This is a genomic window from Ralstonia condita, from assembly GCF_958405655.1.
Taxonomy (GTDB): Bacteria; Pseudomonadota; Gammaproteobacteria; order Burkholderiales; family Burkholderiaceae; genus Ralstonia; species Ralstonia condita.
Genome location: NZ_CATYWO010000001.1, coordinates 397,003 through 454,673, shown reverse-complemented (window position 1 = coordinate 454,673; position 57,671 = coordinate 397,003). Strand labels below are relative to the sequence as shown.

Below are 57,671 nucleotides of genomic sequence, written 5' to 3'. Positions count from 1 at the left end.
ACAGCGCGATGAATTCCGCATCAAACGCGTCGGCCATCAATCGGGCCAGCGTGGTCTTTCCAACGCCGGGCGGGCCCCAGAGGATCATCGAATGCGGCTCGCCAGAAGCGAAGGCCACGCGCAGCGGCTTGCCCGGCCCCAGCAGATGCTGCTGGCCGATCACTTCGTCGACAGAATGCGGGCGAAGGCGCTCGGCCAGCGGCATGTGGGCGGGCGCGTCCGGAAAGAGAGATGCGGAAGCGTTCATGCGGGGATTGTCGCAGAATCCGCCGGCAACCCCGGCTCCCCTCCGCGCGATCCGTCAGTTCGATGCCCGCTGCACCAGCCCCATGAACGCCTTGGCCGGCAGCGGCCCATGACACGATTGCGCACCGTTGGACGCGCGCAAGAGCAGCCAGACGTTCTCGCTGGCCGGAGGCTGAATCACGAACGGCTGACGCGCCGACGCCTCCGGCAGGCGCGGGTCGACCGGCGCGTGGATCGGCACGACCTGTCCGGCGTGCCCCTTCACGAGCGCGGCGCACTCTGCATTCGGCAACTCGGTCGCGCGCAGGAAATCCTTGTTGACCAGGGCCTCGGCCAACACGGTATCCGGCGCGGAGAGGAAGGAATCGACATCAAAACGAGACGCGCTCGTGGACGCACATCCCGCCAACACCGCCGTCGTCGCAGCAGCGATCGCTGCACGCTGCAGCAGCGTGGTGAACGGCAAACGCATGGTCGGTCTCCTTGTCGAAAACCGGCTGCAGCGCGTTACGGCTTGATGACGTCGGCCCCCTTGGGCGGCACGAAGCGGAACACGTTGGCCGGCAGTTGCGGATTCTTCTGGATGTTCGAGAACGTCAGCAGTGTGGTATTCCCGAAGGCGTCACGCAACTCCATCGCCTGCAGCTCGCCGCTGCGAAAGCCGATGGCGATGCGCTCGAACTGGGTGTCCTTCGCCTTGGGGGTAAGTTCGGCCCAGTCGATGCCGTCCTTGGTACCACCTTCCTTGAGCGTGAAGTTCTTCGCCAGATCGTTGCTGCCGAACAGGATGGCGGCGGGGCTGGAACCCAGCGACGCATCAAGCTTGCGCTCCGTGATCTGGTTGAGGTCCTTGTCGAAGATGTAGAGCATCTGGCCGTCGGCCGAGAGCTGCTGCTCGTACGGCTTCACATAGCGCCAGACAAAGCGGCCCGGGCGCGAGAAGACGAAATCGCCATTGGACGTCCCGGCCACGCGCAGCGGGCTGCCGTTGGTGCCGCCCGTCACTTGCCGCTGCACGAACTCGCCGCGCGCCGTGCTGACGTTGCTCACGAAGGCGTTGAGCTGTTCGACCGCGCCCGCATAGGCGCCGGCGGACCATGCCGCCAGCGAAACCAGCCCGGCGGCCATCAGGTGACGTGCTTTCAACACAAACATAGGAATCCCGGTTTCAGTTGATCTTGTTGTTAGTGGCCGGCCGCGCCCGAACATTCCGTCCGCGCGGTAACGCGATGTAACTGCAAATGCGGGCAGCGTCATTCCTCTTCGACGACGTTGCCGTTGCGGTTGGGCGCCAGGATTTCGCGGTTGCCGTTGCCTGACATGGCGGACACGAGCCCCGCCTTTTCCATGTCCTCGAGCAGGCGTGCGGCACGGTTGTAACCGATGCGCAGGTGACGCTGCACCAGCGAGATCGACGCGCGGCGATTCTTGAGCACCACGTCGACGGCCTGGTCGTACAGCGGATCGGCCTCGCCACCGCCCGCACCGACAAGTCCCGCGCCGCCGCCAAAACCATCGCCGCCGCCCTCGCCATCGGCCACGCCGCCTTCGAGAATGCCCTCGATGTAGTTCGGCTCGCCCTGCGATTTGAGGTTATCGACGATGCGGTGGACTTCCTCGTCTGACACGAACGCGCCGTGCACGCGCACCGGCAAGCCCGTGCCGGGCGCCAGATACAGCATGTCGCCCATGCCCAGCAGCGCTTCGGCGCCCTGCTGGTCCAGGATGGTGCGCGAGTCGATCTTGCTGCTGACCTGGAACGCAATCCGCGTCGGCACGTTGGCCTTGATCAGGCCCGTAATCACATCCACCGACGGACGCTGCGTTGCCAGCACCAGGTGGATGCCGGCGGCACGCGCCTTCTGCGCAATCCGCGCGATCAACTCTTCGACCTTTTTGCCGACCACCATCATCAGGTCGGCCAGTTCGTCGATCACGATGACGATCATCGGCAGCTTGTCGAGCGGCTCCGGCGCATCTGGCGTCAGGCTGAACGGGTTGGGAATCTTCTCTTCACGCGCCGCAGCTTCTTCGATCTTCTTGTTGAAGCCGGCCAGGTTGCGCACGCCCATCTTGCTCATGAGCTTGTAGCGGCGCTCCATCTCGCCCACGGCCCAGTTGAGCGCGTGGCCCGCCTGGCGCATATCGGTAACGACCGGGCACAGCAGGTGCGGAATGCCTTCGTAGATGCTCAGCTCCAGCATCTTCGGGTCGATCAGGATCAGGCGCACCGCATCGGCCTTGGCCTTGTACAGCAGCGACAGGATCATCGCATTGATGCCGACCGACTTACCGGAACCCGTGGTGCCGGCCACCATGCAGTGCGGCATCTTGGCCAAGTCGGCCACCACCGGCTTGCCGGCGATGTCCTTGCCCAGTGCCAGCGTGAGCTGCGATGCGCTCTCGTTGTAGACCTGCGAGCCGAGAATCTCCGACAGGCGCACCGCCTGACGCTTCGGGTTCGGCAGCTCCAAGCCCATGTAGTTCTTGCCCGGAATCGTCTCCACCACGCGGATCGACACCAGCGACAGCGAACGCGCCAGGTCCTTGGCGAGGTTGACGATCTGGCTGCCCTTTACGCCCGTGGCAGGCTCAATTTCGTAGCGCGTGATGACCGGTCCCGGATAGGCCGCCACCACCTGCACTTCCACGCCGAAATCCTTGAGCTTCTTCTCGATCAGGCGCGAGGTGAATTCCAGCGTCTCGGCGCTCACGGTTTCCACCACCGGCGGAATCGGGTCGAGCAGCGCCAGCGGCGGCAGGTCGGAATCGTGGATGTCGACAAACAGCGGCTGCTGCTTCTCGCGCTCCACGCGCTCGCTCTTGACCACGGCGGTCGGACGCACGATCTGCACGGGCGGCGCTTCTTCAATGCGCACGCGGCGGGTTTCGACCACCTCTTCACGCTCGACCTTGGCTACCTCACCAATGGCACGGTCCTGCTTGTTCTCGCGGCGCGTCTTGAAGCCGACGAACAGCATCTCGACGCCGGCGCCGATCTGCTCTGCGAGATTCAGCCATGAAAAATGAAAAAACAGCGACAGCCCGACGAGGAACGCAAACAGCAGCGCCAGCGTGCCGCCGGTAAAGCCCAGCGCGTGCTGCATGGCCCCGCCGATCAGGTCGCCGAGCACGCCGCCCGGCGCACGCGGCAGCTTCATGTGCAAGGTGTACATCCGGATGGCTTCCAGACCCATGCTCGAGGCAAGGATCAGTGCGAAGCCGAGCCATGTGACGCTGGCGTCGACGCGCGGCATGGTCGCGCGCGGCACGCGCTCGTCCGACATGAGTTCACGCCAGCCGCGCCAGACGCGGCGCAGCAACAGCACCGCCCACCAGTAGGCGGATGCGCCAAAGACAAACAACAGCACATCGGCCAGCCACGCACCGACGCGCCCGCCCAGATTACGGACATCGTCCACCTGACTGGCATGAGACCACCCGGGGTCGGCCTTGTTGTAGGAGAGCAAAACAGTCAGGAAAGCGATGGTCACCGCGAGCAACAGGAACCAGCGGACTTCGCCCAGCAGCCGTCCGATACGGGATGGCAGTGCTGCGGGGTCGGTACGGGTCGTCGGAGGGGTGGAAGCTCGAGCCATGCGGGAGACGGGTGCGCCGCTCGGCGCGCGGGCCAAACGGCTTGGGACAGCATTCATGCGATGCGAGGGATTGTAACGCGGCCCTATCACTGCCATTGGAATTTACAACCGGGCGGATGAGGGGGGGCCACTTTATAATGACGCCCGTCACCCGCATCTTCCCGGCCTTACCGACCCTGCGCGGCGGCCGTTCCACCCCACGCGCCGCGCACCTACCGAACGCATCATGGCAAAACACGCAAAAGTGCTGATTCTCGGCTCCGGCCCCGCTGGCTACACAGCCGCCATCTACGCCGCCCGGGCCAACCTGAACCCCGTACTGATCACTGGCCTGGCCCAGGGCGGGCAGCTCATGACCACCACCGACGTGGAAAACTGGCCTGCCGACAAGGAACACCTGCAAGGGCCCGAGTTGATGCAGCGCTTCCTCGAGCACGCCGAGCGCTTCAAGACCGAAGTGCTGTTCGACCACATCCACACCGCGCACCTGAATGAAAAGCCGATCCGCCTGATCGGTGATTCCGGCGAGTACACCTGCGACGCGCTGATCGTCTCCACCGGCGCCTCGGCCCAATACCTGGGCCTGCCGTCGGAAGAGACCTTCGCCGGCCGTGGCGTGTCTGCCTGCGCAACCTGCGACGGTTTCTTCTACAAGGGCCAGGAAGTCGCCGTGGTCGGCGGCGGCAACACCGCCGTGGAAGAGGCGCTGTACCTGGCTAACATCGCCAGCAAGGTCACGCTCATCCACCGCCGCGACAAGTTCCGTGCCGAGCCGATCCTCATCGACCGCCTGCACGAGCAGGAGAAGAAGGGCAAGATCGAGCTCAAGACCAACATGGTCCTCGACGAGATCCTGGGCGATGACTCCGGCGTGACGGGCGCCCGCCTGAAGGGCACACACGAGAACGAAGGCAAGACCGAAGAGATCAAGGTGGCGGGCGTATTCATCGCCATCGGCCACAAGCCGAACACCGACATCTTCCGTGGCCAGCTCGACATGAATGACACGGGCTATATCCGCACGAAGAGCGGCCTGGATGGCATGGCCACGGCCACCAATATCCCCGGCGTGTTCGCCGCGGGCGATGTGCAGGACCACATCTACCGCCAGGCCATCACCAGCGCCGGCACGGGCTGCATGGCCGCGCTGGACGCCCAGCGCTATCTGGAAAGCCTCGAATAAGCCCGTCCTCCGGGGTTCAGGCAGCGGCCGATGGGCAACCATCGGCCGTTTTGTCTTGCGCAGCGCATTCGTATAATCGACCCACGCTCCACCTGATCCGCCCTTCGCCATGAAACGCGCATCCACCTCCGCCAACAAGCTCGGTTTGACCGACCTGGCCAAGCTGCGCGACCAGCTCAAGCATGAAACCGAGGCGCGCGAGGCTGAGCGCCAGCGCGCCGAAGCGGCCGCACGCAAGGCAGCAGAAGAAGCCAACGTGTTCCGCGCCAGCATCGGACAGGTCAGCGCGCTGCGCCAGAGCAAGCGTGTCGAGCATCCGCGCAACCCGCCCGCGCCCGACCCCGTGCACTCTCGCGCGGAAGAGCTGACGGTGCTCCGCGATTCGCTGTCGGACGAATTCGACATCGACAATCTGCTTGAAATCGACGAGACCCTGTCCTACCGCCGCCCCGGCATTGGCGCCGACGTGCTCAAGAAACTGCGTCGTGGCGAATGGGCGACCCAAGACCAGATCGACCTGCACGGCCTGCGCCGGGACGAAGCGCGCGAGGCGCTGGCCGCCTTCCTGCGCCGTGCCGTCCAGCGCGGCATCCGATGCGTGCGCGTGGTCCACGGCAAGGGGCTGGGCTCGCCTGACAAGACACCGGTCCTCAAGGGCAAGGTGCGCTCCTGGCTGGTACAGAAGGAAGAAGTGATCGCCTTTGTCGAGCCGCGCAGCACGGCAGGCGGCGCGGGCGCGGTCCTGGTGCTGCTGCGCCAGCCGCACGGCGCCTGATACGCGGCGCGCCCTTCCCTCCCATGACAAGAACCTCAAACGCATGCACGTAACCCGCCTGCAGCTGGTGATGCACTGGATGGAGATCCTCGCGGTCTTCTCGTTCGCCATCTCGGGACTCGCCGAAGCAAAGCGACGCCGGCTCGATGCCGTCGGCGCCTTTATCGTCGCCTTCCTGACCGCCTTTGGCGGCGGCACGCTGCGCGATCTGCTGCTGGATCGCCGCCCCTTCTATTGGGTCGAGCACCAGGATTACCTGCTGGCCCTGTTCGCCATGAGCCTGTTTGCCAACTGGGTGATCCGGCTGGTGAGCCAGCTCGTGTCTGACCGCGTGCTGATCGTGGCGGATGCGGTCGGCATGGGCCTGTTTGGCGTGCTCGGCACGCAACTGGCGCTGGACGCCGGCATGCCGGTCTTCGTGTCGGTGATGATGGGGGTCATCACGGCGGCCTTTGGCGGCCTGCTGCGTGACGTGGTGTGCAATGAGGTGCCCATGCTGCTGCGGGACAATCATCCCTACGCAACCTGCGCGTTTGTCGGATGCTTCCTCTACGTCGGGCTGACGCTCACGGATCTGCTGCCGAGCGTGTCCGTGGTGATTGCCACGCTGGCCATCGTGATCGGGCGGCTGGTGACGCTGCGCTGGAACATCACCCTGCCACGCTGACCGGCGCGGGCGCGCCGGTCACGAAAAACACCGGTCAGACTGCTGCTTCGTCCTTCTCGCCGGTGCGGATGCGGATCACCTGTTCCACCGGCATGACGAAGATCTTGCCGTCGCCGATCTTGCCAGTCTTGGCGGCCTTGACGATGGTGTCGATGACGTTTTCGACCTGGCTTTCGGCCACCACGACTTCAATCTTGATCTTCGGCAGGAAGTCGACCACGTATTCCGCGCCGCGGTAGAGCTCGGTATGGCCCTTCTGGCGGCCAAAACCCTTGACCTCGGTGACGGTCAGGCCGGTCACCCCCACGTCGGCGAGCGACTCGCGCACTTCGTCCAGTTTGAAGGGCTTGATGATGGCGGTGATCTGTTTCATGGGTGTCTCGCTGATTAGTTGGTGAGGTATTCAAGCGTCCAATAATACTGGAGGCAGTTGACGCGCACATCCCTGGCGATGCCGGCCACCGTCTGCAGCAGGGCCGGATCGTCGGGAAAATTCTTCAGAACATCGTGTTCGCTGCCGTCATGCAACAGGCGGCGCTGCCATGTATTACCGTACGGATCGCTGCAGGCAATCGGCGTGCTGGATCCGGGCACGTACTGATTATCAAACCACAGAACCCGCACGTTGGGCCCGAGCACGCGGTGCAACCCTTCGAGGTGCCCGCGCAGGCGCTGCAGCGGCACGTGCGACCACCAGCAACCCGCTGTCATCACATCGAAATCGCCAGCCCGGAATGGCAGCGCATCGTTGTCGGCCCTGACGAAGGATGCCCCGGCAATGCGCTTGCCGCGCGCAATGCGCAGCACGGCGTCGTTGTAATCGGTGCCGACGATGCTGCGCGCGTCCGTCATGGCTTCGGTCCAGAAGCCGGTGCCGCACGCCAGATCCAGCACGCGCGCCCCACGCGTGAGATCACGCACGCGCGCCTTGAGCCACGCCAGATCGCCCTGCCGCTCCGGCTTCGCATAAATGCGCTCGTATTCGGGCGCGCGCCTGGCGTAGTAATCAAGCATGGCAATGGGCGTGACTGCTCACTCCTTGAAGCGCGATGTGATCGGGTACCGCCAGTCACGCCCGAACGCCCGCTGCGTCACGCGGATGCCGACGGGCGCCTGCCGGCGCTTGTATTCATTGACCTTGATGAGGCGCACGATCTTCTGCACGTCCGCTTCGGCAAACCCGGCAGCGATGATGTCCGCCACCGGCTGGTTCTGCTCCATGTACCGCTGCACGATCGCGTCGAGGGCGTCGTATTCGGGCAGGCTGTCCTGGTCGGTCTGGTTCTCGCGCAGCTCGGCCGACGGCGCGCGCGTGAGGATGCGCTCGGGAATGACCGGCGACAGTGAATTCCGGTAGCGGCACAGCCGGTAGACCAGCGTCTTGAAGATGTCCTTGATGACGGCAAATCCGCCCGCCATGTCGCCGTACAGCGTGCAGTAGCCGACAGCCATTTCACTTTTATTGCCCGTCGTCAGCACGATACGGCCGCTCTTGTTGGACAACGCCATCAGGAGCGTGCCGCGGATGCGCGCCTGGATGTTCTCTTCCGTCGCATCTTCGGGCAGGTTGCGGAATTCCTCCGACAGCGCGCCCTTGAAGGCGTCCACCATCGGCATGATCGGCATTTCGTCGTACTGCACACCCAGGCGGGCGGCCATGTCGCGGGCATCCAGCCACGAGATGTCAGCCGTGTAGCGCGAGGGCATCATCACGGCACGCACGCGCTCGGCGCCGAGCGCGTCGACGGCGATCGCCAGCACCAGCGCGGAGTCGACGCCTCCAGACAAACCGATGATCGCGCCGGGAAAGCCGTTCTTGCCCAGGTAATCGTGCACCCCCAGCTTGAGTGCCGCGTACACCCGCGCCTCGAGTGGCGCATCAGGCACAATCGCACCCGGCAGCGCCTTGCCGGCATCGAACTGCGCATAGGCGACGCCCTCGACAAACTGGGCCATCCGCACCACCACCTGGCCATCCGCATCGAGCACAAAGGAGCCGCCGTCAAACACCAGTTCATCCTGGCCGCCGACGAGGTTCACGTACACGTGCGGCAGGCCGGACTCCGCCACCCGCGCCCGGATGATCTGTTCGCGCAGATCCTCCTTATCGAGGTGATAGGGCGAGGCATTGGGAATCAGCACCACCTGGGCGCCGGCCGCCTTTGCATAGGCCGTGGCCTGGGCATACCAGGCGTCTTCGCAGATGATGACGCCGAAACGCGTGCCATCCACCTCGAACACAAGCGGCTCGGTACCCGGCTGGAAGTAGCGCTTCTCGTCAAAGACCTCGTTATTGGGCAGTTCGAGCTTGTTGTACCGGCCGACCACCCGGCCGTCCAGGGCGACCGTGACGGTGTTGGTCGGCTTGGGCAGGACACCCGGCACCGGCGCTTCCAGCGACATCAGCGGATGCCCGACCAGCACATGCAGGCCTGGGAAGGCGGCCAGTTCGGCGACAAGCGCATCAAGGGCGCGCGCGCTGGCGTCGATAAAGGCCGGCCGCAGCAGGAGGTCTTCGGGCGGATAGCCGGTGAGCGACAGTTCCGGCGTCACAAGGATGCGAGCACCTGCCTGGTGCGCTTCGCGTGCAGCGGCGACGATACGGGCAGCATTGCCGGCGAAATCGCCGACGGTGCAGTTGATCTGGGCGAGAGCAACAGAGACGGTCATGGGGGCAATGTGGGATGCAAGCGCGGGAGCCCGGGCTGGAATTAGAATCGGCGGCATGACCTCACGCCCCCTCGCTCCCGAGCCCGAAAGCCGCGCTGGTTCGCGACACGAATTGCCTGATTATCGCATGCGGCTTGTGACCGATCTGCGCGACATCGGCCGTGACGCATGGGACGCCCTGCTCGCCCGCCAAGCCGAAGCGACGCCATTCCTGCGCTTCGACTTCCTGCATGCGTTGCACGCCAGCGGTAGCGCGTCGCCCGACACCGGCTGGTCGCCGCAATACCTGACGCTATGGCAGGACGCCCCCCACGGCGAAATGCTGGCGGCAGCGGTGCCGCTGTATGTGAAGGGCCACTCCTATGGCGAATACGTCTTCGACTGGGCGTGGGCCAACGCGTATGCGCAGCACGGGCTGGAGTACTACCCCAAGTGGCTCTCGGCGGTGCCGTTCACGCCGGTGCAGGGGACCCGGCTGCTGGCGTGCGAGGCCGTTGCGCGCGCAGCGCTGCTCGATACCCTGCTGGCGGCCGCCCGGCGGAGTGGACTCTCCTCGCTCCACGTGCTGTTTCCGACGGCAGACGAAGCGGAGCAGATGCGAGCGGCCGGCATGCTGCTGCGGCAAGGCGTGCAGTTCCATTGGTGCAATGCCGGCTTTGCCAGCTTCGATGATTTCCTTGCCGCGCTGGAACAGAAGAAACGCAAGAACATCCGCGCCGAGCGCCGTCGCGTTCATGACGCAGGCATCACCTTCCGCCACGTGCCCGGCGCGGCGGCCACTGACGCTGACTGGCGATTCTTCCACCGCTGCTACCGCGCCACTTATCGCGAGCACCACTCGTCGCCATACCTGAACCTGGCGTTCTTCCAGCAGATCGGGCAGACCATGCCGGAGAACCTGCTGCTGGTGATCGCCTCGCGCGAGGGCCGGGATATTGCCAGCGCGTTGCTGGTGGTTGACGCGCGCCCCGAGGCCTCAGTCATGTACGGCCGCTACTGGGGCGCGATCGAACATCACCCCTGCCTGCATTTCGAGACGGCGTACTACCAGCCGCTCTCCTACTGCATTGAGCATGGCATCCGCATCTTCGAGGGCGGCGCCCAGGGGGAGCACAAGATGGCGCGGGGCTTCGAGCCGGTGGCGACCCTGTCAGCACACTGGCTTGCGCACCCGGCATTTGCCGATGCAGTCGGCCGGTTCCTGGACCATGAGACGGCTGGCATGGAAGCGTATCTGGAGGAACTGACTGACCGCTCACCCTTCCGGCAACGACCCGAAGCAGATTAGCGAAATCAGGACTGCGAAGTGGGATAAGACAGCGTCCGCACGAACGGCGGACGCGAGATGAGGATTACTGATCGCCAGACTTGTGCTGGACGACGGGGCAAGCGGTCTGACCGGCACGACCGCTGGCCAATGCCACGGCGCGCTCACCAGCATGTGCCGCATCTGGCGGTCCAACCAGCAGGGCCCACACGGTGAAAGCGGCCATGGCCACGGCGGAGAGCACGGGAACGACTACCGTCTTGTTCAACATCGCAATACCGGGGTTGGAGTCAAACTTGACGGAGAGTCTAGAGGCGCCGTTTCCGACGGGCAAATGAGTGTTTCTTAAATCTCTGTATCGCGGGATTACCTGACCTGCCTGGCGCGAATACGGAACATGTCGCAAGAACACGCCGAATCAGCCCCCCGTTCCCCGCAAATGGCTCCGCGATGCGGGTTGCTGCAGGACTGCGGGGTGACGGCAATGGCTCCCCGCAAAACAAAAATCCCGGCGCTCCATTCAGAGCCCGGGATCTTTCGGACAAACCATACGGCAAAATCGCCAAATGGCTTACTTCTTATAGTTGGCCACGCCGTCGACGATTTCCTTATGGGCTTCTTCGATGCCGCCCCAGCCTTCGACCTTGACCCACTTGCCGGCTTCCAGCGCCTTGTAGTGCTCGAAGAAGTGCTTGATCTGGTCCAGCAGGTTCTGGCCGACGTCGGACAGGTCCGTCATGTGGGCGGTGGCCGGGCTCAGCTTGTTGACCGGCACGGCGACCAGCTTGGCATCCACGCCGGATTCGTCCGTCATCTTCAGCATGCCCAGCGCGCGGCAGCGCACCACACAGCCGTGGATCAGCGGGAACGGCGTCACGACCAGCACGTCCACCGGATCGCCGTCGCCCGACAGCGTCTGGGGGATGAAGCCGTAGTTGGCCGGATAGCGCATGCCGGTGCCCACGAAGCGGTCGACATGCAACATGCCGGTTTCCTTGTCGGCTTCGTACTTGACCGGGTCGCTCTGCGCCGGGATCTCGATGATGACGTTGAAGTCGTTGGGGATGTCCTTGCCCGGCGAGACGTTGTTGAAGCTCATGGAAATGCTCCGGAATGCGCGAAAACGACGCGAATGGTTAGAAAGAAAGGTCAAAATCTGTCGGCGGGCATTATAGCCCCTGGCACGGGGCACCCCTCTCGCACCCGTGCGAAAATCGCACGTTGCCGATCTTTGCAGGAACCCCCTCATGCACGCCCAGCACTTCATCGCCAACCGCCTGATGTCGCCCGATTCGGGCATGCGCATCAAGGTGTTCGACCCGTCCGACGGCCAACCCTTTGCCGAGATCGCACGCGGCAACGCGACCGACATCAACGTCGCCGTGCATGCCGCGCGGCGGGCCTTTGACGGCGTATGGGGCCAACTGCCCCCGGCCGAGCGTGGCCGGCTGCTGATGCGCGTGGCCCTGCGTCTGGCTGATCACGAAGAAGAACTGGCCCGCCTGGAGGCCCGCGACACCGGCAAACCGATGCGCCAGGCCCGCGCCGATGCCCGCGCCGTCGCCCGCTATTTCGAGTTCTATGCCGGCGCTGCCGACAAGCTGCACGGGCAGACCATCCCCTATCCGGCCGACACCACCGTGCTGACCGTGCGCGAGCCGCATGGCGTGACGGCACACATCATCCCGTGGAACTACCCGATGCAGATCTTCGGGCGCAGTGTGGGCGCAGCGCTTGCAGCGGGCAATGCGTGCGTGGTCAAGCCGGCCGAAGATGCGTGCCTGTCGATCCTGCGCGTGGCCGAACTGGCTGCGGAAGCCGGATTGCCCGATGGCGCGCTCAACATCGTGACGGGCTACGGCCACGAGGCAGGTGCAGCGCTGGCGGCCCATGCCGGCATCGACCACATCTCGTTCACCGGCTCGCCGGAAACCGGCAAGGCTATCGCGCGTGCCGCCGCCGAGAACCACGTGCCCGTCACGCTGGAGCTGGGCGGAAAGTCTCCGCAGATCCTGTTTGACGATGCCGATCTGGAGGCGGCCATTCCCGCCGTGGTCACCGGCATCATCCAGAACGCGGGGCAGACCTGCTCGGCCGGGAGCCGCGTGCTGATCGAGCGCACTGTCTACGAGGCCGTGCTGGACCGGCTGGCCTCGGTGTTCGAGGCAATCAAGGTTGGCCCGTCGGCGCTGGATCTGGACTGCGGCCCGCTCATCAACCCCAGGCAGCAGCAGCGTGTCTGGGATTTTGTGTCCGATGCGCAGCACGGCAACATTCCGGTGATGGCGCAGGGGCTGGTGGTGCCCGAGGCGCCAGAGACCGGCTATTACCAGGCGCCGATGCTCCTGCGTGACGTTCCGCACACGCATCGGCTGGCGCAGGAAGAAGTGTTCGGCCCACTGCTCGCGGCCATGCCGTTCGATACCGAAGCCGAGGCGCTGGCCCTTGCCAACGGCACCCCGTATGGACTCGTGGCGGGCGTGTGGACACGCGACGGCGGCCGCCAGTTGCGCCTGGCGCGCAAGCTCAGGGCCGGCCAGGTCTTCGTCAACAACTATGGGGCAGGCGGCGGCGTGGAACTGCCCTTTGGCGGCACAGGCCAGTCGGGCCACGGCCGTGAGAAGGGCTTCGAAGCCTTGTATGGCTTTACGACACTGAAAACGATCGCCATCCGCCACGATTAAGGCAGGACCACCACCACAGAACGAGGAGACATCATGCGACTTGCCGGCAAGATCGCCATCGTGACGGGCGCGGGCTCGGGTTTTGGCGAGGGGATCGCCCATACCTTCGCCCGCGAGGGCGCGCGCGTCATCGTCAACGACCTGAACGCGGAGGCTGGCGAGCGCGTGGCCAATGCCATTCGCGTGGCCGGTGGCGATGCGCATTTCGTGTACGCCGATGTGTCGGATGGCGGCGCCGTTGCCAACCTGCTGAGCGCGACGCTGGAGCGTTACGGCGATCTGCACATCGTCGTGAACAATGCTGGCACGACGCACAAGAACAAGCCCCTCCTGCAGATCACCGAAGACGAGTTCGACCGCGTGATGGCCGTCAACGTGAAGAGCCTCTATTGGACGGCGCATCACATGGTGCCGCACTTCCGGGCGCGCGGCGGCGGGGTATTCGTCAACGTGGCATCCACGGCGGGCATCCGGCCGCGGCCGGGGCTGGTCTGGTACAACGCCAGCAAGGGCGCCGTCATCACGGCCAGCAAAGCGATGGCCGCCGAGTTGGGGCCGGACCGCATCCGCGTGAACTGCGTCAACCCCGTGATGGGTGCCACCGGTCTGATCGAGCAGTTCATGGGGATGCCTGACACGCCCGAAAACCGCGCACGCTTTCTCGCGACGATCCCGATGGGGCGGCTGTCCACGCCGCAGGACGTCGCCAATGCCTGCCTGTATCTGGCCTCGGACGAAGCCGGATTCATCACAGGCACGTGCCTGGAAGTGGACGGCGGGCGCTGCGTCTGACCCCCGCCTACGGGGCGCTTGGCGGCATTGGCCGATCAGGCGCACAATGCGCGGGCGGTATGTCGGGCCGGTTTGCAAGCCTGCTTGGGATGACGGGCGTTGCCGACGAGGCGGGATCGGCCTGAATTCACAACAACTCAGGAGACCCGATGGCAACCACCACCCCACCGCTGGGCAGCGCAGGCACACTGCAACCCCAGTCCGCAAGCGCCTTCGAAGAAGCCACCTACCGCAAGGTGAGCTGGCGCCTGATCCCCTTCCTGCTGCTGTGCTACGTGGTCGCGTATCTCGATCGGGTCAACGTGGGCTTTGCCAAGCTGCAGATGCTCAACGACCTGAAATTCAGCGAGACGGTGTACGGCCTGGGTGCGGGCATCTTTTTCATCGGCTACTTCCTCTTTGAGGTGCCGAGTAACGTGATCCTGCATCGCGTCGGGGCGCGCATCTGGATCGCGCGGATCATGATCTCGTGGGGCCTCATCTCTGCGGCCATGATGTTCGTGACGACGCCGGCCATGTTTTACGTGATGCGCTTCCTGCTGGGCCTGGCCGAAGCCGGCTTCTTCCCGGGCATCATCCTGTATCTCACTTACTGGTATCCGGCGCATCGGCGCGGGCGCACCACCACCTCCTTCATGACGGCGATTGCGCTGGCAGGCGTGATCGGTGGACCGGTCTCCGGCTGGGCGATGCAGGCGTTCGCCGGCACCCACGGCCTGGCCGGCTGGCAGTGGATGTTTCTGATCGAGGGCATTCCGTCGATCATCGTGGGGATATTCGTGCTGCTCTACCTGGACGATCGCATCAGCCACGCGAAGTGGCTGACCGATGCCGAAAAAGCCCTGCTCGCCCGCAACATCGCCGCCGAGGAAGCCGAGAAAGAGGACCCGCCGATCGGCACCGTCCTGGCCAGCCCGCGCGTGTGGCTGATGAGCCTGATCTACTTCACCTTCGTGATGGGCCTGTATGGCGTGAGCTTCTGGCTGCCGACGCTGATCAAGCAGACCGGCGTGGCGGATCCGCTATCGGTGGGCCTGCTGACCGCGATCCCGTATGGCGCGGCAGTCATCGCCATGATCGTGGTGGCCCGCAGCGCCGACCGCACGCGCGAGCGCCGCTGGCACATCGCGATTCCGGCCATCGCGGGCGCGATCGGGTTGGTGCTGTCCGCCGTGTGGCACACCAACACGACGCTGGCCATGGCAGCCCTCACGCTTGGAACGATGGGCATCCTGACCACGCTGCCGCTGTTCTGGAGCCTTCCTACCGCCTTCCTGGCAGGCACGGGGGCGGCCGCCGGCATCGCGCTGATCAACTCGCTCGGCAACCTGGCGGGGTTCCTGAGCCCCTATGCCGTAGGCTGGCTGAAGGATGCCACGCAGAGCACCGATTCCGGCATGTACTTGCTCGCTGCGTCCATGGTGCTCGGCGCGATCCTCACGCTTTCGGTACCGGCATCGCGCGTCAATAAATAGGGAGCCTTGCCTTGCCCCACCGTTTGCAAGCGGTGGCGCAGGGCACGCTTCACTTGACGGCCAGCAGCGCGCTCTGGCGGTAATGGCGCTGCGCCTCTTCAGGCCGCTCTGTCTGCTCGTACATCTGCGCCAGGGCCAGGTGGGCCTGTGCGCGCAGGTGGCCGTGGTGCTCCGCGTCCGCATACTTCAACGCAGATTCGAGGCTCGACTGCGCCTTGCCCCAGAGTTGCTCCTTGAAGCAGAGCATGCCAAGCGTGTAGAACAGATCCGCATCCACCGGATGCTGGGCAAGCCATTTCTCGGCCTGCTGGATCAGCGGCAACGCCTTGCCCGGTACGGCGCAATCCGCGTAGCGACGGATCAGACGTCCATCCCAATGCACCTTGAGGCCATCTTCAACGATGCGCTTGGCGTCTTCCGTGCGGCCCAACTGCGCGAAATACAGCGCAGCCTGCGAGGCAATCCGCGGCGAGCGGCGCTCATCGGCGGTCAGTTCCCGCCAGAAGGTGCCAAGCGCATCGGCGTCGTGACGGCGCTCGGTCAGCAGCGTCTCGCAGGCCATCTGCTTGAGGCGCGCGGCCAGCACGGCGTGAATGGCGTTGCGTTTTTCCAGCGCGCGCGTCAGACGCAGCACCTCGCTCCAATTCTTCAGATGCTGGTGCGCGCGCAACGCAATGCGCTGCGCCTGGATCTGTCGCGCCCCCTGCGATTGCAGCTGTGCAATCTTCTCGAGCGCCCCCTCCGCGTCGCGCCCATCCACCAGCAGTTCGGCCATCGACACGAGTTTGGCCTGCTCGCGATCCGCCGAGGTGACCTCGGCCATCCAGGCGTCGCGGCGTTCGGTTTCCTGCATCCGGTGCGCGGCGCGAGCTCCGATCAGCGCCGCGGTCTCGCGTTGCGCGTCCCAGGCCTGGGCTTCGCGGGCCAGGCGTTCGGCACGGCCAAAGCGGCCCGCAAACAGGCTTTCCATCGCTTCACGCAGTGCCGCGGAAGCGCGCAGGATGCGTGTACGTTCACGATAGGCTGCGGCACGTGCTGGCATGCCGGCCACATGCTGGAACAGACGCATCACGAGATGCAGGACCACAAAGGTCGCCAGCAACGCAGCCAGCACGAAATTGAGCGACATCTCTATCCGGTACGGCGGATAGAACAGCACGACATTGCTCAGGTTGAGTTCGGTAAACAGCGCCAGCCCCACGGCGGCGGCAAACAGCAGCGCGACCCAGAATACCCAGCGCATGCTCACTCCTTACCCTGTCCGCGCGCGGCGGCGAGGCTGTCGGCCAGCGTTGGCAACTCCAGCGTGCCGACTGACGTGCGCACTTGTCCCAACAGGTTCCGCAAGGCGCTCACGCGCGGCGATTGCCCGTCGAAGTAGCGGGTCAGCAGCGTCTCGGCACGACCGAGATCGGCACGGAAGACGGCGTCATTGCGCGAAAGCAGCGCCAGGCGCGCATTCATCAACCGCAGTTTGAGATTCTCCCGCAGGAACCACGCCTGGTCTGACGACAGCAGCAGCGCCTCGGTCTGGTCTACGCGGCGCACCTGCACGATCTGGCCGAGCTCGCTGCGAACGTCGTCCCAGAGGCGGCCCCACCAGGCACGCACGCCGGCGGACCATCCGGTGCCGGCTGGCGCCGTCGATGCATCCGGCGTCGGGGCGGGCACATGCCGCTTTGCCTGCTTTGCCGTCCGGGTTGCCGCGGCATGCGGGCCCTGCGCAGCCTGCTCGGCCTCCAGGGGTTGCGCCGAAGACACCAACGGCAGCGTATCGACCGCGTTGATGGCGTCGTCCAGTCGCATGGCGGCGCCCGACAGGTCGATCGACGGCATCGCCTTGAGCTTGGCGATGTCGCGCGCCACCGCACGGCGCAGCGTGCTGAACTGAGGCTTGTCGAGCGTGGCCAGACGCGCGTCAATGGCCTGCAGCGCACTCAGTGCACTGGCCACATTACCGGTCAACTGCAATTGCTCGGCCATCACTTCCAGCGTGCGCTGGACCTCGGCACGTTGCCAATCGTCGCGGTTGCGCAGGAGGTCCTGGCTGGCCTGTTCGAGGGCGGACTGGCGATCCCGGGTTTCCGTCGTGCGGACATCCAGCGCGCCGAACTTCTGCTGCAGCTGGGCGACGGCGTCCTGATCGGCATGCGACAGCACGCGCATTTCCTGCGCCAGCGCTTCGTTCTGCTGCGCGCGCAGGCGGATGTCGCGCGCCAGGCGTTCGTTGCGCACCTGCAGGGCCGCCACTGCCACGACGATCACGGCCAGCACCGTCCAGATCAACCAGCCGCCACGGCGCGGTGCGTCGTTGACGATCATGCGGGGGGCAGCCGGCGCGGCGGCCGGCGTGGGTGCGGGGACCGGGCCCGGCTCGGCGCCCGGCGGCGTCGATGCGGGAACGGACGAGGAAACAGGAGTCTGCGTCACAGTGGAGAAAGAAGGAGAACGATTCGATTCGGCCGGCTCGGGCGCGGTGTGTGCGCCTGCCCAGGCCAGCACGCCGGCAAGCAGGCGATCGTCGCCGGCACCGGTGAGCGTCACGTTGCGAAAACCAAGCGATTGGGCCTGCTCGACGATGCGCGCATGGGGCGCAAAACAGTGTGCGCCGTGCAGGGTGTTGACCTCTGCGGGCGTCAGGTTGGCGCGCGCAAGGTCATCGAGATTGCGCACGGCCTCTGAGCTGGTGAGCGTCCACGCGTGGCGCCCCGCCAGCACGGCGCGCAATGCGGCCCAGGCTGCGGCATCGGGCACCGGCACGCTGCGGCGGTAGGCTTCTACCGCACGCACCGCCACGCCCGCCTCGCGCAATTGGTCCGCCAGCCACTCTCGGCCACCGTTGCCCCGTACGATCAGCACCTCCCGGCCGCGCAGCGCTGGCACATCGAGCTGGGCATACAGGGCTTCGGAATCCTGCCGCGCATCGTCGGCGTGGGAGTCGGGCCGGATCACGCGATGCGAGGGTGGCGCAACGCCATGTGCGGCCAAGGCTAGCGCGCTCGCGGGGCCCACGACGGCCACCGGCACGTCCGGCGGCCAGTGGAATCCTTCCGGCATGGCCGCAAACGCCTGCTGCACAGCATTGGGGCTGACGAACACAGCCAGCGCATACCGCGACGGCTCCCGCAGGGCGGCGCGCAAATCATCGAGATTCGGCGTCGGGGCGATATCCAGCAGCGGAAACTGATGCGTGCGCAGGCCATGCCGCTCGAGCGCGGCCACCAGCATGGGCGCCTGCGCGCGCGGACGCGTGACCACCACCACAGGCGGATCGGCGGGCGGGTGGGCGGCGGGTGGCGCGCTGGATGAGGTTGGCAAACGATCGTCCATGGCGTGCCGTGGTCGTCAGGTTGTGGGCGGAGCGTCGGCGCCCAGCATGGCGAGGATGTCGCGCGCGCCGCCGTTCAGCATCTGCTGGGCCACCTGCACGCCCAGCGCGTCGGCTTCGGCTGCGGTGGCCGGCGTGGCGTGGCTTTCTGCGGCGAGCTTGCGCGAGCCATCCTGCGAGGCCACGAACGCGCGCAGACGCAGTGTGCCAGCATCCGTCCACTGGGCGAACGCGGCGAGCGGAACCTGGCAGGACCCGCCCAGCATGCGCGAGACCGCACGCTCGGCCGTCACGGCCATCGCGGTCGGCGCGTGATGCAGCGGCGCCAGCCAGCCCTGCACATCGGCGCGATCTGCGCGGATTTCGATCCCAAGCGCGCCCTGCCCCGCAGCCGGCAGCGATTCTTCCGGCACGATGGTCGAGCGGATGCGGCTGGCCAGGCCCAGGCGCTTGAGCCCCGCGGCCGCGAGAATGATGGCCGCATAATCGCCACGATCCAGCTTGCCGAGCCGGGTATCGAGGTTGCCGCGCAGCGGTTGGATGGTCAGATGCGGAAAGCGCGCCCGCAGGGAAGCCTCGCGGCGCAGGCTTGACGTCCCGACGACGGCGCCGGGCGGCAGCGAGGCCAGATCGGCGAAATCGTTGGAAACGAAGGCGTCGCGCGGGTCTTCGCGTTCGAGAATGGCCGGCAGCGCGAAACCTTCCGGCAGCTCCATCGGCACATCCTTGAGCGAATGGACGGCCAGATCGGCGCGCCCCTCGGCCAACGCAACTTCCAGTTCCTTCACGAACAAACCTTTGCCCCCCACCTTGGCGAGCGAGCGGTCGAGGATCTGATCACCGCGCGTTGTCATTCCGAGGATAGACACGTCGCATGCGGGATAGTATTTTTGCAATGCAGCACGCACGTACTCGGCCTGCCAGAGTGCAAGTCGGCTTTCGCGCGAGGCAATGACCAGCCTGGTCGGCGCCTGTGCTGTCAGAGTGGATTCGACGGAGGTCGGAGCGGCGGTAGAAGACATGCGGCAATGGTAGCACGCAGCTTTTTCACCACAGACCGGCCATCACGTGGAAGTGATGCAGAAAACCACGGCCGGCAGGCACCCTTGATCCTGCCCAGCTATCACCCAGGAGACACCATGACGCAGTCCGCCGCGCGCCGAGCTTCCTCGCGCGCGACCCCCGCCCGAAAGGCCCCCGCCGCCCCCGCAAAGACGGCCAAGACCGCCAAGACTGCCAAGACTGCCAAAACCACCAGCAGGCCGGCTCCCAAGGTCAATGTCGTGGAAGCGACCAACGGCGCATCACTCGGACCGACCTCGCGCCGCTCGTCGGGCAGCGCAGCGGCAAAAGACCAGCCGCTGAAAGAAGACATCCGCTTCCTGGGGCGCCTGTTGGGCGACGTGCTGCGTGAGCAGGAAGGCGCTGCCGCGTTCGAAACCGTCGAAACCATCCGCCAGACCGCCGTCCGCTTTCGCCGTGACGGCGACCGCCAGGCCGAGCAGGAACTCGACCGCCTGCTCAAGGCGCTTTCGCGTGAGCAGACCAACTCGGTGGTGCGTGCGTTCAGCTACTTCTCGCACCTGGCCAACATTGCCGAAGACCAGCATCACAACCGCCGTCGCCGCGTGCACGCGCTGGCGGGGTCCTCGCCGCAGGCGGGCAGCCTGATGCATGCGCTGCTGTCCGTTGCCGATGAGGGCATCTCCGGCGAAACGCTGCGCCGCTTTTTCGACGCCGCGCTGATCGTGCCGGTGCTCACCGCCCACCCGACCGAGGTGCAGCGCAAGAGCATTCTGGATGCGCAGCGTGAAATCGCCCGCCTGCTGGCCGAGCGCGACACGCCGCTCACCGCCCGCGAACGCGAACGCAACACGACGCTCCTGCGCGCACACGTGACCAAGCTGTGGCAAACCCGCATGCTGCGCACGACGCGCCTGATGGTGGCCGACGAGATCGAGAACGCACTGTCGTACTACCAGACCACCTTCCTGCGCGAGATTCCCGCGATGTACCGGGAGCTCGAGGAAGACATCGCCAGCGTCTTCCCGCGCCGCGGGGCACGGGGCGAACCGACACCGTTGCCGGCATTCTTCCAGATGGGCTCGTGGATCGGCGGCGACCGCGACGGCAATCCGTTCGTCACGGCGCAGACGCTGCGCTATGCCGCGCGCAAGCAGGCCAGCGTGATCCTCACCTGGTATCTCGAAGAAATCCACGCGCTCGGCGCCGAGCTCTCGATGTCGACGTCGCAGGTGGAGGTCAGCGCCGAGCTGCTGGCGCTCGCCGAGCGCTCGCCCGACCGCTCCGAGCATCGCGCCGATGAACCGTACCGCCGCGCGCTGATTGGCGTGTACGCGCGCCTGGCCGCCACCTGCCGCGAGCTCACCGGTGAAGACGCCGGCCGCCACGCCGTTGGCCCGGCGCCGGCATACACGAGCGCGGATGAACTGCGCGCCGACATCCAGATCGTCACCGATTCGCTGGCCGCCCATCACGGCGAGGCGCTGGCCGATGCGGGCCTGACATCGCTGGCGCGCGCGATTGACGTGTTCGGCTTCCACCTCTCGTCGATCGACCTGCGGCAGGTGTCGGACGTGCACGAAGCCACCGTCGCCGAGCTGCTGAAGGTTGCCGGCGTGGAGGGCGCCTACGCTGCGCTGTCCGAGGCCGACAAGCGCACCCTGCTGCTGCGCGAACTGCAGCAGCCGCGTCTGCTGACCCTGCCGTTCCATGCGTACAGCGAGCAGACCACGTCGGAAATCGACATCTTCCGTGCTGCCCGCGAAGTGCGCGCCCGCTACGGCAACCGCATCGTGCGCAACTACATCATCTCGCATACCGAGACACTGTCCGACTTGCTGGAAGTGATGCTCCTGCAGAAGGAAGCCGGCATGTTCCGGACCGGCATGAACGGCGGCGGTGGCGCAGCACTCGACGTGATGGTGATCCCGCTGTTCGAGACCATCGAAGACTTGCGTAATGCCCCGCAGATCATGGGCGACCTGCTCGCCCTGCCCGGCTTCGATGCCGTGCTGGCCGCGCAGGGCAACGAGCAGGAAGTCATGCTCGGCTATTCGGATTCGAACAAGGACGGCGGCTTCCTCACCTCCAACTGGGAGCTGTACAAGGCCGAGCTGGCGCTGGTGGAGCTGTTCGAGCGCAAGGGCGTGCGCCTGCGCCTGTTCCATGGGCGCGGCGGCACGGTGGGCCGCGGCGGCGGCCCGACCTACCAGGCCATCCTGTCGCAGCCGCCGGGCACGGTGAACGGGCAGATCCGCCTGACCGAGCAGGGCGAAATCATCTCCAGCAAGTTCGCCAATCCGGAGATCGGCCGGCGCAACCTGGAAACCATCGTCGCGGCCACGCTGGAAGCGACGCTGCTGCCCACGCGCAACCGTCCGAAGGGCCTGGAAGAGTTCGAAGCCGCCATGCAGGCGCTGTCGGATAACGCCTTCGCCGCGTACCGCAACCTCGTCTACGAGACCCCGGGCTTCAAGGACTACTTCTTCGCCACCACGCCCATCACCGAGATTGCCGACCTGAACCTCGGTTCGCGCCCGGCCTCGCGCAAGCTGATGGACAAGAAGCACCGCCGCATCGAAGACCTGCGCGCGATTCCGTGGGGCTTCTCATGGGGCCAATGCCGTCTGCTGCTGCCGGGCTGGTTCGGCTTTGGCAGCGCGGTGCAGCGCTGGCTCGATGACGCCGGCAACGCCAAGGCGAAGGCGGCGCGTCTTGCCACGCTCAAGCGCATGCACAAGCAGTGGCCGTTCTTTGCGAACCTGCTCTCGAACATGGACATGGTGCTGTCCAAGGCCGACCTGAACGTGGCCTCGCGCTACGCGCAACTGTGCGAAGACCGCAAGCTCCGCAACGCGGTGTTCTCGCGCATCTCGGCCGAGTTCGCGCTGACCGAACAGGTGCTGGCGGCCATCACGGGGCGATCGGAGCGGCTGGCGGACAACCCGCTGCTGGCACGTTCCATCAAGAACCGGTTCCCGTACCTGGACCCGCTGAACCACTTGCAGGTGGAACTGCTCAAGCGCTTCCGCTCGGGCAAGGCCGGCAGTGACGATGCCCGCGTGCGGCGCGGCATCCACCTGTCGATCAACGGGATTGCCGCCGGGCTTCGCAACAGCGGCTGATCAGGCCGCCAGCGCGGTGGCGGCCGGGCGCCGGCTCAGCCACGCCATCGCCATCGCGCCGGCGTACGACAGCGTCATCAGGCCAAACACCAGTGGCGAGGCGTGCGTCAGATTGGGCACCACCGTGACGACCGCGCCCGCCGCTGCCACGCCCAGCAAGCTTCCGGTCTGCCGCGCGGCGTTGAGCAAGCCCGACGCCGTGCCGGCCAGCTCGCCCGGCGCCGCGGACAGGATGGTCGACGTCATGGGCGCAATCGCCAGCGCGGTACCGCCGCCGTAAGCCATCATCGTCGCGCTCACCACCCACAGGCTCACATGGCCCGTCAGCGCAGCCGACGTTGCCAGCAAACCCGCTGCGCCGATCACGAGGCCGCTCAGCATCATCGTCGGCGGCGAAAAGCGCGCCATCAGCTTGCCCGCGAAGATGTTGCCTGCCGACAGGCTCACCGCCATCGGCAGCATGACCAGGCCCGTTTGGCGCGCGCTCAGATGCTCGACGTTCTGCAAATGCAGGCTCAGCGCGAACAGGGCGCCGTAATAGCCGAAGTTCAGCAGAAACCCCACGCCGTTGACCGCGCCCAGCGTGCGATGCCCCAGCCAGGCCAGCGGCACCAGCGGCGCATGCGCCCGGCGTTCCGCCAGGACGAACAGCGCGCCGGACACCACCATCAGCAGTGCGGCACCCCACACCCAAGGCGATAGCGCGCCGCGCACCGGCCATTCAATCGCGGCAAAACACAGCGCCGCCAGCATCACCGCGCTCGTCGCCTGCCCTGCCCAGTCAAACGGCCTGGCGCGAGCAGGCTGCACATGGCGCACGATCGCCCACGTGCCCAGCATGCCGACCACGCCCAGCGGCACGTTGATCAGGAAGGCACTGCGCCAGCCGTATGTGTCGACCAGCACGCCGCCCAGCGCCGGGCCCACGGCTGCGGCCGTCGCGACGATGGCGCCCCACAGGCCAATGGCCCAGGCGCGCTCGTGCGGGTCCGCGAACGTGCTGCGAATAAGCGAGAGCGAACTCGGCAGGAACATCGCCGCGCCTACACCCTGCAGGATGCGCGCGGCAATCAGCGTGGTGACGGAAGGCGCCAGCCCGCAGCCGGCCGAAGCCGCGATGAACACCACCATCCCGGCGATGAACACGGTCCGCGCGCCGATGCGATCACTCAGCAGCCCGCCGGTGAGGATGAACGCGGCGAAGGCAAGCGTGTACGCATCGACGATCCACGCAAGCTCCGCGACGCTGCTGTGCAGGCTGTCGCGCATGGCAATGAGCGCCACGTTGACCACGGTGGTATCGAGCACCGCCATGAAGACGCCCGATGTCAGGATGCCCAGCGTGGCATTGCGGCGCCACCGGCTGAGGTGCGGTTGCAGGTCGGAGCACGAGGCGGCACCGATGGCTTGGGCGTTGCAGGAAGACATGGCAGAACCGTTTGGCAATTTCACGCAGCCAAGTGTAGGCTCGGCGATGCATGCAAAAAAGCAGCGTTTTCGCATTGCGCCACTGCAAATTTGCATCTGCCTGCCAATCGAAACCGGAGCTAAACGTGAACTGGGACAATGCGCGCATCTTCCTTGCCGTCGCACGTACCGGAACGCTGCGTGGGGCAGCACAACGCCTGGGGGTCGACCAGGCCACGGTCGGCCGCCGCCTTGCCGCGCTGGAGGGCGAACTGGCCGCGAAACTGTTCCTGCGCACCTCGACGGCACTGGTCCTCACCCCTGCCGGCGAAGCGCTGATCGGCCCCGCTGAGGCCATGGAGCAGGCGGCGCACACCATCGAGCGGCGCGTGGCCGGCATCGATGAGCAACTGGCTGGCACCATACGCGTGGCCACGACCGACACGATGGCCGCCGCTTTCGTGCTGCCGGCCATTGCACAGTTGCGGCAACGGCATCCCGGCATCGACGTGGTCTGCATCGCCTCCAAGAGCATCGCCAATCTGACCAAGCGTGAAGCCGATGTCGCCGTGCGTACGCTGCGGCCGGATGCGCCGGACCTCATTGCGCGCCGCATCGGCCAGATGGAAACAGGTATCTATGCGTCGCGCAGCTACGTCGCCGCGCGTGGGGAGCCAGAAGAGGGCACGGCGTTCGAGGGGCACGATCTGGTGCTGTACCCACGCAATGAGGTGCCGTGGATGTGGGAAGACCTCTGCGGCGAGCCCATCTCGCGGGGGCGCGTCGTCTTGCAGAGCAATTCGGCCATGGCGATCCTGGAAGCGGTCGCCGGGGGCATGGGTCTCACCGAACTGGTCTGCCGCCGTGCCGAGAGCTATCCCGATCTGGTGCGCGTCCTGCGTCACCGCCGCGGCATGCAGGATGTCTGGCTCGTCACGCATGCCGACCTGCACAAGACCGCCCGCGTGCGTGCGCTGATGGATTGCATCGTCGAGGCCTTCGAGACCCCAAAAAAAACCGCTACGCCGAACGAGCAGACGGCGTAGCGGCCGGGAAAGCTTCAGACGCTCAGATGCGGATCAACTGACGAAAGCCACGGGCACCGGGTCTTCACCCAGCACCGACAGCAGCACGGCCCAGTGCATCGCCTCGTCGCCCAGGATGCTGGCGGCGGCCTTGGTCAGGTCGCGTGTGTAGAAATTCGGCATCACGCCGACGTACGCGGACGTGGCGCCCTTCTCCAGTCCGGCGGCAAAGCCGCCCGCCGGCGCGTGTCCATGCGCCGGGTATCGGCATCGAATCGATCCATCTCAATGGTCCGATCCATCGGCGCGCTCCTTTGCGTTCGTGAGAGACGCGGCAAGCCGTGGGCGTTTGTCGGACGCCTGACTACGTATACGCAGCGCACCGCCAACTGGATGCAAACCGAGGCTCGGACGACGTGTATTGCGCCGCGGGTGCGATTTCTTCCTACCCTGGGGCAGACCGCCTCACAAAGCCCGCCCGCGTTCACCGTCCTACGCTCCCATGCAGATCCCGTAGGGCAAGACGCCGACCAATCGCCGTCGGCAGCACCAAGCCGAGCGCAAGGTGCGGATGCGGAAGCCCTGGCTGCCGTGCTGCAGCGCGTCGGCCTCCGCGATCGCGATGGCCAGCGGACCCTCCATGCGCGTTGTGCGCCGAAACTGTTTGGCCTCGCGCTGCGTATCTTGGTCAGGAAGGATTGGCGGAGGACGTCTAGCAGGAAAGCTTGGTCAACCTCTGGTGCTGGCCTCTGGCGCGCCGACACGTCAGTGGCAGCGCTCGTTGCGCCCGTTGCCGTCGGGCAGAACCCGCGGATGGCACACCCGTTGGGCGAGGCGCTCAGGGTCAGCGCGGTGGCCGTATTGCAGAACGCGCAAGCACGGGCCGCCGTCCTGGCCGCTTGGGATGCAGGCACACGCCTGCTGTCGCTGAAGCGACTGGATGCGACGCCACTGACTGCGGATCCGGCCCTGCAACGCTGGGCCTTGCCTGCGGACGGGCATCCGGGATCACTTGCGGTGACCGGCCGTCAGCGCACGGTGCGGCTGATCGTGGCGCAGCCGCTTGGGCAATTGCAATCGCCTGCATTGGCCATCAGCGTCGAGCCGCGTGGTGGCTCGCCCAATCCGGAGGGGCCGATCGGGCCGGTCGTGCTCCAGGGCGCGCTGATCGACAGCACGCTGTAGCTCGCGCCGGACAGGCGGCCGGAGGGCCCTGCGGGCGATATAATCGCGGTTTCCTGAATTTGCGGCTGGTGCCTCGCTGGCCGCGCTCCTCCAGCTGTCCGCCCATGACCTCCCAACTCGCCAAGAAGGCCGAAGCGTGGTCCGCCCGCTTTAACGAGCCGGTGTCCGATCTCGTCAAGCGCTATACCGCGTCGGTGTTCTTCGACAAGCGCCTCGCACTGTTCGACATCCAGGGCTCGCTCGCGCACGCCGCCATGCTCGCCAAGCAGGGCATCATCGCCGAAGCCGACCGCGCTGCCATCGAAAAAGGCATGGCGCAGATCCGCCAGGAGATCGAGGCCGGCACGTTCGAGTGGAAGCTGGACCTGGAAGACGTTCACCTGAACATTGAAGCGCGCCTGACCGCCATGGCGGGCGACGCCGGCAAGCGCCTGCACACTGGCCGCTCGCGCAACGATCAGGTCGCCACCGACATCCGCCTGTGGCTGCGCAGCGAGATCGACAACATCGTCGGTCTGCTCAAGGCCCTGCGCAGCGCGCTGCTGGACTTGGCCGAGCAGCACACCAACACCATCGTCCCGGGCTTCACGCACCTGCAGGTCGCGCAACCCGTGGTGTTCGGCCACCACCTGCTGGCCTACGTCGAGATGTTCACGCGCGACACCGAGCGCATGCTCGACGCCCGCAAACGCGTCAACCGCCTGCCGCTGGGCGCCGCGGCGCTTGCTGGCACGAGCTACCCGATCGACCGCGAATTCGTCGCGCAGCAACTGGGCTTTGACGGGGTGTGCCGCAACTCGCTGGATGCCGTGTCCGACCGCGACTTCGCCATCGAATTCTGCGCCGCCGCCGCGCTCGTCATGACGCACGTCTCGCGCTTCTCTGAAGAGCTGGTGCTGTGGATGAGCCCGCGCGTGGGCTTTATCGACATTGCGGACCGCTTCTGCACGGGCAGCTCGATCATGCCGCAGAAGAAAAACCCGGACGTACCGGAACTGGCGCGCGGCAAGACCGGCCGCGTCAACGGCCACCTGATCGGCCTGCTCACGCTGATGAAGGGCCAGCCGCTGGCGTACAACAAGGACAACCAGGAAGACAAGGAACCGCTGTTCGACACCGTCGATACCGTGGTCGACACGCTGCGCATCTTTGCCGACATGGTGCCGGGCATCACCGTCAAGGCCGACGCCATGCGTGCCGCTGCGCTGCAGGGCTACGCCACCGCCACCGATCTGGCCGACTACCTAGTCAAGCGCGGCCTGCCCTTCCGCGATGCACACGAAGCCGTGGCCCACGCCGTGCGCGCGTGCGACGACCTGCGTTGCGACCTGGCAGACCTGTCGGTTGCGCAACTACGTGACATCTGCGGCCTGGGCGACAAGTCCGACCTCATTAGCGACGATGTGCACGCCGTGCTGACGCTGGAAGGCTCAGTCGCTTCGCGCAACCACATCGGCGGGACGGCGCCGGAGCAGGTGAAGCAGGCCATTGCGTTTGCACGGGCCGCGCTGGCTGAATAATCGGCTGCACGCTTCAAACAAAAACGCCGCGCTGATCAACTCAGCGCGGCGTTTCTGTTTTGTGTGGCTGAAACTCAGCGCACGCAGTCGACGAAATACCCCATCTTGCCGTCGACCTCTTCCTCGACCAGACCATGAATGTCGGTCTCGAAGCCCGGGAATAGCTTGTTGAACTGGCGGGCGAATTGCAGGTACTGCACGATCGTCTTGTTGAAGCGCTCGCCAGGGATCAGCAGCGGAATGCCCGGCGGATACGGCGTCAGCAGGATGGCGGTGATGCGGCCCTCCAGGTCGTCGATTGCCACGCGTTCGGTTTCACGGTGAGCCATCTTGGCCCAGGCGTCCGACGGCTTCATCGCCGGTTCCATGTTCGACAGGTACATCTCCGTCGTCACGCGAGCCACGTCGTTGGCCTGGTAGACGCTGTGGATGCTGTCGCACAGCTCGCGCAGCCCGATGCGCTCGTACTGCGGATACTGGCGCACGAACTCCGGCAACACACGCCATAGCGGCTGGTTGTTGTCGTAATCATCCTTGAACTGCTGCAGCTCGGTCACCATCGAGTTCCAGCGGCCCTTGGTGATGCCGATGGTGAACATGATGAAGAACGAGTACAAGCCGGTCTTCTCGACGATGATGCCGTGCTCGGCCAGGTAGCGCGTCACGATGGCGGCCGGGATGCCCGAGTCGCTGAACTTGCCATCGACGTCCAGGCCCGGGGTGATGATGGTGGCCTTGATCGGGTCGAGCAGGTTGAAATCTTCGGCCAGGTTGCCGAAGCCGTGCCAGCGCTCGTTGGCCTTGAGCATCCACGCTTCGCGGTCCTCGATGCCTTCGTCGGACAGGTCGTTCGGGCCCCAGACCTTGAACCACCAGTCGTCGCCACGCCCACTGCCACCGTTCGTGCCGACGTATTCCTGCTCCACCTTGCGCATGGCGCGGCGGAAGTCCAGCGCTTCGGCAATGCTCTCTTCCACCAGCGCAGTGCCGCCCGGCGCTTCCATCATTGCCGCGGCCACGTCGCACGAAGCGATGATCGAGTACTGCGGGCTCGTCGACGTGTGCATCAGATACGCCTCGTTGAAGCGGTACGTATCGAGCTTGCGCGTTTCCGAATCCTGCACGAGGATCTGCGAAGCCTGAGACAGGCCGGCCAGCAGCTTGTGCGTGCTCTGCGTGGCAAACACCAGCGCGTCCTTGCTGCGCGGGCGGCCGTGACCAATCGCGTGCATGTCCTCGTAGAAGGGGTGGAACGACGCATGCGGCAGCCACGCTTCATCAAAGTGCAGCGTGTCGATCTCGGTCGACAGCATGTTCTTGATCATCTCGGCGTTGTACAGCACGCCGTCGTACGTGCCCTGCGTGATGGTCAGGATGCGCGGCTTCTTATTTTTGGCCTGGCTGGCGAACGGGTGATCGGCGATCTTCTTGGCGATCGTTTCGGGCTCGAACTCGCTCTTCGGGATCGGCCCGATGATGCCGAAGTGGTTGCGCGTCGGCATCAGGAACACGGGGATCGCGCCCGTCATCATGATCGCGTGCAGGATCGACTTGTGACAGTTGCGGTCCACCACCACGATGTCGCCGGGCGCCACGTTGGCGTGCCACACCATCTTGTTCGATGTCGACGTGCCGTTGGTCACGAAGAACATGTGATCCGAGCCAAAGATACGCGCAGCGTTGCGCTCGGACGCGGCCACCGGGCCCGTGTGGTCGAGCAACTGGCCGAGCTCTTCCACGGCGTTGCAGACGTCGGCGCGCAGCATGTTCTCGCCAAAGAACTGGTGGAACACCTGCCCCACCGGGCTCTTCAGGAACGCCACGCCGCCCGAGTGCCCCGGGCAGTGCCACGAATACGAGCTGTCCTGTGCGTAGTCGATCAGCGCCTTGAAGAACGGCGGCGGCAGTGAATCGAGGTAGTTGCGGGCTTCACGGATGATGTGTCGGGCCACGAACTCAGGCGTGTCCTCGAACATGTGAATGAAGCCGTGCAGCTCGCGCAGCACGTCGTTCGGCAGATGGCGCGAGGTACGCGTTTCGCCGTACAGGAAGATGGGAATGTCCGCGTTGCGACGACGCACTTCGGCCACGAAGGCGCGCAGGTTCTCAACCGCCTGGGGTTCGGGCTTGTCGTTGTCCGGGTTGATGAATTCATCGTCGTCGATCGAGACGATGAAGGTGGACGCGCGGCTCGACTGTTGGGCGAACGAGGTCAGGTCACCATAGCTGGTGAGGCCGGTCACCTCCATCCCCTCATGCTCGATGGCCTGGGCCAGCGCCCGAATGCCCGACCCGGAGATGTTCTCGGAGCGGAAGTCCTCGTCAATGATGATGACGGGAAAGCGGAATTTCATCGTGGTTCCTTATGGATGAAGCTAAAGGCACCGCTCCGGATACGCCTGAACGCGCGGAAACGGACTACAAAAACTAGGTCTTGGGCAGCGTCACGCCGTGCTGGCCCTGGTACTTGCCACCACGATCCTTGTACGAGGTTTCGCATTCCTCGTCGCTCTCGAAGAACAGCACCTGCGCGCAGCCTTCGCCGGCGTAGATCTTGGCGGGCAGCGGCGTGGTGTTGGAGAACTCCAGCGTCACGTAGCCTTCCCACTCGGGCTCGAACGGCGTGACGTTGACGATGATCCCGCAGCGCGCGTACGTGCTCTTGCCCAGGCACACGGTCAGCACCGTGCGCGGGATGCGGAAATACTCCATCGTGCGGGCCAGCGCGAACGAGTTCGGCGGGATGATGCACACATCGCCCTTGAAGTCGACAAACGACTTCTCGTCGAAGTTCTTCGGATCGACGATGGTGCTGTTGATGTTGGTGAAGATCTTGAATTCGTCGGCGCAGCGGATGTCGTAGCCGTAGCTCGACGTGCCGTAGGAAACGATGCGGCGGCCGTCGGATTCACGCACCTGGCCGGGCTCGAACGGCTCGATCATGCCGTGCTGCTCGGCCATGCGGCGGATCCACTTGTCGGATTTGATGCTCATGGAGCGTCCAGGTACCTTGGATGAACAAATGGGGGCAGGCTTCGCGGTGCGAAAACTGTCCCCATTTGGTCACGCCGGCGGCCGGGCCCGCATCGGAAGGCGGATTGTACTCCCAAACCTGTGATGGAAAACCCTGTGGTGGCCGATACCTTGCAACGGCCAGCGCCAGCCGCTTAATGCCCCGACGCCACGGCTTGGGACAGTTCACCGCGAGGGCCGACGACGCCCGCCATCTCAGGTTCGGCCACAAAACGTTCACGTCCGCTATAGAGCAGGAAGTGTCGGCCAGTGCACCGCGCAAACAGCGTCAGATTGACACGCTGCGCCATCTGGTGGCCCATCTGCGTGACGCCCGAGCGCGACAGCAGGAACGGAATCCCCATCTGCGCGCCCTTGATGACCATCTCGGAGGTGAGGCGCCCGGTGGTGTAGAAAATCTTGTCGCCGCCGTCCATGCCTTCGAGCCACATCCGGCCGGCGATGGCGTCCACCGCGTTGTGGCGGCCGACGTCTTCAATGAAGATCAACAGCTCGCCGCGTGCATCGAACAGCGCGCAGCCGTGCACCGAGCCCGCCTGTTTGTAGATCGATTGCTGCAGGCGGATGGTATCGACCACGCGGTACAGCGTCGTCTGCGTCATGCGCGCCTCGGGCGGCAGGTGGATGGCGTCAATCTCGTCCATCAGCGACCCGAACACGGTGCCCTGCCCGCAGCCCGTGGTGACAGTGCGTCGGGCGGTCTTCTCATCGAGGTCGGCGATCCCGCCGCGCGTCGTGACGGCGGCCGATTCGGTCTCCCAGTCGACCTGCACGGAGGCGATCTCTGCCACGCTGCCGACCAGACGCTGGTTGCGCAAATAACCGAGCACCAGGGCTTCGGGCGCGCCGCCCAGCGTCATCAGCGTCACCAGTTCGCGCTTGTCGAGATAGACCGTCAGCGGCCGTTCGCCAGGGATGTGGACCGTGCGTGCACGGCCCAGCTCGTCGAGGACTTCGACCTCGTCGAGAAGCGGAACAGAAGCGTTGGTCAGTTCGGGGCGCAGTGGCATCAGGTTTTCGTTCAAACAAAAATGCGCACGGCAAGCGTGCGCATCGGCAGCCGGCAGGCGCCCATCCTCGGACGGGCGCGACAGTCCGGCGATCAGTTCGCCACGATCACGCCGCAGGCGATGCGCCCGCCGGAGTTGCCGGTGGGCTGGGTTACATAATCGTCCTTGCCGGCATGCACAACCAGCGCATGGCCTACCAGGCTGGTCGGACCAGGGGTGAGCGTCACGCCGGAAAGAACGATCGAACCAACGGCCTTGCCGTTGGCGTCCGACTGCAGCATCGGGATATCGCCGGCATGGTGCGCGCCGTGGCGCGGATCGCCATGCTGCTGTCCGGTCGGGTTGAAGTGGCCGCCTGCACTCATGGCGTCCGGCGAGGAGCAGTCGCCCTTCTCGTGTACATGGAAACCAAACATGCCGTTGGCCGGCAGGCCGGAAATGTCCACGGCCATGGCAACCCGATTGTCGCCTTGCTGCGCCAGCTTCACGCTGCCCTGCACGGTGCTGCCACTCTTGGGCGCCAGCACTGCCGAAGCCGCCATGCCCGAATCGGCCATCTTGGCAGTCGACGCGGTGTTCGATGCGCAGCCAGCCATCAGGCCGATCGTGGCAAGTCCAATCACGAGTTGCTTCATGTGTCACCTCCAGTCAGGGTTCACTCAGGGAGCGGACGATTGTACTGCCGGATGATGAATGCGCAACATCTGCGCTGGATCAGCCTTTTGCCGCGGGTACCGGACCCGTGGCGGGGGCGACAGGCACCGGCGGGACGAACGGGCCCGGATCGACACACGGTGCGCCCGGCTGCGTATGGGCGCCCTTGCCACTGGCCTGGTAGGCGCCGACAGCCTTGTCCTGGGCCTTGCACAAGTGGAATGCGGCCACCTTGTCGCCCCAGGCAGCCTTGGCCTTGTCGGCTTCGGCCTTGGCTTTCTGCGCGTCCGTGGGCGCGGGCAGCTTGGCGCAGACCCATCCGCTTGCCAAGCTCAGTGCGGTGGCAGCAAGGGTCGTACCCAGGGCACGCTTCATTGTCAGCGGATACATGGTGAGTTTCCTTGAATCGATCGCCTTGGCTGGCATCACAACTTGGCCGGCTGCTCGCTCGGGCGGGCCGCTGGTGGCTGCGAGCGCTGCGCCGGGATCTTGCCGGCCTTGACGTCGTCGTACCAAAGCTCGTGGTGCTCCTTGGCCCAGGTCTCGTCGACATAGCCTTCGCGCATGGCGCGATATGCGCCTTCCATGCCGATCGTGCCGACGTAGATGTGGACCAGGGACAGGCAGATGATGCCCACTGCGGCAATCGCGTGGATGATTTCGCCCAGTTGCATGGTGCTGCGGTAGTAATCGACACCCGGAACGATGCGGTCGAGCATCCAGCCTGACACCGATAGCACCAGTCCAAGCATAACCATGCCGACCCAGAACCAGATTTTCTCGCCGGCGTTGAAGCGATGCGACGGCACTTCGGCACCGTGCTCGGACGAGAACATGCCGCCCAGGGTCAGCAGCCATTTCAGATCACCGCTGCGCGGCAGGTTGTCGCGTACCCAGATCACGAACGCAACGATGATGCTGACCGTGAACAGCGGCCCAAGCAGGTTGTGGAGGTTCTTGAGCACGTACGTCAGCCAGCCAAACAACTGATGGCCCATCACGGGCAGCAGGAAGTGCTTGCCCCAGAGCATGATGATGCCCGACACGCCAAGGGTGACGAACGAAATCGCCATGGTCCAGTGCACGTAGCGCTCGGTGGGCGTGAAGCGCTCGATGACGCGGCCGGTAGGCGCTTCCTTCAGCCGAATCGGGCCTCGCCACAGGAATACGCCCAAGATCAGAAGCGGCACCAGCACGACCAGCCAGCCGCCCCAGACGGTAATGACGCCATTGCGGAACAAGCGCCATTTCTGCCCCGTGCGCTGGATCAGCACACCCGCCTCCAGCCCAGGAATGCTGGCGTAGTGCGCCTGGTCAGAATTCACCTCGCGCCAGACAGGGGCGTTATTGCCGGGTTGGGTCGTCCGGCGTGCAGCCTGGTCCTTCGCTTCCTTGGCAAGGTCGCGCTTTTTCAGGTCGAATACATTTTCCGAGACGATGTTGGAGAGAGGCTGAGCCGACTGAACGGCCGGGTTCACCGGCATGCTGGCGGCTGGCGCACTGGCCGGCTGTTGCGCACCGGCAAGCGCCGCCGCGCTGCCGAGCAGCAGCGCCATGATCCAATGTTTCCAAGAAGTGCCCATGGACGGACCTCCGCTTGCGCGCGTCATGGCGTCTTGTTGTACTCGTTCTGATACTGACCGCGCGCGCGGATCTGGTTCTCCCAGCTCGTGCGGTCGCCGGGCGTCCAGTTCTTGGCCATGAACGGATCGCCCTCCGCGCCCTGGTAAGCGGGTGCGTCGCTCTTGCGGAACGAGGCTAATGCCGTCTGTGTGCGCTCACCGCAGGCGCCGAGCAGCAGCACGGCACCCAGTGCGATCAGCACACTGGCTGCTCTTGTGCGCGGGCTCATGATTGCGCTCCCGGCACCGAGGCGGGCGCGGCGCTTCCGGGTTGAGCAGCCGGACCTGCCTGGCCACCCTTGCCATGCGCACCGCCATAAGCCGTACCCCACCCGAACAGATCGGCGCCCTTGCCCCGTTTCATGACCCGATTGCGCAAGATGTCCGAGATCACATCGCCGTCGCCGCCGAGCAGCGCCTTGGTCGAGCACATCTCCGCGCACAGCGGCAGCTTGCCTTCGGCCAGACGATTGCGGCCGTACTTCTCGAATTCTTCCTCGCTGCCGTTCTTCTCCGGGCCACCCGCGCAGAACGTGCACTTGTCCATCTTGCCGCGCACGCCAAACGTGCCCTGGCTCGGGAACTGCGGCGCGCCGAACGGGCAGGCATACGAGCAGTAGCCGCAGCCGATGCAGACGTCCTTGTCGTGCAGCACGACGCCGTCTTCGGTGCGGTAGAAGCAGTCCACCGGGCACACCGCCATGCACGGGGCATCCGAGCAATGCATGCACGCCACGGAGATGGATTTCTCCGCGCCGATCATGCCGTCGTTGATGGTGACCACGCGGCGTCGGTTCACGCCCCAGGGCACTTCGTGTTCGTTCTTGCAAGCTGTGGCGCAGGCGTTGCATTCGATGCAGCGCTCGCTGTCACAGATGAATTTCATGCGTGCCATGATCGCTCCCCGTTATGCGAAACGCTCGATCTGGCAGACCGTCGTTTTCGTTTCCTGCATCATCGTCACCGAGTCATAACCGTAAGTGGTGGCTGTGTTGACGGCCTCACCACGCACGATCGGGTGGGCGCCCTCCGGGTAATAACCAAGCAGGTCCTTGCCTTGCCACCAGCCCGAGAAGTGGAATGGGATGAAGGCGTGGTCCACGCCCACACGCTCCGTTACCAGCGCGCGCACCTTGATCTGGGCGCCAGTCGGCGTCTTGACCCAGACGAAGTCGTTGTGGCGGATGCCCCGGTCGGCTGCCGCCTTCGGGTTGATCTCGACAAAGTTCTCCTGCTGCAACTCGGCAAGCCACGGGTTGGAGCGCGTCTCCTCGCCGCCACCCTCGTACTCGACCAGGCGGCCGGACGTCAGGATGATCGGGAATTTCTCGTAGACCTTGTTCTCGATATTGCGCTGCTGCACCGTCTTGTACAGCGTGGGCAGTCGCCAGAAGGTCTTCTTGTCGTCGTGCGTCGGATACTTCGCGACCATGTCGGGCCGCGTCGAATACAACGGTTCGCGATGCTGCGGAATGGCATCCGGGAAATTCCACACCACGGCGCGAGCCTTGGCATTGCCGAACGGATGGCAGCCATGCTTCATGGCCACGCGCTGGATGCCCCCGGACAAGTCGGTCTTCCAGTTCTTGCCTTCGGCTGCCTTCTTCTCGGCATCGGTCAGGTCGTCCCACCAGCCGAGCTTCTTCAGGAACACGTGATCGAACTCGGGGTAGCCGGTCGTCAGTTCGGAGCCCAGCGAGAACGAGCCGTCTTCGGCCAGCAGGTTGACGCCGTCGCGCTCAACGCCAAAGTTCGCGCGGAAGTTGCCGCCGCCGTCCATGACGTGCTTGCTGGTGTCGTACAGGTTGGGCGAGCCCGGGTGCTTGAGCTCCGGCGTGCCATAGCACGGCCACGGCAGACCGAAAAAGTCGCCGGTGAGGTCGTAGCCGGTTTCGGCATCCTTGCCGCCATTGCAGCGCAGCGTGCGCACATCAAACAGATGCATGTTGCGCATGTGAGCCTTCAGGCGTTCCGGCGATTGCCCCGTGTAGCCGATGGTCCAGTTGCCACGATTGATCTCGCGCAGGATCGATTCGATCTCGGGCTCGCGCCAGGTCATGCCAGCGCGCTTGTATTCGGTGATCTTGCAGTTCTTCGACAGCTCCTTGCCAAAGCCAAGGCGATCGGCAAACGCCTGCATGATCACGTGGTCGGGCTGCGACTCGAACAGCGGCTCGATGACCTTCTCGCGCCATTGCAGCGAGCGGTTCGATGCCGTGCACGAGCCTGACGTTTCGAACTGCGTGGCGGCCGGCAGCAGATAGACGGCACGGTTCGGATTCGGCGGCGTGCCGTCTGCCGAGGGCATGTTGGCCATCGCCGCCGTGGCAGAGGGGTACGGGTCGATCACGACCAGCAGATCAAGCTTGTCGAGCGCGCGCTTGATGTCCATCCCGCGCGTCTGCGAGTTGGGCGCGTGGCCCCAGTAAAAGACCGCGCGGACGTTGTTGTCCTGATCGATCAGATCGTTCTTTTCGAGCACCGCATCCGCCCAGCGCGACACGGTCGTGCCGGACTTCTCCATCATCGCCTGCGAGGCGAAGCGGCCCTTGATCCAGTCGTAATCCACGCCCCAGACCGAGGCAAAGTGCTTCCATGCACCCGTGGCCAGGCCGTAGTAGCCCGGCAGCGAATCGGGATTCGGACCCACGTCGGTCGCGCCCTGCACGTTGTCGTGGCCGCGGAAGATGTTGGCGCCGCCGCCCGACTTGCCGATGTTGCCCAAGGCCAGTTGCACGATGCACGAGGCGCGCACGATGGCGTTGCCGATGGTGTGCTGCGTCTGACCCATGCACCACACCAGCGTGCTCGGGCGGTTCATCGCCATCATCTCGGCGACCTTATGCACCTGTGCCTCGGGCACGCCGCACACTTCCTCGACCTTGTCCGGCGTCCATTTGGCGAGCACTTCCTCGCGCACCTTGTCCATACCGTAGACGCGGTCGTGGATGTATTGCTTGTCTTCCCAGCCGTTCTTGAAGATGTGATACAGCACACCGAACAGGAAGGCGATGTCCGTGCCCGAGCGGATGCGCACGTATTCATCGGACTTGGCGGCCGTGCGCGTGTAGCGCGGGTCGACGACGATGACCTTGCAGCCGGTTTCCTTGGCGTGCAGCAGATGCAGCATCGACACCGGATGCGCCTCGGCCGCGTTCGAGCCGATATACAGCGCGCACTTGGCGTTCTGCATGTCGTTGTACGAGTTCGTCATCGCGCCGTAGCCCCACGTGTTGGCCACGCCGGCCACGGTGGTGCTGTGGCAGATACGTGCCTGGTGGTCGCAATTGTTGGTGCCGAAGAACGACACCCACTTGCGCAGCAGGTACGACTGTTCGTTGCCGTGCTTGGACGAACCGACAAAGAAGAACGAGTCGGGCCCGGTCTCCTGGCGGATCGTCTGCATCTTGGCGACGATCTCGTTGAGCGCCTGCTCCCAGCTGATGCGCTGGTAGCGACCGTCGACGAGCTTCATCGGCGTCTTCAGGCGATATTCGCCATGGCCGTGCTCGCGCAACGCGGCGCCCTTGGCGCAGTGCGAGCCCATGTTGATCGGCGAATCGAATACCGGGTTCTGGCGTACCCAGACGCCGTTCTGCACCACGGCGTCCACCGAGCAGCCGACCGAGCAATGCGAGCACACCGTGCGGCGCACGACGATGTCGCCCTTGCCTTCGGCGGCCTGGGCGTCGCCCACGACCGACTTCTTGACGAGCGAGAGCTGCGTGGCCGCCAGCCCGGCTCCAACGCCGATGCCGGAGCGTTTGAGGAACGTGCGGCGGTCCATGGTCGGCAGTGCGCCGGCCAGGCTGCGCGCGAGACTGCCGGCGAGCGACGAGGCGCCTTGGCGGCGGGCCGGGGCGGCTTTGGCGTCCTCTACCGCCGGTTTGCGGGTCAGAAGCATGGGGTCACCTGAAGATGTGGTGTGAGCGACATGGCCGAGGCGCGCGGGGTGCGGCGCATCAGATCCATGTCGTCTTGTAGTACTTGCGGATGTGTTCGGTCAGCCGGTAGCCCGTGGCGGTATCGTCCACCGGTTCGGCCGGCGGCGTGACAGAAGCCATCGGCGTCTGCCCGAGATGGGTGGCGGTGGCGGCCGTGCCTGCAGCCGCGGCGGCAACCGCAGCCCCCATCAGGAAGCGGCGGCGAGTGGGCGTGGATTCAACGGAATCCGTCTCGGGGCGGGTGTGAGGGATGGTGTTCGGACTTGGCATTTCGATGCTCCCCGGCTCAATCAAACCGATGACCGAATGTAATAGGAATTCTTGAACACATTTTAGGTGCAACGGCACAGGAAGACCATGCCCAAGTCCCCTCAGTTCGGGATTTTCCTGACGATTTATCGATTGATTCTTACTATGAGTTCGATTTGAACCGGTTCGCCGTGACGCTGGCGTGGCGCGGCTCTTCGCTGGTCGCCTCAATTTCAGGCAATCGCCCGGCGTATCTCAGGCCAGTTCCAGCGCGAGGCGCTCCACGTCGAAAAACGCTTTCGCCAAAGCCGCCGCATCGGCGTAAAACGCTGCGCGCGGATGCTGCAGTACAGCATCGCAAGCCACATCGACCCACGGCGCCAGATGGCGCTGAAAGAACGCGCGCTGCTCCTGCACATGCGCGATGGCGACATCTTCACCGGCGATCAGGTAACGCATGACCTCGCACAGCGTGGCCAGATGGTCTTCGGTCTCGGTGATGCCCTCGGCGCGCTCCAGACCGTAGCGTCGCAGATCATCGCGCAGCACAACCAATGGCTTCTCGTTGAGGAAGCCCGCTTGGTAATACGACCCATACAGAAACACCTCAGGCTTGCCGACGCCGATGAACAGTTCGGTGTACTCGTCATCCGCCTGGCTGGCGGTGGTCTGGCCGGCGCGCGCCACGAGCCGGCGCCAGGCTTGCGTGAGCGCGCTGCTGGCGGCAGCCTCCGTGTCGGACGGGTCGGCATCGTCCTCGCCCGCGGGCTCCTGTTGTGCAACGGCGATGCGCTGCAACAAATCGGCGTCCGGCGCGCGGAAGAACAGCGTTGCGAGCAACCCGTACAGGTCGGCCCGGGCGAGATCCTCGGCGCTATCGGCGGGCGTGGCGGCGAGCTGGAATTGCAGGGGCTGGGCGTCGGTCATGGAATATGAGGGTTGGGTCTTCAGTGGGTGGCGCCCGGGCGTTCACCGCGTTCCATCATGTCGATCACGCGGCAGTCGCCGCACATCTTCAGGCGCTCGGCTGCTGCGCCGGAGAACGCCGGATGCGCGCCCAGCTTGGCTAGCATGGTCGTCACCATCTGCGCGGTGCCAAACGGCTTGCCGCAGCGGATGCAGTGGAACGGCTGGGTCTCGTTGAGCATCACGGCCTGGCGCGCCGCAGCCGACAGGTTCAGGCGCGGGACGAGCGCGATGGCCTCTTCCGGGCACGTCGTCTCGCACAGGCCACACTGCACGCAGTTGCGCTCGATCATGGCCAGCACAGGGCGGTCGGGCTGGTCACGCAGCGCCTGCGACGGGCAGGCACCGACGCAAGCCATGCACAGCGTGCAGCGCTCGCGGTCGACGCTGATGGCCCCCAAGGGAGCACCCGCCGGCAGCGGAATGACGGTGTCAATGGCCTGCGCGTGTCGCGCCAGATGGTCCAACGCGAAATCGAGTGTCTCCCGCTTGGCGGCGGCGACGGCAAAGGCTGCCGCAGGCATGTCCCGGCGGAACCCACGCAGCGGGCCGGCCACTTCAACGGCATTCAGGCGTGCGTCGAGCGCCGCCACATCCGCCACATCGACAAGCACCACACCAACCGCATCCGACGGCTCACCCAGCCCTTGCAGTACGGCTTGCGCCACGGCGACCTGCTCGGCGAGCATCGCGCGATACTGCGGCGCGTCATCCTCGGTCAGCAGGATGGCGATGCGCGCGGCGCCATACGCGAGCGCCGACAGCCAGAGCTCCAGCCCAGTCGACGCCGCATGGAACACTTCCACCGGCAGCATGTTCACCGGAACGCCCCGCGCCTCCCCGATGCGGGCGGCACGGCCCAGTTGCTCGATCAGCGCGCGACCCCGCTCGCCGTTGTGCAGCAGGACCACCGCATCGCGCCCGCCTGCCGACGCATACGTCGACAGCAATGTCTTCAGCTTGCGCCCCTGGTACGGCGCACTCGGATAGGCGTAGGTGATCGCACCGGTCGGGCAGGCCGTCGTACAGGCGCCGCAGCCCACGCAAAGGTTGGGCGTGACGTGCACACTTCCGCGCCCGTCCTTCCATTGCGACGAAATGGCCGAGGCTGAGCACACCTGCACGCACGCGTCGCAGCCCACCTGGCCGTTGCGCCCGTGCGCACAGATCGATTCCTTGTACTGGAAGAACTTGGGCTTTTCAAACTCGCCCACCCGCTGCAGCAGCGCCAGCGAAGCCGCCAGCTGCCGGCCCGCGTCCGCGCCGGCGTGGAAGTAGCCCTGCGGCGGCTGGTGCTGGGCGAAGGCCGGAGTGTCGTTCAGGTCGAAGACGAGGTCGAACTGGCCGGATAGTGCCTGCGGCGCGTTGACGCGCCCAAAGTCGATCGCCATGGCTTCACCGCAGGCCTTCACGCAGTCGCGGTGATCACGGCAGCGATCGAGATCGATCTGATAGAGCGCGTCGATTGCATTTTCGGGGCACGCGTCAATGCAAGCGTTGCAATGCGTACAGCGATCCAGGTCGATCGGATTGCCGCTGCGCCACTGAACCTCGAACGCGCCAAGCCAGCCCTTTACCGCGGTGAGTTCGCCGGCATGGATCGGCCAGCGGCGCTCCATCGGCGGGGCCAGCGGACCGGCGGCGCGGTCGCGGCCCGTGGCGAGCACCGTCACGCCCAGTTGATCGGCCAGGCGCTCGGCCCACGGCAGTGCCCGCTCAGCGGGGCCGACGATCAGTACGTTGCCGGCGGACCGATACTCCACCACCGGCACCGGATCGGGCGCAGGCAGCCCCGCCACGGCGAGCAGCGCCGCCGTCTTGGCGTGGAAGCCGCGCACATCGCGTTTCGCCTGTGCCGACCACCCACCGGTCTCGCGCACGTTGACGAAATGGATCGGTGCCGTCACACCTTCATGCTGCGCGGCCACTTCGACAAACAGCGCTTTCTCCTGCGTGCAGGCGACGACGACGTCCTCGGTGCCGTCGAGTGCCTGCGTGAAGGCGCCGATCTCCCGGCGGCACAGCAGATGGTGCGTCTGGCCGGGTATGTCGACGGGCGCGCCTGATGTGCGCAAGGCATCGCTCAGCACATCGGCGTCGAGCGGCATGGTGCGATTACAACTGCAAACCAGGGTCGGCATGAATTTTTGCGTGAGCGCCCGCGTTGGTCACGCAGGCTGTAGGGACATGGTCACCCGTCTCTGTCCGGGCAATCCTCTTTTTTTATTCTACGGACGGCGGCTCGGGCTCGCCATGCGGGCTTGCCTGGGCGCGTTCTTGTGGCTCGGGGGGATCAGGCGGCGCGTCGGCTGCCACGGCGGGCACTTCGTCCCGCCTGGCGTCGCCGACTGCTGGCGCAGCGGTGTCATCATCCACGGGGTCGAAGAGCCGCAGCTCCGCCGTATGGCGCAGCTCGCGCAGCATGTCGAGCGGGATGGGATCTGGCTGCGAGTAATCGTCGATGTACGTATCCAGCCCGTCCATGACGTTGAAGTGCGGATCGGCGAAGAGCTTCTTGAGCGCCGCGCGCTTGACCGTCTCGTCCACCCCGCGAGCGACGAACGCGGAGAAGTCGTCAGCCGGTGTCAGCTTGGCGGCATCTTCCAGGGTGAGCGGCGGCGCCTCGGGCACGGGCTCGGCCTGCGGTGCGACTTGCGCAGGCGCGGGCGCAGCCGCCGTCACAGCCTCGGCAGACGGAACCACCTCCGGTTCGGGGTCGCCGCGCCGCTCGGCTGCCTTGCGGCGCGACCAGCGTGACAGGAAGGATTCGTCGCTCAAAACACAGCCTCGCTCAGTATTTCGCGCGATCTTCCGGCGACAGGAATGACTCGGGCCGGCGCCGCTTCTTCGGCTCGGGCCGGTAATTCTCGGCGACGTACGCCTGCAGCCATTCCAGCGCCGCAGGATCGAGCGGCACGTTCTCGACCGTTTCGCCCCCGTCGAGCCAGCGGCCGGCCTCGTTGTAGCTGAGCGACACGGTATGCGGGATCGCCCGGCCCTCATCGGCCGTGCCCGCCTCCCCCAGCCGCCACAGCACAAACCAGCATGGAGCCGCGGATGTCGCGTTCAGGTAATACCCCTCGGCTTCATCGCGGAACAGCGTGACGGTGAAGCCAGGTGTCAGCCAGCGCTCCTCGCCCGCCTCATCCTGTGAGCGATCGAGGCACCGGGGCGCGTCACCGTACTCGCCCAGGTCCGGCACCACGGCTTCCAGCCGCCACTGAAACGGCTGCCAGCGATTGGCCGTCGGACGACGACACAGTACGACGGCCACGCGCACGAAAGGACGATCGGCAGGCAGGGGCGGCGTGGTTTCCATGGCGTCAGGTGTTCTGCACGACGATCGACGGGAACTTGCTCGTCATGTCCTTCGCTTTATCGGCTACGGCAATGGCGACGCGGCGTGCGATCTGCTTGTAGACACCGGCAATCGCGCCGTCGGGATCGGCCACCACGGTCGGCCGGCCCGAATCGGCCTGCTCACGGATGGAGAGATTCAGCGGCAGGCTGCCCAGGAACGGCACGCCATACTGTGCACACATTTTCTCGCCGCCCCCCGAGCCGAAGATATGTTCGGTATGGCCGCAGTTCGGGCAGCAGTACACCGCCATGTTCTCCACCACGCCGATGATGGGAATGCCCACCTTCTCGAACATCTTCAGGCCCTTCTTGGCGTCGAGCAGCGCAATGTCCTGCGGCGTGGTGACGATCACCGCGCCCGTCACCGGAACCTTCTGCGACAGCGTGAGCTGGATATCGCCCGTGCCTGGCGGCATGTCGACGATGAGGTAATCCAGGTCACGCCAGTTGGTCTGCTTGAGCAACTGTTCCAGCGCAGACGTGACCATCGGGCCGCGCCACACCATCGGATTGTCCTGCTCGATCAGGAAGCCGATCGAGTTGGCCTGCAGGCCATGGCCTTCCATCGGCTCCATGGTCTTGCCATCCGCCGACTCGGGCTGGCCCTGGATGCCCAGCATCATGGGCTGGCTGGGGCCGTAGATGTCGGCATCGAGGATACCGACATTGGCACCCTCGGCGGACAGCGCCAGTGCCAGGTTGACCGCCGTGGTGGACTTGCCCACGCCGCCCTTGCCCGACGCCACCGCGATGATGTTCTTCACATTGGGGAGCAGGTGGACGCCGCGCTGCACGGCGTGCGCCACGATCTTCATCGACACCTGCACGCTCACATTGTCGACGCCCGGTACCTGGCGCAGCGCGCCGATCACCAGCTTGCGAATCATGTCGAACTGGCTCTTGGCCGGGTAGCCAAGCTCCACGTCGAGCGACACCTCGCCGCCATCGACCCGGATGTTGCGCACCGACTTGGACGACACCAGGTCGCGTTCGGTATTGGGATCCACCACGCCGCGCAGGGCTTCGGTGATCTGTTCGATGGTTACGCTCAACGTTTGCTCCACAAATCTGATACGAGTAGGGGACAGCCGGAGGGGGCGCCGCGTGAACTTTGCAATGCACTCGCCACTCTACGTGCTGATTTGCTATTGTATTTTGCCGGCGGGACATTCGCCCGATTCCCCCAAAAACCCTCGGCCCGTCGGTGATCGGCAAACCCAACAAGAACCGAACCCCGTTACTCCTAGGAGAAATCATGAAAGCCAAGCTTATTTCCGTTTCGCTGGTCGCCTTGCTGGCGGCCGGCTGCGCCACCGAGCAGCAGAACCAGACCGCCGTCGGCACGGGCGTGGGCGCGGCCGTGGGCGCTGGCATCGGCGCGCTGGTCGGCAACGGCCGCGGGGCGGCCATCGGCGGCGCGCTGGGCGCGGCAACCGGCGCTGCCGTCGGCTACAACTGGGGCGCCATCAAATCCAAGCTGGCCGGCGACACGGCCGGCACGGGCACGCAAATTTCCGAGCAGCCCGATGGTTCGCTCAAGCTGAACATTCCGAGCCAGGTGTCGTTCGACACCGACAGCGCTGTGATCAAGCCGTCGTTCCGCGGGCCGCTGGATAGCGTGGCACAAACGCTCACGCAGCATCCGGAACTCGCTGCCAACGTGGTCGGCCACACCGACAGCACGGGCAACCCGAACTACAACATGACGCTGTCGCAGAGGCGCGCGCAGAGCGTGGCGGCTTACCTGACGGACCGCGGCGTCGCTCGTAACCGCCTGAGCGCGGAGGGACGTGGCCAGACGCAGCCGGTTGCCGACAATGCCACCGAGGCTGGCCGCGCACAAAACCGTCGCGTCGAAATTTATTTGAAACCAATCCAGGGATGACCCGGTCATAGAAAACGGGTGCCGCTTGCCATGCGTTGCTGGCTCGCGATGTGTGGCTGACCTCCCGGGTGGTACCTGATTTCTCCTCCTTTTCCGTTGTGGAAAGCTGCGCCGGCATTGACCGGCGCTTTTTTTTGCCACGCAAGCTGCGGCGTCGTGCCGCAGCGGACCAGCCCGATCCTTCCCCGAGCGCGTGTGACCGGCTCGACGCCGCCGGGCGCGCTAAAATACGCGTTTCCTCGCGCGCCGCACCTTGTCAGCGGCCCGCCCGCACCTTTCCGGCTTGCCCATGTCCGAACGTCGCATTCTCGTCACTTCCGCCCTGCCCTACGCCAACGGGCCGATCCATATCGGCCACCTGGTCGAGTACATCCAGACCGACATCTGGGTGCGCTTCCAGCGCATGCGCGGGCACGAAACCTACTACGTAGGCGCCGACGACACCCACGGCACGCCCGTCATGCTGCGGGCCGAGAAAGAAGGCCTCACGCCGCGGCAGCTCATCGAACGCGTCTGGACGGAACACAAGCGCGACTTCGACAACTTCCTCGTCTCGTTCGACAACTACTACAGCACCGACTCCGATGAAAACAAGGAGCTGTGCCAGAGCGTCTACCTCAAGCTCAAGGAAGCCGGCCTGATCGACGTGCGCGAGGTCGAGCAGTTCTACGACCCGGTCAAGGAGATGTTCCTGCCGGACCGCTTCATCAAGGGCGAATGCCCGAAGTGCGGCGCGAAAGACCAGTACGGCGATTCCTGCGAAGTCTGCGGCGCGACGTACCAGCCGACCGACCTGAAGAATCCGTATTCCGTGGTGTCCGGCGCGACGCCGGTGCGCAAGTCGTCGGAACACTACTTCTTCAAGCTGTCTGACCCGCGATGCGAGAATTTCCTGCGCGACTGGGTGGCCGACCTGGCCCAGCCGGAAGCCACCAACAAGATGCGCGAGTGGCTCGGCGACGAAGGCGAGGCCAAGCTCTCGGACTGGGACATCTCGCGCGACGCGCCGTACTTCGGCTTCGAGATTCCCGGCGCGCCGGGCAAGTACTTCTATGTGTGGCTCGATGCGCCGGTCGGCTACTACGCCAGCTTCAAGAACCTGTGCGCCAAGCGCGGCCTTGATTTCGACGCGTGGATCAACGAACACTCGACCACCGAGCAGTACCACTTCATCGGCAAGGACATCCTGTATTTCCACACGCTGTTCTGGCCGGCGATGCTGAAGTTCTCGGGTCACCGCACGCCGACCAACGTGTTCGCCCACGGCTTCCTGACCGTGGACGGCGCCAAGATGAGCAAGTCGCGCGGCACGTTCATCACGGCACAGAGCTACATCGACACCGGCCTGAACCCGGAATGGCTGCGCTACTACTTCGCCGCCAAGCTGAACGCGACGATGGAAGACCTGGACCTGAACCTGGACGATTTCATCGCCCGCGTGAACAGCGATTTGGTGGGCAAGTTCGTCAACATCGCCAGCCGCTCGGCGGGCTTCCTGGTCAAGCGCTTCGAAGGCCGCGTGAGCGACGCCGCACTGGGCCACCCGCTGATGGTGCAGCTGCGCGAAGCCGCCCCGCAAATCGCCGATCTGTACGAAAAACGCGAGTACAGCAAGGCGCTGCGCGCCGTGATGGAGCTGGCCGACGCCGTCAACGCCTTCGTCGACACAGAAAAGCCGTGGGACCTGGCCAAAGACGAAGCCAACCGCGAAAAACTGCATGCCGCGTGCTCGGTCGCGCTGGAAGCGTTCCGCCTGCTGGCCGTGTACCTCAAGCCGATTCTGCCGACCACGGTCGAGCGCATTGAGGCGTTCCTCAACGTTGAGCCGCTGACGTGGCGCTCGATCGATTCACAGTTGTCGTCGGCCAAGCCGATTCAGCCGTACTCGCATCTGATGACGCGCGTCGACAAGAAGCAGGTGGATGCGCTGGTGGAGGCCAATCGCCAGTCGCTGCAGGCCACCGCAGAAGCACCGGTTGCTGCCGCCAACGGTGTTGCCGCGATCGAGCCGATGGCCGAGACCATCACCATCGACGACTTCGCCAAGATCGACCTGCGTGTGGCCAAGATCGTCGCCTGCCAGCGCGTGGAAGGATCAAACAAGCTGCTGCAGCTGACGCTGGATGTAGGCGAAGGACAGACGCGGAACGTGTTTTCGGGCATCCAGTCGGCATATGCGCCGGAAGATCTCGTGGGCAAACTGACCGTGATGGTGGCCAACCTCGCACCGCGCAAGATGAAGTTTGGGATGTCGGAGGGGATGGTGTTGGCGGCTTCGGCGGCTGATGAGAAGACTCAGCCTGGGCTTTATATTCTTGAGCCGCATGCTGGGGCGGTGCCGGGGATGCGGGTGCGTTGATCTGGTTTGATGGGGAGTCGGGCTTGGTGGTCCACTCCCCTTTCAGTCCCGGCAGGGGATGAAACCGGGGATGCACCACAAAAGCCCCCCCCGGGCGAGAGCCCAAACAGCAAAACGCTACGCCCCATTCAACCGATCATCACTCCGCGAAGTCGTCGTAACACGCCCATCCGGCCCAAAGTGCACGTTGAAGTAAGCGCGTTCAGTCGAGCTCTCCATCCACCGATATCCCCAGACCTCTTCCTGCTTCAATCGGAACGCTTCAACCTTGGTCGGCTTGCCCAGCATGCGTCGGATGTCGTCCTTGCTTTGCCCAACCCGCACGCGCGCAAAGTTCTCGCCGGTGAGCACCTGATCGATCTTCCCCACACGGCCATCGGGCGCAATCGTCACCATCCACGTTGATGTCCCTTCCGGCCCGCGCGGATATTCGAGCTGCCGCGTGCCGTCCTCGCTCTCCCAGATCATCTCGGGCTGTCCGGCGGTGGCTTTCACGTCGGCCTCGGTCGATTGCCCGGCCACGATGCCCTTGAACAGGAGGTTGTCCGGCTTGGCGGATTGCCAGGCGCGCTTGGCCGCGTCGCCCACGCGGTCGACGGCCTGGTCGACCTTCTGCTGGTCGCACCCGAAGAGCCCAAGCAGCGACGCAAGAATGCCCACGATGACTCCCCCTTGTGCGAGTTGACGATGCAGCATGGAAACCCCTTTTCCGAAGCGGTACACGGCGCCATTCTGGCAGCCGGCCTCCCCGATTACCAACGCTTGTTGAACAGAACCGACGCCCCGTTGATCGTCCCCCCGCGCGCGACGACAGACCACCGCCGCGAGAACTGCCACGTCAGCTTGACGATGGAGTCGGCCGTGGACAGGCTCTGCTCGTAGCCGACCACGATGCGCTCGGAGATCGCCTTGCCCAGGCTCACCACTTGCGGATCGGTCAGGCCAGAAGTGGACGGCCCGATCGAAAACTCATCGAATCCAAAGCGCCGGGCCACGTTCTTGCCCGCGACATTGCCGAGCAGCCCCAGCGCCGCCCCAGACATTGCCTGCTGCTGGCCGAGGCCCGCGTTCGATGCGCTGTAGCCGAACATCAGCCACGACAGCTTGTCTTCGTCGGGCACGTTGGGCTCGGAGACCAGCTTGACGCGCGGCTGGCGCACCGTGCCGGTCACCTGCACACCGGCCTCCACTTCCTGATTGCGCCGCATCGCCGTGATGTTGAACGACGGATTGTTGATCGGGCCGATGAAGTTCAGCACGCCCCGTTCGATGGCCAGCTTGCGGCCGAAGGCTTCGTATGTGCTGCCCTCGCGCACGTAGATCGTGCCCGTGCCGCGCAAGGGGACCAGCGGCTCGCTATGCACGTGCATCTGCCCGCCAAGCGACAAGTCGGCGCCGGCGCCCTTGAAGCGGAAGTTGTCACCAAAATCGACATCGACATCGACGACCGGACTGAAGCGGCCGGCGGGCTTTTCTTCGCGCTTGACGCCGCGCTCGGCCTGATTGCGGGCGGCATCGGCGCGACGCACGATGACGACGTCGTCGCCGAGCGCAGGTGCGCCATCCTTGGGCAGGTCGAACAGGCCGCGATCGACCCGGAACTTGCCGGTGACGGCCACACGGTCATTGTCATTGGCGATGCGCGCCTGGCCGGAAAGCACCAGCGTGCGGTCCGGATCTGCAAAGAGCTGGAGCTTGTCGGCGACAAGGGTGCCCGCCAGGTTCGGGTTGGCCTCGCCCAACTGCACGCGGCCCTGCGCCCGCACGGTGCCCTCACCGCCATGGAACAACACCTGCTGCAAGTCGACGACGTTCTGGTCCAGCGCCACGCGCAAGACGCCACCGGTCAGGCGAATGCCCTGGTCGTACAGCGCCACGTCGATGTCCTGTCCCGTCAGGAAGCCGCTCACCTTGGGCGCGCCGACGGTGCCCGCAAACGACAGGCTGGCGGCCAGCTGGCCGTCCGTTGCCACGTCCGGGCCGAGGAGATCACCAATACCTTTGAGATGCGGCAGGCTCACCGTCAGCCCGCCTGTCAGCGGCGACGCCGGCGACATCAGTGCCAGCGCACCGGGCGCACCCTCGCGCGTCAGACCCACCCCGGCGTCCAGATAGAGATTGCCGACACGCGTCGATTGAACGTTGCCGCGTACGGCGAGGTGCATCCCCTCGCCACGCGCCTCCACGCTCGCCTCGGTCAGGCCAAGCGGAGTGAATCCGCGCCCTGCATTGATCGACAGATCGCCACTGCGCCGTACGACACGAGCCGTACCGGAGGCCGTTGCGCCAAGATCCACATCCCATTGGCCGTCGATGACGAGGTCGGAGCGTACCGGCGGCGCCTGGCCCGTCCACGTGCGCACGAGTTCCAGCACGCGCGCGATCTGCAGCCCATCGAACCGGCCGGCGCTGCGCACGTGGCCCTGATCGGACTCGATTCGCTCGATATGGATGGGCGTCTGATCCAGCGTCATATCCGCACGGCCGACCACCAGGCGACCCCGTGCCACCGACAGTCGGACCGGTGCTGTGAGCTGCAGGTTGGGCGCGCCCTGCGCCGCGAGCGTGGAAACCGTACCGTCCCAGGTGTCGCCATCCTTGCCTGGCGTGAGCGCGCCCTCGCCCGCGAGCGCGAACTTGAACGGCTGGTTGCGCACGTTGCCATCCGCATCGGCTCGGAAGCGGTGCGCGCGGCGCGTGCCGTCGAGCGTGGCATGCACCTCGCGCAGCGACAGGCTCGGGCCCGTCACACGCTGCGCGGTCAGATCGAACAGCAATGGCCCGTCGACCCCGTCGTGCAGTTGTGCGCGGCCGTTGGCCAGTTCGATCTTGTTGCCTTGATAGGCGAGCTGGCTGGCGCGGAAGGTGGCATCGACCTGGGGCTGCCTGACCGTGCCCGACACGTCGCCAGACAAGGTGAGCGCCCCGCTCACGCCGAGCTGAAGCCGCGCGAGTTGCGGCGCATCGATGTCGACATGCATGCGGTCGCCTGCCGCCCCGAAACTGCCGCGCAAGGTGGCCTTGTTGCCGGCCACGTCCAGCCTGGCATCACTGGGGAGCAGCCGCGCGCCGCGTACGTGGACGTTGCCGTCACCCGTCATCGGCAGGCCGGCATATTCGCTGTTGCGAACGGCAAAGCGGATGGCGGCATCGGTCGGCTCTGCCAGCGTGCCGCGCGCGTCGAATTCCGCATTGATGCGTCCCTTCGCCACCTGCGCCAATCGCGACGGATCGAACTCGGCCAGATTGCCCTTGAACGCGAACGACTGCGTCGCATCGCGCTTGAGCGCGCCCGAAAGCATCAGCCGCGAACGGCCGAGCGACACTTGCGCCTCGTCCAACGCCACCTGCGCTGCATCGACCACCGCCCTGGCTTGCGCGCGCATGTCGCCGCCCGCCAGGTCGAGCGCCACACGCTGCGTGCCACCGGCAAAGTCGACCGTGATGGGGCCGGCGAGCCTGGTCTTTTCCAGCGAGGCGTGCAATGCCTGCAAGTCGAGCTGACGCACGTCAACGCGCAGAGTACCGCGGCCTTGCTTCACGTCCGCTGCGCCGGTCAGCTGGGCGCCGCCCAGCAAACGCACGTCCAGCCCGGTGAGCTGCTGGGCCTCTGCGTTCAGCCGCACCAGCGCGCGCAGCGACTGCAGCGGCAGCTTTTGCGTATTGAGCGTGCCCGCCTGCGCGTTGTCGATCTGGATGGGGCCAGCCACCGTCAGCGTCCGGGCTTGCGCGTCCGGGCGCAGATCGGCGCGGATCGACAGCGATGCCTCGGGTGCGCCCGGTGCAAACGCTCTCGGGTTCACGTGATCGGCTGACACCACGGCGCGCGACAGGGGCAGCGCGCCGAATGGCGTGACATCGATCCGCGCCTGCGCGGTCAACGTTGCACCGGTGCCGGTCGCGTCGACATGCAGCGCTTCCAGCGAGCCCGAGAGCTGTGCCGACACAGTCGCATCCTGCTTTTGCCCATTGGCCTCGAACTGCGTCATCAACGTGGCACTGCCCGTCAGCGGATACGGCCGCGTACCCGTCATGTGTAACGTGGCCGCCAGCTTGCCGGCCGGCGTTTCCATGTTGTCGAGCAACACGCGATGACGCGTACCGTCGGTGTGCAGGCTGCCGGCGATCGCTTTCAGCTCCGTTGTCGACGTGCCCTGGCGAATGGCAAGGCGATCCACTGTCAACCGATCCACATCCAGCGCCATTGGCAGCACCAGGGACGCTGGAGGGCCGCTGGGCGGCGCCGGCGGTGTCGGATGCAGGATCACCTCGACATGGCCCGCGCTCAGATAAGCAACATGCCCACGCCACGGGCCGCGGGTGATTGTCCAACGGCCATCGACGTGGTCGATGCGCACTTCGGTGCTGCCTGCGCGCACGTGCAGGTCACGCAGCGAGAGGCCGTCCCGCAACGTGCCGCCGACGAGCGTGCCTGACAGGTAGGCGTGCCCGAAGCGCGTGGCGAGCGACCAGAGCTGGGCCGTACCCGCTTGCGTGTGGACGGCCCAGACCAGCCACGCGGCCAACGCCGCCACGGTTGCCAGCAGTACGGCGACAAGTCCGCCAAGCCACCGCAGCGCGCGGCGGCCCTGGCTTCGTTTCGGCTGCGGCGCGTCGGGTGGTGCGGATTCAGGTGTCTGCGGGTCGGTCATCGTCACGCTCAGAATGCGATGCCCAGCGACACGCTCGGGCGGAACTGCTTCTGCTGGATGCCATAAGCCAGGTCAAGCTGGATCGGCCCGACCGGGCTCTTCCACCGCACGCCGACGCCCACGCCGTTGTACCAGCGGCGTTCTGGCCAGTTGTCGGTGGCCGTACCGGAATCCAGGAACACGGCAGCGCCCCACTGCGGCAGGAACCAGCGTTGATATTCCAGCCCGCCCGTCACGAGGAACTTGGTTGGCAGCGTGCTGCCATTGACGACATTGCCGATGCTCTGGAAGTCGTAGCCGCGCACTGATTGCGTGCCGCCCGTGCGAAAGCGCAATGTCGCCGGAATGCCATCGCCGGTACCGGAGGTCAGGATGGCGCCCAGCTCCGCGCGCGCAACAAAGATGTCGCGCTGCCCCACGGGCACAAACTGGCGGATACGGCTGTATGAACGCACGAACGATTGATCGGTCAGCACGCCCTTGACGGCGGCGCCGATCTGCGTGGTGATGATGTTGCCACGCCGCGGGAACAGTGGATCGTCGACATTCCGGCGGGTCCAGGCAAAGCCTGGCACCAGGGCCTTGCTCAACTGGCGTTCGGCGCCTTCGGGACGCAGGTCGTCATAGTAAAAATCGACGGTGAAGGACGTTTCGTAGATGCCCCGCACGCGCGTCTGCTTGAAGCCGGAGCGGTAGCTGCGCGTGTCGGTGCCCGACGTGTCGGTGCGGTCCATGCTGGCGTACACGCTGTTGATGTATTGCTTGTCATCGGGGGGCAAGGTCACGCTGCTGAACAGGTATTGGCGGCGTTGTTCGAGACGCGCCTGCGCATCCAGCACCCATGCCTTCCTGAACAGGTTCAGATACTGATAGCGCCCTTCGACCGACGCGCCCGTGTCCGTCCCATAGCCGACACCGCTGGTGATGCGGTTGGGCGGGTACTCCCGCACGCGTACGCGCACCGGCGCATTGTCGGGATGCTTCGGATCGTCGCCGAGGTCGACGATGGCATTGGAGAAGTACGGCTGCCCCTGGATGGCGGCCTGCAATGCCTGCAGCCGGTCGGCAGAGTAGTCCTCGCCCACGTGCAGCGGATTCACGTGATCGATGATGCTGCGCGGATAGCGCGACAGGCCCTGCACATCCAGAGGACCAAGCGTGTACGCGGGGCCACTGTCATAGGCGACCGACAGGTCTGCCTTGTTCTCGTCAGGATCGATGCGCGCCTGCGAGTTCGTCTGCCTGGCTGCGTAGTAACGTTTGCTTTGCAGCGCAGCCAGGCCGTCATCCTTGGCCTTGTCCCAGCCGGACTGCCGGAAAGCCATGCCGGGCCCGAGGCCCCACGCCTTCTTCAGCGCTTCGATGCGCTTGGGGTCGTGCGTGATGGCACCGGTAAAGTCCAGTGCCACATTGTCGATCGTGGTGCGTGGACCGGGCTCCACCTTCACGCGCACGACACGGTGGTCGACCGGCCCCTCCAGTTGCGCAGTCGCCCTGGGTACGAAATAACCCTCGGTGGCCGTGAGCTTGGCGACCTGGTCACCGATGGTCTCGACCATGTACTGGAGCTGGTCTTCGGTGATGTCCTTGCGGTCCTGATAGCGGGAAAGGTCGAGATGGTGCTCGAGCAGGTCGCGGATGGCCTTGGGCGCCTCGATCTTGACATCGTAGGCAGCCCTGGCGGGTGCGCAGGCCGCCCACAGGGCGAAGCCGGCCGCCAGCGCGGCAGCTCGCCAAGGGGACATGCGGAGAACGGAGGGTCGTGACGGTCGGTGAGGGCCAGTCATCGTGGCAAGCGTCGCGCCGCCCCATGGGCCGGCTGGATCCTGGAAAAGGCGTATTTGACCATACCGCCCCCATGAGGCGCCCAGGCAAATGCAACGGAAACGTCCTCAAGAAGCGATCCGAACGCCTTCGCAGGGGCCGTGCCCACCGGCCGATACGGTAAAATGCGCGGGTTTTCCGTCCGGGATGCGCCCGTGCGGACAAGATCACCCAACATCATCGACTGCCATGGCCCTGTACAAGTCCGAGATCACCCAGTTCCTGGAAGAACTCAAGACCGAGAAGCCTGACCTCGAAGCGCAGCAGCGCCAAGGTCGCTCCCTGCTGTGGGACAAGGAACCGATCGACCTGGAAGAACGCGCACGGGCCAAGGCCGCCCGCGTGGCGCAGAAGCCTTACGTCTACTCGCTGGACTGACCGGCCCACCGGCCGCAATGGCCTTGAGGCTCACCGTCGCATGACGACTTCCGCGCAGGACAAGCTGCCGCTGCCCGTCGAGCTGCCCAGCGTGGCGCCCGAACAGGATTCGACACCCGCCCAGGTCGACGGTCTCGCCTTCGCGCGGCTCTACGGCGAGCCGCTGTTCAAGCTCCCGCAGGATCTGTACATTCCGCCCGACGCGCTCGAGGTGTTTCTCGAAGCGTTCGAAGGTCCGCTGGACCTGTTGCTGTACCTCATCCGCCGGCAGAACTTCAACGTGCTGGACATTCCGCTGGCACAGGTCACGCGGCAATACCTGGCGTACATCGAGCAGATCCGGGCGACCAACCTCGAGCTGGCCGCCGAATACCTGCTGATGGCGGCCATGCTGATCGAAATCAAGTCGCGCATGCTGCTGCCGGTCAAGAAGACCGACGAGGGCGTGGAGCCGGAAGATCCGCGTGCCGAACTGGTGCGCCGCCTGCTCGAGTACGAGCAGATGAAGCTTGCCGCCCAGAAGCTCGACACCCTGCCGCAGATCGGCCGCGACTTCCTGCGTGCCCAGGTCTACATCGAACAAAGCCTGGCGCCGCGCTACCCCGATGTCGATACCGATGACCTGAGGGTGGCTTGGGCCGACGTGCTGCGGCGCGCCAAGCTCACCCAGCACCACAAGATCTCGCGCGAGGAACTGTCGGTGCGCGAGCACATGAGCCAGATCCTGCGCAAGCTGCAGCACGCCCGCTTCATGGAGTTCACCGAGCTGTTCGAAGAAGCAATCCAGTCGGGCAAAGGTGCGCCCATCGTGGTGGTCAACTTTGTCGCCATGCTGGAGCTCTCTCGAGAGTCGCTCGTCGAAATCACCCAGGCCGAACCGTTCGCACCCATCTACGTGCGCCTTGCCTACTCTCCGACGTAATCGGTCGGCTCACCACCAAATCGAATGAAAGTCATCTCGTCCATCCAGGAACTGCGCGACCAGCTGCGCGGACAGAACCGCGTCGCCTTCGTGCCGACCATGGGCAACCTGCATGAGGGCCACCTCAGCCTGATGCGCCTGGCACGCCAGCACGGCGACCCGGTGGTAGCGTCCATCTTCGTGAACCGCCTGCAGTTCGGCCCGAACGAAGACTTCGACAAGTACCCGCGCACGCTGCAGGACGACATCGAGAAGCTGCAGAAGGAAGGCGTCTACGTGCTGTTCGCGCCCACCGAGCGCGACATGTACCCCGAGCCGCAGGAATACCGCGTGGAGCCGCCGCACGACCTGGGTGACACCCTCGAAGGGGAGTTCCGCCCCGGCTTCTTCAAGGGCGTCTGCACGGTGGTGATGAAGCTGTTCTGCTGCGTGCAGCCTCGCGTGGCCGTGTTCGGCAAGAAGGACTACCAGCAGTTGATGATCGTGCGCCGCATGGCCCACCAGTTTGCGCTGCCGGTGGACATCATTCCCGCCGAGACGGTACGCGCCGAAGATGGCTTGGCGCTGTCGTCGCGCAATGCGTATCTCTCCAGCGACGAGCGGGCCGAAGCGCCCGAGCTGTACCGCACGCTGCACCAAGTGCGCCAGGACGTGCTCGAGACCGTGCTGCAAGGCCAGGCCTCGCACGAAGAGGTGACCAACCGCGCGATGGATTACCTGCGCGGCCGCGGCTGGCAGCCCGACTACGTGGCCGTACGCCGCCGCTCCGACCTGCAAATGCCGACGCCCGACAACATCGCCGCTGGCGAGCCGCTGGTGGTACTCACCGCCGCGAAGCTCGGCAAGACGCGCCTGATCGACAACCTCGAGATCTGAGCGTCTCGCGCGCGCGGTGTCCCGACAAAGAGCCCGGTAACTGCCGGGCTTTTTTCATGCCGCCGCAGAGGTATCGGCGGCAGCTTGCGCAGGGGTCTCGCCGAGCCAGCCGAGAATGCCGCTCCATTGTTCGATGTCCCTGGCCACGCGCGAAGGCGCCACGTCCCACAGGGTCAGACCGTGGGCTGCAAGCTGGACGTAGTTCTGCGTGTCGCGCAGGTAGCCGAGGATCGGGACCTCAAGCCCCTGCACAAAGCGCTGGAGCTGCTCGGCCGCGCGCGTTCGCATGTCGACGCGCATGCCAACCACACCCAGCTTGACGTCGCCGTGCCGGACCGGCTTTTCATCCGCCAGTTTGCGCAGGAAGGTCTGCGTGGCCAGGATGTCGAACATGGACGGCTGCAGCGGCACGATGACGTACCCGGACAGCTTGATGAGATCCGCCAGACGCCAGCCATGCAGCCCCGCCGGCGTATCGAGCACCACATGCGTGGTGCCCTTGGGTGGCTTGGCGATGTGGTCGGCGTGGATTTCCCACGTGCGGATCGGCTTGGCGGTGTCCGGGCGTAGCGCCAGCCATTCGCGCGACGACTGCTGGCGGTCGGTGTCGCCCAGCATCACGGCATGATCCCGCGCGGCAAAGTAGCCGGCGAGGTTGGTTGCGAGCGTGGTCTTGCCCACCCCACCTTTCGGATTCGCTACAACGGCCACCGGCATGCCTGCCTCCTCGTGCTCGTCGAATCATGTGCCGAATCAATCACCCGGCGGATCTGCGTATCGGCAATTATGGCTCAGCCCGCACGTGGCAGCGCAGCGAAGAGTGCCGGCAGGTCCAGATGCGCCTCGCACGTGTCGGCCAGGCGTTCCAGCGCCGCCTCGCGCAAGGCGGCATAGTCCTGCGCCTGCGCGTCGCGCACACCCGCCCAGGCGAGCAGCGCCCGGCACGCTTGCGGTGCGTCGAACAGGCCGTGCAGATAGGTGGCCAGGATCTGCCCGTCGGCTGACATGGCGCCGTCCACACGGCCATCGTCGAGCTGCACGGCTGCGCGCGCCAGCGCTGGGCCCTGCGTCACACCCATATGGATTTCGTAGCCGCTGACGGCTGCCCCGCCTTCGACGAGCGTACCGCGCACCTGACGCAACTGCTTGGCTGATTGCAGCGTGGTCTCGAAGTCGAGATAGCCGAGGCCGTCGACGCTGCCGGCTGCGCCTTCCAGGCCCTGCGGGTCGTGCAAGCGGCGGCCCAGCATCTGCATGCCCCCGCAGATGCCAAGCAGCTTGCCGCCGTAGCGCAGGTGCCGCGCGATGACGGGTTCCCAGCCGTTGGCGCGCAGCCACGCGAGGTCGGCCTGCACGCTCTTGCTGCCGGGCAGGATGATGAGGTCGGCCGGGGGCACAGGCTGGCCCGGGCCGACCAGGTGGACGTCCACCTGCGGGTGCGCGCGCAACGCGTCGAAATCGGTGTGATTCGATACGCGCGGCAGCACCGGAATCACCACGCGCAAGGCGTCTGATTTCGCCGCCCGCTGCGCCGTCTGCACGGCATCTTCCGCATCCAGATGCAGGCCATGCAGATACGGCAACACGCCGAAGACCGGCTTGCCCGTCTGTGCTGCCAGCCAATCGAGCCCCGGCACGAGCAGCGACATGTCGCCGCGAAAACGGTTGATGACGAAGCCGGCCACGCGCGCGCGTTCACGCTCGGACAGACAGGCCAGCGTACCCACCAGATGCGCGAACACCCCGCCACGGTCGATATCGGCAATCAGCACGACCGGGCAATCGACCGCCTCGGCAAAGCCCATGTTGGCGATGTCGCGGTCGCGCAGGTTGATCTCGGCAGGACTGCCGGCGCCTTCCGCCACCACGAGGTCGTATTGGGCCCGCAAGCGGGCATGCGATTCGAGCACCGCCGCCATGGCCGTCGGCTTGTAGTCGTGATATGCGCGAGCGTCGAGGTCACAGC

49 protein-coding genes and 2 pseudogenes (2 of these 51 only partly in view) are annotated in these 57,671 nt (G+C 65.5%); 17 read left to right on the top strand and 34 right to left on the bottom strand.

Annotated features, from left to right (window positions below):
- The 4 genes from R2N03_RS02135 to R2N03_RS02120 all read right to left on the bottom strand — a co-directional run.
- Positions 1-205, bottom strand: the beginning of a protein-coding gene (locus R2N03_RS02135; protein WP_316656497.1) for a replication-associated recombination protein A. 1,103 nt of this gene lie to the left of the window's left edge; only the first 205 of its 1,308 coding nucleotides appear in the window; it begins with the start codon at positions 203-205; its stop codon lies beyond the left edge, outside the window.
- Positions 206-301: 96 nt separating this feature from the next.
- Complete coding sequence (locus R2N03_RS02130) at positions 302-718, bottom strand: hypothetical protein (protein ID WP_316654679.1); 417 nt, start codon at positions 716-718, stop codon at positions 302-304.
- Positions 719-753: 35 nt separating this feature from the next.
- Positions 754-1,401, bottom strand: coding sequence for an outer membrane lipoprotein chaperone LolA (gene lolA / locus R2N03_RS02125; RefSeq protein WP_316654678.1), 648 nt, complete (start codon positions 1,399-1,401; stop codon positions 754-756).
- A gap of 98 nt (positions 1,402-1,499) precedes the next feature.
- The gene (locus R2N03_RS02120; RefSeq protein ID WP_316654677.1) at positions 1,500-3,845 is read right to left on the bottom strand and encodes a DNA translocase FtsK; all 2,346 of its coding nucleotides are present in this window, start codon (positions 3,843-3,845) and stop codon (positions 1,500-1,502) included.
- 226 nt (positions 3,846-4,071) lie between these two features.
- On the opposite strand from R2N03_RS02120, the gene trxB reads away from it, so the two are divergent.
- The 3 genes from trxB to R2N03_RS02105 all read left to right on the top strand — a co-directional run bounded on the left by trxB (position 4,072) and on the right by R2N03_RS02105 (position 6,470).
- On the top strand, positions 4,072-5,028 hold the full coding sequence (gene trxB, locus R2N03_RS02115; RefSeq protein WP_316654675.1) for a thioredoxin-disulfide reductase: 957 nt from the start codon (positions 4,072-4,074) through the stop codon (positions 5,026-5,028).
- Between the two features lie 109 nt (positions 5,029-5,137).
- Positions 5,138-5,803 carry a Smr/MutS family protein gene (locus tag R2N03_RS02110; protein WP_316654673.1) on the top strand — a complete coding sequence of 222 codons (666 nt, stop codon included), beginning with the start codon at positions 5,138-5,140 and terminating at the stop codon, positions 5,801-5,803.
- Positions 5,804-5,846: 43 nt separating this feature from the next.
- Entirely contained in the window at positions 5,847-6,470 is a 624-nt protein-coding gene (locus R2N03_RS02105; RefSeq protein ID WP_316654671.1) for a trimeric intracellular cation channel family protein, read from the top strand.
- A 34-nt stretch (positions 6,471-6,504) separates the two neighbouring features.
- Here the strand turns inward: R2N03_RS02105 and R2N03_RS02100 are convergent, their stop codons facing one another.
- From R2N03_RS02100 to R2N03_RS02090, 3 genes are read right to left on the bottom strand one after another with little or no spacing between them, the layout of a single operon-like run.
- On the bottom strand, positions 6,505-6,843 hold the full coding sequence (locus R2N03_RS02100) for a P-II family nitrogen regulator (RefSeq protein WP_004631293.1): 339 nt from the start codon (positions 6,841-6,843) through the stop codon (positions 6,505-6,507).
- Between the two features lie 14 nt (positions 6,844-6,857).
- Positions 6,858-7,484 carry a class I SAM-dependent methyltransferase gene (locus R2N03_RS02095; RefSeq protein WP_316654653.1) on the bottom strand — a complete coding sequence of 209 codons (627 nt, stop codon included), beginning with the start codon at positions 7,482-7,484 and terminating at the stop codon, positions 6,858-6,860.
- 18 nt (positions 7,485-7,502) lie between these two features.
- Complete coding sequence (locus R2N03_RS02090) at positions 7,503-9,140, bottom strand: NAD+ synthase (RefSeq protein ID WP_316654650.1); 1,638 nt, start codon at positions 9,138-9,140, stop codon at positions 7,503-7,505.
- Positions 9,141-9,195: 55 nt separating this feature from the next.
- Between R2N03_RS02090 and R2N03_RS02085 the strand changes: the two genes are divergently transcribed.
- On the top strand, positions 9,196-10,428 hold the full coding sequence (locus tag R2N03_RS02085) for a GNAT family N-acetyltransferase (protein WP_316654647.1): 1,233 nt from the start codon (positions 9,196-9,198) through the stop codon (positions 10,426-10,428).
- A 64-nt stretch (positions 10,429-10,492) separates the two neighbouring features.
- Here R2N03_RS02085 and R2N03_RS02080 read toward each other — a convergent pair whose 3' ends face one another.
- Together R2N03_RS02080 and ppa are read right to left on the bottom strand one after the other, a co-directional pair.
- Entirely contained in the window at positions 10,493-10,678 is a 186-nt protein-coding gene (locus R2N03_RS02080; RefSeq protein WP_316654645.1) for a hypothetical protein, read from the bottom strand.
- Positions 10,679-10,978: 300 nt separating this feature from the next.
- Positions 10,979-11,506 carry an inorganic diphosphatase gene (gene ppa / locus R2N03_RS02075; RefSeq protein WP_316654642.1) on the bottom strand — a complete coding sequence of 176 codons (528 nt, stop codon included), beginning with the start codon at positions 11,504-11,506 and terminating at the stop codon, positions 10,979-10,981.
- A gap of 148 nt (positions 11,507-11,654) precedes the next feature.
- Between ppa and R2N03_RS02070 the strand changes: the two genes are divergently transcribed.
- The 3 genes from R2N03_RS02070 to R2N03_RS02060 all read left to right on the top strand — a co-directional run bounded on the left by R2N03_RS02070 (position 11,655) and on the right by R2N03_RS02060 (position 15,358).
- Complete coding sequence (locus R2N03_RS02070) at positions 11,655-13,091, top strand: aldehyde dehydrogenase family protein (RefSeq protein WP_316654640.1); 1,437 nt, start codon at positions 11,655-11,657, stop codon at positions 13,089-13,091.
- 33 nt (positions 13,092-13,124) lie between these two features.
- The gene (locus R2N03_RS02065) at positions 13,125-13,883 is read left to right on the top strand and encodes an SDR family oxidoreductase (protein ID WP_316654638.1); all 759 of its coding nucleotides are present in this window, start codon (positions 13,125-13,127) and stop codon (positions 13,881-13,883) included.
- Between the two features lie 149 nt (positions 13,884-14,032).
- Positions 14,033-15,358: an MFS transporter gene (locus tag R2N03_RS02060; RefSeq protein ID WP_316654636.1), complete on the top strand. Its 1,326-nt coding sequence runs from the start codon at positions 14,033-14,035 to the stop codon at positions 15,356-15,358.
- A gap of 49 nt (positions 15,359-15,407) precedes the next feature.
- On the opposite strand, the gene R2N03_RS02055 is transcribed toward R2N03_RS02060, so the two are convergent.
- The 3 genes from R2N03_RS02055 to hemC are packed head-to-tail and all read right to left on the bottom strand — an operon-like array spanning position 15,408 to position 19,708.
- Entirely contained in the window at positions 15,408-16,601 is a 1,194-nt protein-coding gene (locus R2N03_RS02055; RefSeq protein WP_316654634.1) for a heme biosynthesis protein HemY, read from the bottom strand.
- A gap of 2 nt (positions 16,602-16,603) precedes the next feature.
- Positions 16,604-18,688 (bottom strand): fused uroporphyrinogen-III synthase HemD/membrane protein HemX, encoded by a 2,085-nt coding sequence (gene hemDX / locus R2N03_RS02050; RefSeq protein ID WP_316654632.1) that lies wholly within the window; start codon positions 18,686-18,688, stop codon positions 16,604-16,606.
- 15 nt (positions 18,689-18,703) lie between these two features.
- On the bottom strand, positions 18,704-19,708 hold the full coding sequence (gene hemC, locus R2N03_RS02045) for a hydroxymethylbilane synthase (protein ID WP_316654630.1): 1,005 nt from the start codon (positions 19,706-19,708) through the stop codon (positions 18,704-18,706).
- 117 nt (positions 19,709-19,825) lie between these two features.
- Here hemC and ppc point away from each other — a divergent pair, with 117 nt between their 5' ends.
- Positions 19,826-22,834 (top strand): phosphoenolpyruvate carboxylase, encoded by a 3,009-nt coding sequence (ppc, locus tag R2N03_RS02040; RefSeq protein WP_316654628.1) that lies wholly within the window; start codon positions 19,826-19,828, stop codon positions 22,832-22,834.
- On the opposite strand, the gene R2N03_RS02035 is transcribed toward ppc, so the two are convergent.
- The gene (locus R2N03_RS02035) at positions 22,835-24,262 is read right to left on the bottom strand and encodes an MFS transporter (protein WP_316654626.1); all 1,428 of its coding nucleotides are present in this window, start codon (positions 24,260-24,262) and stop codon (positions 22,835-22,837) included.
- 125 nt (positions 24,263-24,387) lie between these two features.
- Here R2N03_RS02035 and R2N03_RS02030 point away from each other — a divergent pair, with 125 nt between their 5' ends.
- Positions 24,388-25,287 carry a LysR family transcriptional regulator gene (locus tag R2N03_RS02030; protein WP_316654624.1) on the top strand — a complete coding sequence of 300 codons (900 nt, stop codon included), beginning with the start codon at positions 24,388-24,390 and terminating at the stop codon, positions 25,285-25,287.
- Positions 25,288-25,320: 33 nt separating this feature from the next.
- Here R2N03_RS02030 and R2N03_RS02025 read toward each other — a convergent pair.
- Positions 25,321-25,497: pseudogene (locus R2N03_RS02025) on the bottom strand (ferritin-like domain-containing protein); the annotation flags it as partial.
- 219 nt (positions 25,498-25,716) lie between these two features.
- Between R2N03_RS02025 and R2N03_RS20990 the strand changes: the two are divergent.
- The 3 genes and pseudogenes from R2N03_RS20990 to argH all read left to right on the top strand — a co-directional run.
- Positions 25,717-26,006, top strand: a pseudogene (locus R2N03_RS20990) (RNA polymerase sigma factor); the annotation flags it as partial.
- Positions 26,007-26,034: 28 nt separating this feature from the next.
- On the top strand, positions 26,035-26,451 hold the full coding sequence (locus R2N03_RS20985; RefSeq protein ID WP_343228921.1) for an anti-sigma factor domain-containing protein: 417 nt from the start codon (positions 26,035-26,037) through the stop codon (positions 26,449-26,451).
- A gap of 104 nt (positions 26,452-26,555) precedes the next feature.
- Positions 26,556-27,971 carry an argininosuccinate lyase gene (gene argH, locus R2N03_RS02015; RefSeq protein ID WP_232040723.1) on the top strand — a complete coding sequence of 472 codons (1,416 nt, stop codon included), beginning with the start codon at positions 26,556-26,558 and terminating at the stop codon, positions 27,969-27,971.
- A 74-nt stretch (positions 27,972-28,045) separates the two neighbouring features.
- Here argH and R2N03_RS02010 read toward each other — a convergent pair whose 3' ends face one another.
- The 15 genes from R2N03_RS02010 to apbC all read right to left on the bottom strand — a co-directional run bounded on the left by R2N03_RS02010 (position 28,046) and on the right by apbC (position 43,861).
- Positions 28,046-30,325: an arginine/lysine/ornithine decarboxylase gene (locus tag R2N03_RS02010; protein WP_232040727.1), complete on the bottom strand. Its 2,280-nt coding sequence runs from the start codon at positions 30,323-30,325 to the stop codon at positions 28,046-28,048.
- Between the two features lie 73 nt (positions 30,326-30,398).
- Positions 30,399-30,965 carry a dCTP deaminase gene (gene dcd / locus R2N03_RS02005; RefSeq protein ID WP_004632155.1) on the bottom strand — a complete coding sequence of 189 codons (567 nt, stop codon included), beginning with the start codon at positions 30,963-30,965 and terminating at the stop codon, positions 30,399-30,401.
- A gap of 173 nt (positions 30,966-31,138) precedes the next feature.
- Positions 31,139-32,014: a formate dehydrogenase accessory sulfurtransferase FdhD gene (locus R2N03_RS02000; protein WP_316654612.1), complete on the bottom strand. Its 876-nt coding sequence runs from the start codon at positions 32,012-32,014 to the stop codon at positions 31,139-31,141.
- 92 nt (positions 32,015-32,106) lie between these two features.
- On the bottom strand, positions 32,107-32,649 hold the full coding sequence (locus R2N03_RS01995; RefSeq protein ID WP_316654610.1) for a superoxide dismutase family protein: 543 nt from the start codon (positions 32,647-32,649) through the stop codon (positions 32,107-32,109).
- Between the two features lie 79 nt (positions 32,650-32,728).
- Entirely contained in the window at positions 32,729-33,058 is a 330-nt protein-coding gene (locus R2N03_RS01990; RefSeq protein ID WP_316654608.1) for a hypothetical protein, read from the bottom strand.
- 35 nt (positions 33,059-33,093) lie between these two features.
- Positions 33,094-34,251 carry a formate dehydrogenase subunit gamma gene (locus tag R2N03_RS01985; RefSeq protein WP_316654606.1) on the bottom strand — a complete coding sequence of 386 codons (1,158 nt, stop codon included), beginning with the start codon at positions 34,249-34,251 and terminating at the stop codon, positions 33,094-33,096.
- Between the two features lie 23 nt (positions 34,252-34,274).
- Positions 34,275-34,520 carry a hypothetical protein gene (locus R2N03_RS01980; RefSeq protein ID WP_316654604.1) on the bottom strand — a complete coding sequence of 82 codons (246 nt, stop codon included), beginning with the start codon at positions 34,518-34,520 and terminating at the stop codon, positions 34,275-34,277.
- Positions 34,517-35,185: a formate dehydrogenase FDH3 subunit beta gene (gene fdh3B, locus R2N03_RS01975; RefSeq protein ID WP_316654601.1), complete on the bottom strand. Its 669-nt coding sequence runs from the start codon at positions 35,183-35,185 to the stop codon at positions 34,517-34,519. The genes R2N03_RS01980 and fdh3B overlap by 4 nt, the downstream gene beginning before the upstream one ends.
- Before the next feature lie 12 nt (positions 35,186-35,197).
- A complete protein-coding gene (locus R2N03_RS01970) occupies positions 35,198-38,194 on the bottom strand; it encodes a formate dehydrogenase subunit alpha (protein ID WP_316654599.1) in 2,997 nt (998 codons plus the stop codon).
- Between the two features lie 58 nt (positions 38,195-38,252).
- Positions 38,253-38,504, bottom strand: coding sequence for a twin-arginine translocation signal domain-containing protein (locus R2N03_RS01965; RefSeq protein ID WP_316654597.1), 252 nt, complete (start codon positions 38,502-38,504; stop codon positions 38,253-38,255).
- A gap of 234 nt (positions 38,505-38,738) precedes the next feature.
- Positions 38,739-39,410, bottom strand: coding sequence for a TorD/DmsD family molecular chaperone (locus R2N03_RS01960; RefSeq protein WP_316654595.1), 672 nt, complete (start codon positions 39,408-39,410; stop codon positions 38,739-38,741).
- Between the two features lie 20 nt (positions 39,411-39,430).
- Entirely contained in the window at positions 39,431-41,590 is a 2,160-nt protein-coding gene (locus R2N03_RS01955) for a 4Fe-4S binding protein (protein ID WP_316654593.1), read from the bottom strand.
- Between the two features lie 82 nt (positions 41,591-41,672).
- Positions 41,673-42,227, bottom strand: coding sequence for a DUF3306 domain-containing protein (locus R2N03_RS01950; protein WP_316654591.1), 555 nt, complete (start codon positions 42,225-42,227; stop codon positions 41,673-41,675).
- Positions 42,228-42,240: 13 nt separating this feature from the next.
- The gene (locus R2N03_RS01945) at positions 42,241-42,768 is read right to left on the bottom strand and encodes a DUF3305 domain-containing protein (RefSeq protein ID WP_316654588.1); all 528 of its coding nucleotides are present in this window, start codon (positions 42,766-42,768) and stop codon (positions 42,241-42,243) included.
- 4 nt (positions 42,769-42,772) lie between these two features.
- Positions 42,773-43,861 (bottom strand): iron-sulfur cluster carrier protein ApbC, encoded by a 1,089-nt coding sequence (gene apbC, locus R2N03_RS01940; protein WP_316654585.1) that lies wholly within the window; start codon positions 43,859-43,861, stop codon positions 42,773-42,775.
- 203 nt (positions 43,862-44,064) lie between these two features.
- Here apbC and R2N03_RS01935 point away from each other — a divergent pair, with 203 nt between their 5' ends.
- Together R2N03_RS01935 and metG are read left to right on the top strand one after the other, a co-directional pair.
- Complete coding sequence (locus R2N03_RS01935) at positions 44,065-44,694, top strand: YiaD family glycine zipper/OmpA-like lipoprotein (RefSeq protein ID WP_316654582.1); 630 nt, start codon at positions 44,065-44,067, stop codon at positions 44,692-44,694.
- Between the two features lie 289 nt (positions 44,695-44,983).
- Positions 44,984-47,053: a methionine--tRNA ligase gene (gene metG / locus R2N03_RS01930; protein WP_316654580.1), complete on the top strand. Its 2,070-nt coding sequence runs from the start codon at positions 44,984-44,986 to the stop codon at positions 47,051-47,053.
- Between the two features lie 117 nt (positions 47,054-47,170).
- Here metG and R2N03_RS01925 read toward each other — a convergent pair whose 3' ends face one another.
- The 3 genes from R2N03_RS01925 to R2N03_RS01915 all read right to left on the bottom strand — a co-directional run bounded on the left by R2N03_RS01925 (position 47,171) and on the right by R2N03_RS01915 (position 53,492).
- Positions 47,171-47,713, bottom strand: a complete 543-nt coding sequence (locus tag R2N03_RS01925) for a hypothetical protein (RefSeq protein ID WP_316656496.1) — start codon at positions 47,711-47,713, stop codon at positions 47,171-47,173.
- A 92-nt stretch (positions 47,714-47,805) separates the two neighbouring features.
- Complete coding sequence (locus R2N03_RS01920) at positions 47,806-51,705, bottom strand: translocation/assembly module TamB domain-containing protein (RefSeq protein ID WP_316654578.1); 3,900 nt, start codon at positions 51,703-51,705, stop codon at positions 47,806-47,808.
- 8 nt (positions 51,706-51,713) lie between these two features.
- On the bottom strand, positions 51,714-53,492 hold the full coding sequence (locus R2N03_RS01915; RefSeq protein WP_316654576.1) for an autotransporter assembly complex protein TamA: 1,779 nt from the start codon (positions 53,490-53,492) through the stop codon (positions 51,714-51,716).
- Between the two features lie 226 nt (positions 53,493-53,718).
- Here R2N03_RS01915 and R2N03_RS01910 point away from each other — a divergent pair, with 226 nt between their 5' ends.
- From R2N03_RS01910 to panC, 3 genes are read left to right on the top strand one after another with little or no spacing between them, the layout of a single operon-like run.
- Entirely contained in the window at positions 53,719-53,907 is a 189-nt protein-coding gene (locus tag R2N03_RS01910; protein WP_316654574.1) for a DUF3460 family protein, read from the top strand.
- Positions 53,908-53,947: 40 nt separating this feature from the next.
- Positions 53,948-54,829: a segregation and condensation protein A gene (locus R2N03_RS01905; protein WP_316654572.1), complete on the top strand. Its 882-nt coding sequence runs from the start codon at positions 53,948-53,950 to the stop codon at positions 54,827-54,829.
- A gap of 24 nt (positions 54,830-54,853) precedes the next feature.
- The gene (gene panC, locus R2N03_RS01900; RefSeq protein WP_316654570.1) at positions 54,854-55,705 is read left to right on the top strand and encodes a pantoate--beta-alanine ligase; all 852 of its coding nucleotides are present in this window, start codon (positions 54,854-54,856) and stop codon (positions 55,703-55,705) included.
- Between the two features lie 54 nt (positions 55,706-55,759).
- Here the strand turns inward: panC and R2N03_RS01895 are convergent, their stop codons facing one another.
- Positions 55,760-56,422: a ParA family protein gene (locus tag R2N03_RS01895; RefSeq protein WP_316654567.1), complete on the bottom strand. Its 663-nt coding sequence runs from the start codon at positions 56,420-56,422 to the stop codon at positions 55,760-55,762.
- A 74-nt stretch (positions 56,423-56,496) separates the two neighbouring features.
- A protein-coding gene (locus R2N03_RS01890; RefSeq protein WP_316654565.1) for a cobyric acid synthase crosses the window boundary here: on the bottom strand, positions 56,497-57,671 show its 3' portion. The gene runs 322 nt beyond the window's last position; the window shows 1,175 of its 1,497 coding nt (coding positions 323-1,497); its start codon lies off the right edge, out of view; the stop codon is at positions 56,497-56,499.

Coding starts and splice junctions, on each gene's coding strand:
- R2N03_RS02095 (WP_316654653.1), bottom strand. CDS start 7,484: ATGCTTGATTACTACGCCAGGCGCGCGCCCGAATACGAGCGCATTTAT.
- R2N03_RS01960 (WP_316654595.1), bottom strand. CDS start 39,410: ATGACCGACGCCCAGCCCCTGCAATTCCAGCTCGCCGCCACGCCCGCC.
- R2N03_RS02080 (WP_316654645.1), bottom strand. CDS start 10,678: ATGTTGAACAAGACGGTAGTCGTTCCCGTGCTCTCCGCCGTGGCCATG.
- panC (WP_316654570.1), top strand. CDS start 54,854: ATGAAAGTCATCTCGTCCATCCAGGAACTGCGCGACCAGCTGCGCGGA.
- R2N03_RS02055 (WP_316654634.1), bottom strand. CDS start 16,601: ATGCGCTGGGTATTCTGGGTCGCGCTGCTGTTTGCCGCCGCCGTGGGG.
- R2N03_RS02010 (WP_232040727.1), bottom strand. CDS start 30,325: ATGAAATTCCGCTTTCCCGTCATCATCATTGACGAGGACTTCCGCTCC.
- R2N03_RS01945 (WP_316654588.1), bottom strand. CDS start 42,768: ATGGAAACCACGCCGCCCCTGCCTGCCGATCGTCCTTTCGTGCGCGTG.
- R2N03_RS01955 (WP_316654593.1), bottom strand. CDS start 41,590: ATGCCGACCCTGGTTTGCAGTTGTAATCGCACCATGCCGCTCGACGCC.
- R2N03_RS02000 (WP_316654612.1), bottom strand. CDS start 32,014: ATGCCACTGCGCCCCGAACTGACCAACGCTTCTGTTCCGCTTCTCGAC.
- metG (WP_316654580.1), top strand. CDS start 44,984: ATGTCCGAACGTCGCATTCTCGTCACTTCCGCCCTGCCCTACGCCAAC.
- R2N03_RS02085 (WP_316654647.1), top strand. CDS start 9,196: ATGACCTCACGCCCCCTCGCTCCCGAGCCCGAAAGCCGCGCTGGTTCG.
- R2N03_RS01995 (WP_316654610.1), bottom strand. CDS start 32,649: ATGAAGCAACTCGTGATTGGACTTGCCACGATCGGCCTGATGGCTGGC.
- R2N03_RS02105 (WP_316654671.1), top strand. CDS start 5,847: ATGCACGTAACCCGCCTGCAGCTGGTGATGCACTGGATGGAGATCCTC.
- R2N03_RS01895 (WP_316654567.1), bottom strand. CDS start 56,422: ATGCCGGTGGCCGTTGTAGCGAATCCGAAAGGTGGGGTGGGCAAGACC.
- ppa (WP_316654642.1), bottom strand. CDS start 11,506: ATGAGCTTCAACAACGTCTCGCCGGGCAAGGACATCCCCAACGACTTC.
- R2N03_RS01910 (WP_316654574.1), top strand. CDS start 53,719: ATGGCCCTGTACAAGTCCGAGATCACCCAGTTCCTGGAAGAACTCAAG.
- R2N03_RS01980 (WP_316654604.1), bottom strand. CDS start 34,520: ATGAGCCCGCGCACAAGAGCAGCCAGTGTGCTGATCGCACTGGGTGCC.
- R2N03_RS02130 (WP_316654679.1), bottom strand. CDS start 718: ATGCGTTTGCCGTTCACCACGCTGCTGCAGCGTGCAGCGATCGCTGCT.
- hemC (WP_316654630.1), bottom strand. CDS start 19,708: ATGTCTTCTACCGCCGCTCCGACCTCCGTCGAATCCACTCTGACAGCA.
- R2N03_RS02120 (WP_316654677.1), bottom strand. CDS start 3,845: ATGGCTCGAGCTTCCACCCCTCCGACGACCCGTACCGACCCCGCAGCA.
- dcd (WP_004632155.1), bottom strand. CDS start 30,965: ATGAGCATCAAATCCGACAAGTGGATCCGCCGCATGGCCGAGCAGCAC.
- argH (WP_232040723.1), top strand. CDS start 26,556: ATGACCTCCCAACTCGCCAAGAAGGCCGAAGCGTGGTCCGCCCGCTTT.
- R2N03_RS01970 (WP_316654599.1), bottom strand. CDS start 38,194: ATGCTTCTGACCCGCAAACCGGCGGTAGAGGACGCCAAAGCCGCCCCG.
- lolA (WP_316654678.1), bottom strand. CDS start 1,401: ATGTTTGTGTTGAAAGCACGTCACCTGATGGCCGCCGGGCTGGTTTCG.
- R2N03_RS02090 (WP_316654650.1), bottom strand. CDS start 9,140: ATGACCGTCTCTGTTGCTCTCGCCCAGATCAACTGCACCGTCGGCGAT.
- R2N03_RS02060 (WP_316654636.1), top strand. CDS start 14,033: ATGGCAACCACCACCCCACCGCTGGGCAGCGCAGGCACACTGCAACCC.
- R2N03_RS01985 (WP_316654606.1), bottom strand. CDS start 34,251: ATGGGCACTTCTTGGAAACATTGGATCATGGCGCTGCTGCTCGGCAGC.
- R2N03_RS02070 (WP_316654640.1), top strand. CDS start 11,655: ATGCACGCCCAGCACTTCATCGCCAACCGCCTGATGTCGCCCGATTCG.
- R2N03_RS02035 (WP_316654626.1), bottom strand. CDS start 24,262: ATGTCTTCCTGCAACGCCCAAGCCATCGGTGCCGCCTCGTGCTCCGAC.
- R2N03_RS02100 (WP_004631293.1), bottom strand. CDS start 6,843: ATGAAACAGATCACCGCCATCATCAAGCCCTTCAAACTGGACGAAGTG.
- R2N03_RS01920 (WP_316654578.1), bottom strand. CDS start 51,705: ATGACCGACCCGCAGACACCTGAATCCGCACCACCCGACGCGCCGCAG.
- R2N03_RS02065 (WP_316654638.1), top strand. CDS start 13,125: ATGCGACTTGCCGGCAAGATCGCCATCGTGACGGGCGCGGGCTCGGGT.
- ppc (WP_316654628.1), top strand. CDS start 19,826: ATGACGCAGTCCGCCGCGCGCCGAGCTTCCTCGCGCGCGACCCCCGCC.
- R2N03_RS01965 (WP_316654597.1), bottom strand. CDS start 38,504: ATGCCAAGTCCGAACACCATCCCTCACACCCGCCCCGAGACGGATTCC.
- fdh3B (WP_316654601.1), bottom strand. CDS start 35,185: ATGGCACGCATGAAATTCATCTGTGACAGCGAGCGCTGCATCGAATGC.
- trxB (WP_316654675.1), top strand. CDS start 4,072: ATGGCAAAACACGCAAAAGTGCTGATTCTCGGCTCCGGCCCCGCTGGC.
- R2N03_RS01905 (WP_316654572.1), top strand. CDS start 53,948: ATGACGACTTCCGCGCAGGACAAGCTGCCGCTGCCCGTCGAGCTGCCC.
- R2N03_RS02110 (WP_316654673.1), top strand. CDS start 5,138: ATGAAACGCGCATCCACCTCCGCCAACAAGCTCGGTTTGACCGACCTG.
- R2N03_RS01915 (WP_316654576.1), bottom strand. CDS start 53,492: ATGACTGGCCCTCACCGACCGTCACGACCCTCCGTTCTCCGCATGTCC.
- R2N03_RS01935 (WP_316654582.1), top strand. CDS start 44,065: ATGAAAGCCAAGCTTATTTCCGTTTCGCTGGTCGCCTTGCTGGCGGCC.
- R2N03_RS01990 (WP_316654608.1), bottom strand. CDS start 33,058: ATGTATCCGCTGACAATGAAGCGTGCCCTGGGTACGACCCTTGCTGCC.
- hemDX (WP_316654632.1), bottom strand. CDS start 18,688: ATGGACGATCGTTTGCCAACCTCATCCAGCGCGCCACCCGCCGCCCAC.